The sequence below is a fragment of the Nonomuraea sp. NPDC050540 genome, assembly GCF_044457485.1.
Taxonomy (GTDB): Bacteria; Actinomycetota; Actinomycetes; order Streptosporangiales; family Streptosporangiaceae; genus Nonomuraea.
The window spans coordinates 1-52429 of sequence record NZ_JBITHA010000033.1 but is presented as its reverse complement, the minus strand read 5'-3'; the positions used below and the strand labels follow the sequence as shown (position 1 = coordinate 52429).

64 protein-coding genes (1 of these 64 cut by a window edge) are annotated in these 52429 nt (G+C 70.4%); 39 read left to right on the top strand and 25 right to left on the bottom strand.

Going from position 1 to position 52429, the window contains the following annotated elements; genetic code table 11:
* Positions 1-341, bottom strand: the 5' end (the start) of a protein-coding gene (gene mshD / locus ACIBI5_RS52510; RefSeq protein WP_397259071.1) for a mycothiol synthase. Its footprint begins 625 nt before the window's first position; only the first 341 of its 966 coding nucleotides appear in the window; its start codon is at positions 339-341; its stop codon lies off the left edge, out of view.
* Positions 342-449: 108 nt separating this feature from the next.
* Between mshD and ACIBI5_RS52505 the strand changes: the two genes are divergently transcribed.
* The 3 genes from ACIBI5_RS52505 to ACIBI5_RS52495 all read left to right on the top strand — a co-directional run bounded on the left by ACIBI5_RS52505 (position 450) and on the right by ACIBI5_RS52495 (position 4340).
* The gene (locus ACIBI5_RS52505) at positions 450-2234 is read left to right on the top strand and encodes a bifunctional metallophosphatase/5'-nucleotidase (protein ID WP_397259069.1); all 1785 of its coding nucleotides are present in this window, start codon (positions 450-452) and stop codon (positions 2232-2234) included.
* 405 nt (positions 2235-2639) lie between these two features.
* Positions 2640-3149: a GNAT family N-acetyltransferase gene (locus ACIBI5_RS52500; protein ID WP_397259067.1), complete on the top strand. Its 510-nt coding sequence runs from the start codon at positions 2640-2642 to the stop codon at positions 3147-3149.
* 420 nt (positions 3150-3569) lie between these two features.
* Entirely contained in the window at positions 3570-4340 is a 771-nt protein-coding gene (locus tag ACIBI5_RS52495) for an SDR family NAD(P)-dependent oxidoreductase (protein WP_397259065.1), read from the top strand.
* Between the two features lie 49 nt (positions 4341-4389).
* On the opposite strand, the gene ACIBI5_RS52490 is transcribed toward ACIBI5_RS52495, so the two are convergent.
* Positions 4390-5085 (bottom strand): winged-helix domain-containing protein, encoded by a 696-nt coding sequence (locus ACIBI5_RS52490; RefSeq protein WP_397259063.1) that lies wholly within the window; start codon positions 5083-5085, stop codon positions 4390-4392.
* Positions 5086-5251: 166 nt separating this feature from the next.
* Between ACIBI5_RS52490 and ACIBI5_RS52485 the strand changes: the two genes are divergently transcribed.
* From ACIBI5_RS52485 to ACIBI5_RS52435, 11 genes are all read left to right on the top strand, one after another.
* On the top strand, positions 5252-5503 hold the full coding sequence (locus tag ACIBI5_RS52485; RefSeq protein ID WP_397259061.1) for a MoaD/ThiS family protein: 252 nt from the start codon (positions 5252-5254) through the stop codon (positions 5501-5503).
* A 61-nt stretch (positions 5504-5564) separates the two neighbouring features.
* Positions 5565-6230 carry a DUF2993 domain-containing protein gene (locus ACIBI5_RS52480; protein ID WP_397259059.1) on the top strand — a complete coding sequence of 222 codons (666 nt, stop codon included), beginning with the start codon at positions 5565-5567 and terminating at the stop codon, positions 6228-6230.
* 76 nt (positions 6231-6306) lie between these two features.
* Positions 6307-6819 carry a sigma-70 family RNA polymerase sigma factor gene (locus ACIBI5_RS52475; protein WP_397093222.1) on the top strand — a complete coding sequence of 171 codons (513 nt, stop codon included), beginning with the start codon at positions 6307-6309 and terminating at the stop codon, positions 6817-6819.
* Positions 6820-6821: 2 nt separating this feature from the next.
* Positions 6822-7625, top strand: coding sequence for an anti-sigma factor family protein (locus ACIBI5_RS52470; protein WP_397259103.1), 804 nt, complete (start codon positions 6822-6824; stop codon positions 7623-7625).
* Positions 7626-7743: 118 nt separating this feature from the next.
* Positions 7744-8100 carry a thioredoxin family protein gene (locus tag ACIBI5_RS52465; protein ID WP_397259101.1) on the top strand — a complete coding sequence of 119 codons (357 nt, stop codon included), beginning with the start codon at positions 7744-7746 and terminating at the stop codon, positions 8098-8100.
* Between the two features lie 3 nt (positions 8101-8103).
* The gene (locus ACIBI5_RS52460) at positions 8104-8217 is read left to right on the top strand and encodes a putative leader peptide (protein WP_376773436.1); all 114 of its coding nucleotides are present in this window, start codon (positions 8104-8106) and stop codon (positions 8215-8217) included.
* A gap of 59 nt (positions 8218-8276) precedes the next feature.
* A complete protein-coding gene (locus ACIBI5_RS52455) occupies positions 8277-8690 on the top strand; it encodes a DUF4395 domain-containing protein (protein WP_397259057.1) in 414 nt (137 codons plus the stop codon).
* A complete protein-coding gene (locus ACIBI5_RS52450; protein ID WP_379622778.1) occupies positions 8687-9526 on the top strand; it encodes a sulfurtransferase in 840 nt (279 codons plus the stop codon). Before ACIBI5_RS52455 ends, ACIBI5_RS52450 begins: the two co-directional genes overlap by 4 nt.
* Positions 9526-9831: a DUF1416 domain-containing protein gene (locus tag ACIBI5_RS52445; RefSeq protein ID WP_184958290.1), complete on the top strand. Its 306-nt coding sequence runs from the start codon at positions 9526-9528 to the stop codon at positions 9829-9831. The genes ACIBI5_RS52450 and ACIBI5_RS52445 overlap by 1 nt, the downstream gene beginning before the upstream one ends.
* A gap of 113 nt (positions 9832-9944) precedes the next feature.
* Positions 9945-10496, top strand: coding sequence for an RNA polymerase sigma factor (locus tag ACIBI5_RS52440; RefSeq protein ID WP_379622802.1), 552 nt, complete (start codon positions 9945-9947; stop codon positions 10494-10496).
* Positions 10493-11224 carry a methylated-DNA--[protein]-cysteine S-methyltransferase gene (locus ACIBI5_RS52435; protein WP_397259055.1) on the top strand — a complete coding sequence of 244 codons (732 nt, stop codon included), beginning with the start codon at positions 10493-10495 and terminating at the stop codon, positions 11222-11224. Before ACIBI5_RS52440 ends, ACIBI5_RS52435 begins: the two co-directional genes overlap by 4 nt.
* Here the strand turns inward: ACIBI5_RS52435 and ACIBI5_RS52430 are convergent.
* On the bottom strand, positions 11191-11754 hold the full coding sequence (locus ACIBI5_RS52430; RefSeq protein ID WP_397259053.1) for a helix-turn-helix domain-containing protein: 564 nt from the start codon (positions 11752-11754) through the stop codon (positions 11191-11193). The two genes, ACIBI5_RS52435 and ACIBI5_RS52430, sit on opposite strands and share 34 nt — an antisense overlap.
* 47 nt (positions 11755-11801) lie before the next feature.
* Here ACIBI5_RS52430 and ACIBI5_RS52425 point away from each other — a divergent pair, with 47 nt between their 5' ends.
* On the top strand, positions 11802-12992 hold the full coding sequence (locus ACIBI5_RS52425; protein ID WP_397259050.1) for a benzoate/H(+) symporter BenE family transporter: 1191 nt from the start codon (positions 11802-11804) through the stop codon (positions 12990-12992).
* On the opposite strand, the gene ACIBI5_RS52420 is transcribed toward ACIBI5_RS52425, so the two are convergent.
* A complete protein-coding gene (locus tag ACIBI5_RS52420; protein WP_397259048.1) occupies positions 12947-13315 on the bottom strand; it encodes a tetratricopeptide repeat protein in 369 nt (122 codons plus the stop codon). The two genes, ACIBI5_RS52425 and ACIBI5_RS52420, sit on opposite strands and share 46 nt — an antisense overlap.
* 81 nt (positions 13316-13396) lie before the next feature.
* Between ACIBI5_RS52420 and ACIBI5_RS52415 the strand changes: the two genes are divergently transcribed.
* Positions 13397-14716, top strand: coding sequence for a hypothetical protein (locus tag ACIBI5_RS52415; protein WP_397259046.1), 1320 nt, complete (start codon positions 13397-13399; stop codon positions 14714-14716).
* On the opposite strand, the gene ACIBI5_RS52410 is transcribed toward ACIBI5_RS52415, so the two are convergent.
* The 3 genes from ACIBI5_RS52410 to ACIBI5_RS52400 are packed head-to-tail and all read right to left on the bottom strand — an operon-like array spanning position 14706 to position 16873.
* Positions 14706-15572, bottom strand: a complete 867-nt coding sequence (locus ACIBI5_RS52410; protein ID WP_397259044.1) for a hypothetical protein — start codon at positions 15570-15572, stop codon at positions 14706-14708. The two genes, ACIBI5_RS52415 and ACIBI5_RS52410, sit on opposite strands and share 11 nt — an antisense overlap.
* Positions 15573-15575: 3 nt before the next feature.
* Positions 15576-16214, bottom strand: a complete 639-nt coding sequence (locus tag ACIBI5_RS52405) for a hypothetical protein (protein ID WP_397259042.1) — start codon at positions 16212-16214, stop codon at positions 15576-15578.
* Entirely contained in the window at positions 16211-16873 is a 663-nt protein-coding gene (locus tag ACIBI5_RS52400) for a hypothetical protein (RefSeq protein WP_397259040.1), read from the bottom strand. Before ACIBI5_RS52400 ends, ACIBI5_RS52405 begins: the two co-directional genes overlap by 4 nt.
* 170 nt (positions 16874-17043) lie before the next feature.
* Between ACIBI5_RS52400 and ACIBI5_RS52395 the strand changes: the two genes are divergently transcribed.
* The 5 genes from ACIBI5_RS52395 (at position 17044) to ACIBI5_RS52375 (ending at position 24549) form a co-directional block, all read left to right on the top strand.
* A complete protein-coding gene (locus ACIBI5_RS52395; RefSeq protein WP_397259038.1) occupies positions 17044-18993 on the top strand; it encodes a hypothetical protein in 1950 nt (649 codons plus the stop codon).
* Positions 18994-19162: 169 nt separating this feature from the next.
* Positions 19163-21997: an ATP-binding protein gene (locus ACIBI5_RS52390; protein WP_397259036.1), complete on the top strand. Its 2835-nt coding sequence runs from the start codon at positions 19163-19165 to the stop codon at positions 21995-21997.
* 22 nt (positions 21998-22019) lie between these two features.
* On the top strand, positions 22020-22601 hold the full coding sequence (locus ACIBI5_RS52385) for a thermonuclease family protein (RefSeq protein ID WP_397259034.1): 582 nt from the start codon (positions 22020-22022) through the stop codon (positions 22599-22601).
* 15 nt (positions 22602-22616) lie between these two features.
* Positions 22617-23846, top strand: coding sequence for a MurT ligase domain-containing protein (locus ACIBI5_RS52380; protein WP_397259032.1), 1230 nt, complete (start codon positions 22617-22619; stop codon positions 23844-23846).
* Entirely contained in the window at positions 23836-24549 is a 714-nt protein-coding gene (locus ACIBI5_RS52375; protein WP_397259030.1) for a type 1 glutamine amidotransferase, read from the top strand. Before ACIBI5_RS52380 ends, ACIBI5_RS52375 begins: the two co-directional genes overlap by 11 nt.
* A 112-nt stretch (positions 24550-24661) precedes the next feature.
* Here the strand turns inward: ACIBI5_RS52375 and ACIBI5_RS52370 are convergent, their stop codons facing one another.
* Complete coding sequence (locus tag ACIBI5_RS52370; protein WP_397259028.1) at positions 24662-25024, bottom strand: DsrE family protein; 363 nt, start codon at positions 25022-25024, stop codon at positions 24662-24664.
* Positions 25025-25113: 89 nt separating this feature from the next.
* Between ACIBI5_RS52370 and ACIBI5_RS52365 the strand changes: the two genes are divergently transcribed.
* The 4 genes from ACIBI5_RS52365 (at position 25114) to ACIBI5_RS52350 (ending at position 27549) form a co-directional block, all read left to right on the top strand.
* Positions 25114-25602: an FABP family protein gene (locus ACIBI5_RS52365; RefSeq protein WP_397259026.1), complete on the top strand. Its 489-nt coding sequence runs from the start codon at positions 25114-25116 to the stop codon at positions 25600-25602.
* A gap of 6 nt (positions 25603-25608) precedes the next feature.
* Positions 25609-25905, top strand: coding sequence for a DUF2470 domain-containing protein (locus ACIBI5_RS52360; protein WP_397259024.1), 297 nt, complete (start codon positions 25609-25611; stop codon positions 25903-25905).
* A 281-nt stretch (positions 25906-26186) separates the two neighbouring features.
* Positions 26187-26600 (top strand): Fur family transcriptional regulator, encoded by a 414-nt coding sequence (locus tag ACIBI5_RS52355; RefSeq protein ID WP_184958251.1) that lies wholly within the window; start codon positions 26187-26189, stop codon positions 26598-26600.
* A 10-nt stretch (positions 26601-26610) separates the two neighbouring features.
* Positions 26611-27549, top strand: a complete 939-nt coding sequence (locus tag ACIBI5_RS52350) for a YgfZ/GcvT domain-containing protein (protein ID WP_397259022.1) — start codon at positions 26611-26613, stop codon at positions 27547-27549.
* A 27-nt stretch (positions 27550-27576) separates the two neighbouring features.
* On the opposite strand, the gene ACIBI5_RS52345 is transcribed toward ACIBI5_RS52350, so the two are convergent.
* Positions 27577-27993 carry a hypothetical protein gene (locus ACIBI5_RS52345; protein WP_397259020.1) on the bottom strand — a complete coding sequence of 139 codons (417 nt, stop codon included), beginning with the start codon at positions 27991-27993 and terminating at the stop codon, positions 27577-27579.
* Between the two features lie 76 nt (positions 27994-28069).
* Positions 28070-28495: a D-aminoacyl-tRNA deacylase gene (gene dtd / locus ACIBI5_RS52340; RefSeq protein WP_397259018.1), complete on the bottom strand. Its 426-nt coding sequence runs from the start codon at positions 28493-28495 to the stop codon at positions 28070-28072.
* 50 nt (positions 28496-28545) lie between these two features.
* Between dtd and ACIBI5_RS52335 the strand changes: the two genes are divergently transcribed.
* Complete coding sequence (locus tag ACIBI5_RS52335; protein ID WP_397259016.1) at positions 28546-29457, top strand: asparaginase; 912 nt, start codon at positions 28546-28548, stop codon at positions 29455-29457.
* 9 nt (positions 29458-29466) lie between these two features.
* Here the strand turns inward: ACIBI5_RS52335 and ACIBI5_RS52330 are convergent, their stop codons facing one another.
* Positions 29467-30048, bottom strand: coding sequence for an ankyrin repeat domain-containing protein (locus tag ACIBI5_RS52330; RefSeq protein ID WP_397259014.1), 582 nt, complete (start codon positions 30046-30048; stop codon positions 29467-29469).
* Between the two features lie 207 nt (positions 30049-30255).
* Entirely contained in the window at positions 30256-30762 is a 507-nt protein-coding gene (locus tag ACIBI5_RS52325; protein ID WP_397259013.1) for a heme-binding protein, read from the bottom strand.
* A 178-nt stretch (positions 30763-30940) separates the two neighbouring features.
* On the opposite strand from ACIBI5_RS52325, the gene ACIBI5_RS52320 reads away from it, so the two are divergent.
* Positions 30941-31981, top strand: coding sequence for a sensor histidine kinase (locus ACIBI5_RS52320; protein ID WP_397259011.1), 1041 nt, complete (start codon positions 30941-30943; stop codon positions 31979-31981).
* The gene (locus tag ACIBI5_RS52315) at positions 31978-32598 is read left to right on the top strand and encodes a response regulator transcription factor (RefSeq protein WP_184958235.1); all 621 of its coding nucleotides are present in this window, start codon (positions 31978-31980) and stop codon (positions 32596-32598) included. The genes ACIBI5_RS52320 and ACIBI5_RS52315 overlap by 4 nt, the downstream gene beginning before the upstream one ends.
* Here the strand turns inward: ACIBI5_RS52315 and ACIBI5_RS52310 are convergent.
* The 3 genes from ACIBI5_RS52310 to ACIBI5_RS52300 are packed head-to-tail and all read right to left on the bottom strand — an operon-like array spanning position 32593 to position 36231.
* Positions 32593-33687, bottom strand: a complete 1095-nt coding sequence (locus ACIBI5_RS52310; protein ID WP_397259009.1) for a serine hydrolase domain-containing protein — start codon at positions 33685-33687, stop codon at positions 32593-32595. The two genes, ACIBI5_RS52315 and ACIBI5_RS52310, sit on opposite strands and share 6 nt — an antisense overlap.
* Positions 33680-34624, bottom strand: a complete 945-nt coding sequence (locus tag ACIBI5_RS52305) for an RNA polymerase subunit sigma-70 (RefSeq protein WP_397259007.1) — start codon at positions 34622-34624, stop codon at positions 33680-33682. Before ACIBI5_RS52305 ends, ACIBI5_RS52310 begins: the two co-directional genes overlap by 8 nt.
* Positions 34621-36231: a DUF2207 domain-containing protein gene (locus ACIBI5_RS52300; protein WP_397259005.1), complete on the bottom strand. Its 1611-nt coding sequence runs from the start codon at positions 36229-36231 to the stop codon at positions 34621-34623. Before ACIBI5_RS52300 ends, ACIBI5_RS52305 begins: the two co-directional genes overlap by 4 nt.
* A gap of 60 nt (positions 36232-36291) precedes the next feature.
* On the opposite strand from ACIBI5_RS52300, the gene ligD reads away from it, so the two are divergent.
* On the top strand, positions 36292-37197 hold the full coding sequence (ligD, locus tag ACIBI5_RS52295; RefSeq protein ID WP_397259003.1) for a non-homologous end-joining DNA ligase: 906 nt from the start codon (positions 36292-36294) through the stop codon (positions 37195-37197).
* Here ligD and ACIBI5_RS52290 read toward each other — a convergent pair.
* Positions 37187-38269, bottom strand: a complete 1083-nt coding sequence (locus ACIBI5_RS52290) for an FAD-dependent monooxygenase (RefSeq protein ID WP_397259001.1) — start codon at positions 38267-38269, stop codon at positions 37187-37189. The genes ligD and ACIBI5_RS52290 overlap by 11 nt on opposite strands.
* A 111-nt stretch (positions 38270-38380) precedes the next feature.
* Here ACIBI5_RS52290 and ACIBI5_RS52285 point away from each other — a divergent pair, with 111 nt between their 5' ends.
* The 3 genes from ACIBI5_RS52285 to ACIBI5_RS52275 are packed head-to-tail and all read left to right on the top strand — an operon-like array spanning position 38381 to position 40004.
* Positions 38381-39289 (top strand): TetR/AcrR family transcriptional regulator C-terminal domain-containing protein, encoded by a 909-nt coding sequence (locus ACIBI5_RS52285; protein ID WP_397258999.1) that lies wholly within the window; start codon positions 38381-38383, stop codon positions 39287-39289.
* 27 nt (positions 39290-39316) lie between these two features.
* Entirely contained in the window at positions 39317-39793 is a 477-nt protein-coding gene (locus ACIBI5_RS52280) for a hypothetical protein (protein ID WP_397258997.1), read from the top strand.
* Between the two features lies 1 nt (position 39794).
* Positions 39795-40004, top strand: coding sequence for a helix-turn-helix domain-containing protein (locus tag ACIBI5_RS52275; protein ID WP_397258995.1), 210 nt, complete (start codon positions 39795-39797; stop codon positions 40002-40004).
* A 2-nt stretch (positions 40005-40006) separates the two neighbouring features.
* On the opposite strand, the gene ACIBI5_RS52270 is transcribed toward ACIBI5_RS52275, so the two are convergent.
* On the bottom strand, positions 40007-40741 hold the full coding sequence (locus ACIBI5_RS52270) for an alanyl-tRNA editing protein (RefSeq protein WP_397258993.1): 735 nt from the start codon (positions 40739-40741) through the stop codon (positions 40007-40009).
* A 42-nt stretch (positions 40742-40783) separates the two neighbouring features.
* On the opposite strand from ACIBI5_RS52270, the gene ACIBI5_RS52265 reads away from it, so the two are divergent.
* Positions 40784-41473: an SGNH/GDSL hydrolase family protein gene (locus tag ACIBI5_RS52265; protein WP_397258991.1), complete on the top strand. Its 690-nt coding sequence runs from the start codon at positions 40784-40786 to the stop codon at positions 41471-41473.
* Here the strand turns inward: ACIBI5_RS52265 and ACIBI5_RS52260 are convergent.
* The 5 genes from ACIBI5_RS52260 to ACIBI5_RS52240 all read right to left on the bottom strand — a co-directional run bounded on the left by ACIBI5_RS52260 (position 41458) and on the right by ACIBI5_RS52240 (position 44173).
* Positions 41458-41826 carry a DUF2516 family protein gene (locus ACIBI5_RS52260; RefSeq protein ID WP_397093272.1) on the bottom strand — a complete coding sequence of 123 codons (369 nt, stop codon included), beginning with the start codon at positions 41824-41826 and terminating at the stop codon, positions 41458-41460. The genes ACIBI5_RS52265 and ACIBI5_RS52260 overlap by 16 nt on opposite strands.
* Before the next feature lie 110 nt (positions 41827-41936).
* Positions 41937-42356 (bottom strand): hypothetical protein, encoded by a 420-nt coding sequence (locus ACIBI5_RS52255; protein WP_397258989.1) that lies wholly within the window; start codon positions 42354-42356, stop codon positions 41937-41939.
* Between the two features lie 3 nt (positions 42357-42359).
* The gene (locus tag ACIBI5_RS52250; protein ID WP_397258987.1) at positions 42360-42851 is read right to left on the bottom strand and encodes a helix-turn-helix domain-containing protein; all 492 of its coding nucleotides are present in this window, start codon (positions 42849-42851) and stop codon (positions 42360-42362) included.
* Positions 42852-42911: 60 nt separating this feature from the next.
* The gene (locus ACIBI5_RS52245; RefSeq protein WP_397258985.1) at positions 42912-43820 is read right to left on the bottom strand and encodes a M56 family metallopeptidase; all 909 of its coding nucleotides are present in this window, start codon (positions 43818-43820) and stop codon (positions 42912-42914) included.
* Entirely contained in the window at positions 43817-44173 is a 357-nt protein-coding gene (locus ACIBI5_RS52240; protein WP_379622693.1) for a BlaI/MecI/CopY family transcriptional regulator, read from the bottom strand. Before ACIBI5_RS52240 ends, ACIBI5_RS52245 begins: the two co-directional genes overlap by 4 nt.
* A gap of 54 nt (positions 44174-44227) precedes the next feature.
* Here ACIBI5_RS52240 and ACIBI5_RS52235 point away from each other — a divergent pair, with 54 nt between their 5' ends.
* Positions 44228-44752, top strand: a complete 525-nt coding sequence (locus tag ACIBI5_RS52235; protein ID WP_397258983.1) for an O-acetyl-ADP-ribose deacetylase — start codon at positions 44228-44230, stop codon at positions 44750-44752.
* Between the two features lie 39 nt (positions 44753-44791).
* Here the strand turns inward: ACIBI5_RS52235 and ACIBI5_RS52230 are convergent, their stop codons facing one another.
* Together ACIBI5_RS52230 and ACIBI5_RS52225 are read right to left on the bottom strand one after the other, a co-directional pair.
* Positions 44792-45577, bottom strand: a complete 786-nt coding sequence (locus tag ACIBI5_RS52230; protein WP_397258981.1) for a class I SAM-dependent methyltransferase — start codon at positions 45575-45577, stop codon at positions 44792-44794.
* Positions 45570-46313: an SDR family NAD(P)-dependent oxidoreductase gene (locus ACIBI5_RS52225; RefSeq protein ID WP_397258980.1), complete on the bottom strand. Its 744-nt coding sequence runs from the start codon at positions 46311-46313 to the stop codon at positions 45570-45572. Before ACIBI5_RS52225 ends, ACIBI5_RS52230 begins: the two co-directional genes overlap by 8 nt.
* Positions 46314-46940: 627 nt before the next feature.
* Here ACIBI5_RS52225 and mshA point away from each other — a divergent pair.
* From mshA to ACIBI5_RS52210, 3 genes are all read left to right on the top strand, one after another.
* Positions 46941-48224, top strand: coding sequence for a D-inositol-3-phosphate glycosyltransferase (gene mshA, locus ACIBI5_RS52220; protein WP_397258978.1), 1284 nt, complete (start codon positions 46941-46943; stop codon positions 48222-48224).
* Between the two features lie 95 nt (positions 48225-48319).
* Entirely contained in the window at positions 48320-48805 is a 486-nt protein-coding gene (locus ACIBI5_RS52215; protein WP_397259099.1) for a YbjN domain-containing protein, read from the top strand.
* Positions 48806-48815: 10 nt separating this feature from the next.
* A complete protein-coding gene (locus ACIBI5_RS52210) occupies positions 48816-49553 on the top strand; it encodes a phosphoglyceromutase (RefSeq protein WP_379622680.1) in 738 nt (245 codons plus the stop codon).
* 47 nt (positions 49554-49600) lie between these two features.
* Here ACIBI5_RS52210 and phoU read toward each other — a convergent pair whose 3' ends face one another.
* Positions 49601-50245, bottom strand: coding sequence for a phosphate signaling complex protein PhoU (gene phoU, locus ACIBI5_RS52205; protein WP_397258977.1), 645 nt, complete (start codon positions 50243-50245; stop codon positions 49601-49603).
* A gap of 123 nt (positions 50246-50368) precedes the next feature.
* On the opposite strand from phoU, the gene ACIBI5_RS52200 reads away from it, so the two are divergent.
* Positions 50369-51547 carry a sensor histidine kinase gene (locus tag ACIBI5_RS52200; protein ID WP_397258975.1) on the top strand — a complete coding sequence of 393 codons (1179 nt, stop codon included), beginning with the start codon at positions 50369-50371 and terminating at the stop codon, positions 51545-51547.
* The gene (locus tag ACIBI5_RS52195; protein ID WP_184958198.1) at positions 51544-52236 is read left to right on the top strand and encodes a response regulator transcription factor; all 693 of its coding nucleotides are present in this window, start codon (positions 51544-51546) and stop codon (positions 52234-52236) included. The genes ACIBI5_RS52200 and ACIBI5_RS52195 overlap by 4 nt, the downstream gene beginning before the upstream one ends.
* Positions 52237-52429 lie beyond the last annotated feature (193 nt).

Here is a 52429-nt window from a genome sequence, read left to right as displayed (position 1 = left end):
CCGTGCGCCCACAGGCGCAGCCGGCCGTCGGTGATGTTCAGGACCTCGCTGAGCAGACGCGCGCCATGCCCCTTTTGACGGTACGACGGGTGGATCACCAGCTCGCCACTTGGACCCTCGACCTCGTCGGTGGGGTCCACGTGGGCGTAGCCGGCCAGGGTCTGGTCGTCGTAGAGCAGGAGCGAGCGTGCGCGGGCGTCGCCGCCGTAGCGCAGGTGGAGCATCACGTGCTCGTTCAGGGGGCGGACGCCGTCGGCCTCGGTGGCCGCTTCCACGACACTCAGAACGTCGGCGATTTCCTGTTCAGCAAGTCGTTCCGCGACCTTCACATGCACGCTCATGCGTCGAACTCTAGGCGTCCGTATGGCAAACAACGCCAGGGGGCTGGCCGATGAATCGTTACCTTTGCGACATGGGTTGCATGGATTGCGGCCGTAACGTCTTGGTCCATGACGTCTCGATCCCTCCTCCGGCTTGCGCTGGCCGGAGCCGTGGCCGCCGGCGGGTTCGCCTTGGCCATCACCCCCGCGGACGCCGGTAAGACCACCGCCAGAACGGTCCCCGTGCGCCTCCTCGCGCTGAACGACTTCCACGGCCACCTCGAGCCGCCCACCGGCTCCTCCGGCCGCATGGTCGACGAGAACGGTCAGACCGTCGACGCCGGTGGCGCCGCCTTCGTGGCCGCCCACATGAAGCGCCTGGCCGACCGCAACACCATCGGCGTCGCCCAGGGCGACCTCATCGGCGCGACGCCGCTCATCTCGGCCGCCTACCACGACGAGCCCTCCGTCGAGTTCCTCGGGAAGATCGGGGTGAAGGTCTCCGCGGTCGGCAACCACGAGTTCGACGAGGGGTACGCCGAGCTGCGCCGGATCATGAAGGGCGGCTGCCACCCGGTCGACGGCTGCTCGCCCGCCGGCCGGTGGAAGGGCGCCCAGTTCGACTACGTCGGCGCCAACGTGCTGTTCAAGAACCGGAACGAGAGGTCCGACGCGCTGGCCGGGCTGGCCTCCACACCGCAGGCCAAGCAGCTGCTCCAGGACTGGGGCGTCCCCGCGCTGCCGCCGGTCAGCATCAAGTGGAAGAACGGCGTGCCGATCGGCTTCATCGGCCTGGTCACCCAGACCACGCCCGGCATCGTCACCGCGGAAGGCATCAAGGACCTCAAGTTCGTCGACGAGGTCAAGGCCGCCAACGTCGCCTCCAAGCTCCTCAAGCTCATCGGCATCAAGGCCCAGGTCGTGCTGGTGCACGAGGGTGACCAGGTGAACGCCGGCCAGTCGCCCGACGCCTGCAGCGCCATACCTGGAGCGGGCAACCGTATCGCCACGCAGGTGGACGCCGAAGTGGACATGGTGCTGAGCGGGCACTCGCACCAGGCGTACAAGTGCACCGTCAAGGACCCGGCGGGCAACGATCGCCTGTACTCGCAGGGCGGATCGTTCGGGCGCGTGATCACCCAGGTCGACTTCCAGGTGGACACCCGCAGCCGCGACATCGTCCGCAACACCGTCACGGCCGACAACCACGTCGTGACCCGCACCATCGCCGCGGACCCCGAGATCTCCACCTTCGTCCAGACATGGAAGGACAGGGTCGCCCCGGTCGCCAACAAGCCCGTCGGCAAGATCACCGCGGACATCACCAACACCGCCACTCCCACCGGCGAGACCCCGCTCGGCAACCTCATCGCCGACGCCCAGCTCGCCGCCACCAAGACCGGTGGCAACGCGCAGGTGGCGCTGATGAACCCGGGTGGCATCCGGGCTCCGTTCACGTTCGCCGGGTCGCCGGCGGGCGAAGGGGACGGTGTCGTGACATATGGGGAGGCGTTCACCGTTCAGCCGTTCAACAACCTGATGCAGGTCGTGACGCTGACGGGGGCGCAGCTGAAGACGCTGTTGGAGCAGCAGTTCGTCGGTGGTCCCAACGGCCAGCCGTTCCAGAAGATCCTCCAGCCTTCGGCGAACCTGACCTACACGTACAGCAGAGGCGCGGCCTGGGGTTCCAAGGTCAGTGACCTGAAGATCGACGGTGCCGCTGTTACCGACACCCAGCAGGTCAGGGTGGCGGCGAACAACTTCCTCGTGGGTGGTGGCGACGCGTTCGCCGCCTTCAAGGACGGGACGGACGTGTGGAGCGGGCCGCTCGACATCGACGCCCTGGTCACCTACCTCACCGCGAACCAGCCCATCGCCCCGCCGGCGCTGGGCCGTATCACCGCCGTCGACTAGATGTGTGGGGCCGCGTCGCTTTGCAAGCTCGGTCTTCCCTTCTGAGCGCTTCGCGCTTTGGGGTTCAGGCTGTGTCTTGCGGCGGCGCGGCCCAAAGGCTCGGGCTTCGCTGTGGGGCGCTTCGCGCTTGGGGACTCAGGCTGTGCTTTGTGGGGCACCCCGCCCAAAGCTCGGTCTTCGCCCTTGGGCGCTACGCGCATGAGGGGCTCAGGCTGTTCTGATCTCGATCGAGGGGCTGCCGCCCCGCGAGCGCCCCGCCCCGTCGACCGCCTAAGGCGTGGGCGAACCAGCTCGCCAAGGTCGGATGATCGCCGTGGGGTGGGATCGGCGCCAGCCACCGGCGGCACGCTGCCCGTGGAGCGTGGCTCGTCGTGGCCGGAGAGCGGGTTGCTATGGTCGCTCGTTGTGGATGATGATCTGGCGCTGCCCGTTCTCCCGACCTCCGTGCCCCGGCTTACCCTGCGGCCGCTTACGGCCGACGCGATGGAGGCGTACTACGAGCTGATCGTGCGCAATCGCGAGCACCTGACCCGCCACGGCGACTATGAGGAGATGAAGGTCGCGACGCGGGAGGCGGTTGCGCGGGACTTTGCGAGCCCACTCGACCGGAATCTGCGGTTTGGCCTTTGGTTCGAGGATCAGCTTGTTGGCAGAGCGGATCTCAATCCGGTTGATCCGCCCCGGTACTCGATGGGTTACTGGCTTGATGAAGGTGTGACGGGCAGGGGTTACATGACGGCCGCTTGCGGGGCGTTGATCGACTTTGCTCGGGCCGGGTTGGGGGCGACGGATGTGTTCGCCGGGGTGACGCACGGCAATGACCGGAGCGTGGCTGTTCTGGAGCGGCTGGGGTTCGGCGCGGTGGCCGAATTCGAGCACTACACCAGGTTCCACCTCTCGTTGCACACTGAGTAGCTTGATCGAGGAGGGCCCTCGCCGGGAGCGTGAGCGCGTCGAACCCTGGGGTTGTGGTGTCCGTCGAAAAACCCGCACGATGACGGCCCTCGCCAAGATTGAACGAGCAACTTGGCCGGCTTTCAGACTTTCGGGCCCTCTTGCCGGTACCTCTCATGCCGGATGGCCGGCCGCACGGCCCGGTAGACAATGAAGAAAAGCACGATGGCCGGAATGGTCCAGCTCGTGAGTAAGAAGACCTCGCTCATGTGGTTCCCCATTCAGGTGCGTGTTCGTGAGTATGGCTGGGCGACCGGAAATCCGGGTGGTGATCGCGACAGGACCACGCGCGGTCTCGCCTATGGGATCTTGTCACCGACGGCCGAACCGCCCACGACAATCAGGTGATGCGGCTCGGGATGTCCTAGTGGAGGAACACAAGTGACCACAGGTGACACCGGCGGGAGCGGCCGGCGTGTCGCGCTGGTGACCGGTAGTTCGCGCGGGCTGGGGAGGGCCATCGTGCGGCGGCTGGCCGAGGACGGCATGGCCGTCGTCGTCAACGGGCCGCCCGGCGACGCACAGGCCCGCGAGGTCGCTCGCGCCGTCCGCGACAGCGGCGGCATCGCCGACGCTATTCTCGCCGATGTCACCGACGAGCGGCAGGTCGCCGAACTGGTCGCCGCCGTCACCACCACCCTGGGTCCCATCGAGGTGCTGGTGCTGAACGCCACCGGACCCCAGCCCGAGGCTCCCCTGACCGACGTCACCTGGGCGGACCACCTCGCCCAGCTTGAGTTCTTCGTCAAGAGCCCCGTGCTTCTCGGCCGCCTGGTGATCGAACAGATGCGGAAAGGCGGGTTCGGCCGGATCATCCAGATCGACTCAGAAGTCGCCCACCGGCCACCCCCGGGCCGGTCGGCCTACGCGACCGCCAAGAACGCCCAGATCGGCCTGACCCTCAGCTGGGCCCGCGAACTGGCGCCCGACGGCATCACCGTGAACACCGTCGCCCCGGGCTTCATCCCGGTCGAGCGCCATGCCGGCGTAGCGGCCGAGATCAGGAGCGCCTACCGGGCGTCGGTACCCGCGGGCCGCATGGGCACCGCGGACGACGTCGCCCATGCCGTGAGCTTCCTGGCCTCGGAAGGCGCCGGCTTCATCACCGGCCAGCGCATCGTGGTCGACGGCGGCCGCAACCTCGGAACCTGACCGTCACTGACGAACGGCCAAGACGATCTGGAGGCCTTCGCCGGCGCGGCTACGAGACCAGGGATGAGTCGCCGCGTTCTGGGACGAATCTGTAGCCGACGTTGCGGACCGTGCCGATCAGTGACTCGTATTCGGTTCCGAGCTTCGCCCGCAGCCGCCGCACGTGTACGTCCACCGTCCGGGTGCCGCCGAAGTAGTCGTACCCCCACACCTCCTGCAGCAGTTGCGCCCGGGTGAAGACGCGGCCGGGGTGCTGGGCGAGGTACTTGAGGAGTTCGAACTCCTTGAAGGTCAGGTCGAGGACGCGGCCGCGCAGGCGGGCCGTGTAGGTGGCCTCGTCGATGGACAGTTCGCCGCTGCGGATCTCGTCGGGCGCGTCCTCGGTGGAGGCCAGGGACAGGCGGCCGGTGGCCATGCGCAGGCGGGCCTCGACCTCGGCGGGGCCGGCGCTGTCGAGCAGGACGTCGTCCACGCCCCATTCGGCGGTCATCGCGGCCAGGCCGCCTTCGGTGACGATGACCAGCAGGGGGACGTCGATGCCTGTTGTTCTGATGAGGCGGCACAGGCTCTTCGCGTGGGCGAGCTCTTTGCGGGCGTCGACGATCACCGTGTCGGAGGGCGGGGCGTCGATCAGGGCGGAGGCCTCGGCCGGCGCGACGCGGACAGAGTGGAGCAGCAGGCCGAGAGCGGGCAGCACCTCGGCCGACGGCTCCAGAGCGTTCGTCAGCAGGAGCAGGTTGCTCATCACGGCCTCCCCAAAACGCGCAAGGACCCGGGGGCTACGTCGCCCAGGTCCCATACGTGAGGATAACCCAAGGGAATCTCGCGTTCATTGTGCGTCCACCTGTTGAACAGCGAAACACGCGTGTTAACAGGGGCGCACAATGGACCGACACGATTGTGAGGAGCCTATGGCCACGGGAAAGGTTCGTTATTGGGCGGCGGCGAAGGACGCGGCCGGGGTCGCGGAGGAGCCGTTCGACGCCGTCACTCTTGGCGAACTCATGACGAAAATCACAGCCGGGCGCGACGATCTGGCCAGGGTGATGAGGCGCTCGTCGTTCCTGGTGGACGGTGATCCGGTCGGCCGGCGGGCGCATGACGAGGTGGTGCTGGGTGAGGGGGTGACGGTGGAGGTTCTGCCGCCGTTCGCGGGCGGGTGATCTCCGGTTTTTTCAGGGAATTGGTCGGTAAGCTCAATGTCCCCCGTGCCAAAGGAGCCCGATGCGCAAGCTGGTCATTTTCCTGATCGTGCTGATCGTTCTCCTTGTCGCGGTCGACCGGGTCGCGGTGGCCGGCGTCCAGCGTGACCTGGCCAACCGGATCGGGGCCGCCGCCGACCTCAGTGGCACGCCCACGGTGACGATCGAGGGCATCCCGTTCCTGACCCAGGCGCTCGCGGGCCGCTATCCCGAGGTCCGCTTCGACCTCGGGACCCTCACCTACGGGGGCGTGCCCATCCGTAACCTGCGCGGCGTCGCCTACGGGGTCACCGCGCCGCTGTCCGACGTGATCCAGAACACCGCGGACGTCCGCGCCGAACGGCTGACCGTCAGCGGCACCGTGACCAGGGCGACGATCGACAAGTTCGCCCCCGACGGCGTGAAGATCTCGGGCAACGGCCAGCGGCTGGTCGCCTCGGGCGAGGTGCCGTTCGGCGGGCAGAAGGTGAAGTTCAGCGCCGAGCTGAAGGTGGAGCTGACCGACGGCGGCATCAAGCTCGCCGCCACGAAGATCCAGGGAGTGCCGAGCCAGCTGGCGCAGTTCGTCACCTACACGATCCCGTTCAAGGGCAAGCTGCCGTTCGACGTGAAGGTGACGGGTGTGAAGAGCGTGGCCGACGGGCTGGAGCTCTCGGCCGAGGGAAAGAACGTGCCGCTCCGTGGATGAGGACAAAGCCGCGGGTGATCCGCCCCGGGGCGAAGGCGCCGGTGAACCGCCTGGCCGTGCCGTACGTGATGAGGGCGTGAGTCCAGCTGGCACCGCCGACGAGGAGCTTGTACGCACCCTCTTCGACGAGCACGCCGGGCCGCTGTATGGCTACGTGTTGCGACTTACCGGAGATTCCGGCCGGGCGGAGGATGTCGTGCAGGAGACGCTGCTGAGGGCTTGGCGGCATCCCGACGCGCTGTCCGGGCGTCCGATCCGCGCGTGGCTGTTCACGGTGGCCCGCAACCTCGTCGTCGATCAGCACCGGGCGAGGAGGGCCAGGCCGCCGGAGACGGGTGACGACGCGCTGGCCGTGATCCCCGCCGACGACGAGCTGGAGAAGGCCGTCGAGTCGTGGGCCGTGGCCGAGGCCCTGGCGGCGCTGCGGCCCGAGCACCGCGAGGTGCTCATGGAGGTCTACTACCGGGGGAAGTCCGTGAAGGAGGCATCGGCCACGCTCGGCATTCCGCCGGGCACGGTCAAGTCCCGCACCTACTACGCGTTGCGGGCGTTGAAGCTGGCGCTGGAAGAGCGGGGGTTGGCGCCGTGAGGATGACCTGTGAGGAGGTACGGCTGTCGCTGGGCGCCCACGCGCTCGGCGCGCTCGACCCCGAGGAGGCGCTGGAGATCGACACCCACCTCGCCACGTGCGAGGCGTGCGGCGCCGAGCTCATGGAGCTCGAAGGCGTCTCCGCTTTCTTGGGCAAGGTCTCCGAGCGCGACGTGGAACTGGTCGCCAGCCCCCCGCGCCAGGTGCTTGACCGGCTGCTGAATGACCGTGCCAAGCGCAGCAGGCGCGGCCGCCTCCTGCTGGCCGTGGCAGCCTCCGCCGCGGTGATCGCCGTCGGCGGCACGATCTGGACGGCCACGACCGGCGGCGAGAGCACCAGCTCGACGGCCGCGGGAGCGGAGCATGCCGATCAGGGCAAGGCGGCCGCACCGGACAGCGCCACCCAGCCGGAGTACGGCTTCGACACCAGCGCGAGCCCGGAGCCGCGGACCGCGGCGAGCAAGAGCGCGACGGAGTCGCCCTCGACGATGAACGCCCCCGCGGGCAAGGAGTTCAAGGGCGCCAACGGCACCAGGCAGGCCACCGTCATGGCGATGCCCGCGGAGGGCGGCACCGAGCTCAACCTCACCGTCTCCGGCGTGGCGGTCGGCACCCAATGCCGCGTGATCGTGCTCGGCGAGGGCGGCGAGCGCGAGACGCTCGACGGCTGGGAGGTCAGCCGGGAGAACTACGAGAAGCCCCCGGTCTTCCAGCTGACGACGAAGCTGCCGCTGGAGTCGATCCGGTTCATCAGGATCGTCGACCAGGACGGCAAGCTGCTGGTGCACACCAAGACCGTGACGTAGGGAAGAACCCGGGCCCCGCGATGGTTGGCCATGAGCGATGACGGGTTTGTGGGTGGCGCTCGGCACACTGGCGCTGGGCTTGGTGATCGGGGTGGTACGACTGCGCCGCGATGGAAGGATGCGCGAAACGGCCACTGACAGGCCGACAGACGTGCTGACGGAAGGGCAGATCGGCGCGCCGCTGGGGGAACGGGCGACGCTGGTGCAGTTCTCGACGGCGTTCTGCCAGCCGTGCCGTGCCACGCGCAGGATTCTGACCGAGGTGGCCGATCTCGTGCCGGGCGTGGCGCACGTGGAGATCGACGCGGAGTCCCGGCTGGATCTGGTACGCCAACTGGACATTCTGCGCACCCCTACGGTCCTCGTTCTGGATCGGTCGGGAAAAATCACGAAAACCGCGTCGGGGCAGCCCAGGAAGGCCGACGTGCTCGCGGCTTTGGGCCATGCGGTGTCTCAGGAGCCGGACGAGATGTGACAGATGGCGAGACGTCGATGTAGTCTCATCGACATGAACCCCACGACAGAGCTGCTGACGAAGCGGCGCGCGGTTGATTTCTGCCGCGTGGCCACCGCGCTCTGTCGCGCTGCCTGAGGACGGTCTCGCGGACATTCAGGTCCGCCCCAACCCGACCCCTTCAGGAGCATCCAGCGATGCGTGCCGACCCTAGAGCGCTGCGCTTCGGCGCCGCGATAACGACCTTGGTCCTGATCCTCGTCCTGGTGACCGAGAGCCCCTGGCTCCTGGCCGCCCAGGCGGTGGTTTTCGCACTCGGTACGGCGGGTCGCTCGCCGTACACCATGCTCTTCAAGGCGCTCGTCAAGAGCGCTCCGAAGGAGACGGAAGACGCCCGCCCGCCGCGTTTCGCGCAGGTGGTGGGGTTGGTCTTCGCGGGTGCCGGGCTGATCGGTTTCTTCACCGGGATCACGCCGCTCGCCCTGGGGGCGACGGCAGCGGCCCTCCTCGCCGCCCTCCTCAACGCAGCCTTCGGATTCTGTCTTGGCTGCGAGATGTATCTGCTGATTCGCCGTCTACTGCCCGCCGCCAAAATGGAGGTTCCCCAATGAGCCGCTCCGCCGTCCTGGTGGATGCCGACTGGGTCGAGGCCAACCTCGACACGCCCGGTGTCGTACTCGTCGAGGTCGACGAGGACACCAGCGCCTACGACAAGGGCCACATCCGTGGCGCCGTCAAGATCGACTGGAAGTCCGACCTGCAGGACCCGGTCCGCCGCGACTTCGTGGACAAGGCCGGGTTCGAGGCCCTGCTGTCCGAGCGCGGCATCTCCAACGACGACCAGGTCGTGCTCTACGGCGGCAACAACAACTGGTTCGCCGCCTACGCCTACTGGTACTTCAAGCTCTACGGGCACGAGAACGTCCGGCTGCTCGACGGCGGTCGCAAGAAGTGGGAGCTCGACTCCCGCGAGCTGGTCAAGGACGTGCCGGCCAAGGCCGCCACCACCTACGTGGCCCAGGACCAGAACAGCTCCATCCGCGCCTTCCGCGACGACGTCGTCACCGCGATCGGCAAGCTCAACCTGGTCGACGTGCGCTCGCCCGACGAGTTCACCGGCAAGCTGCTGGCTCCCGCGCACCTCCCGCAGGAGCAGGCCCAGCGCGCCGGCCACGTGCCCACCGCCCGCAACATCCCGTGGTCGAAGTCGGCCAACGACGACGGCACCTTCAAGTCCGACGACGACCTGCGCACCCTCTACGGGGAGGCCGGCGTCGACTTTGGCAAGGACACCATCGCCTACTGCCGCATCGGCGAGCGCTCGGCGCACACGTGGTTCGTGCTGCACGAGATCCTCGACCAGGCCAACGTCAAGAACTACGACGGTTCATGGACCGAGTACGGCTCGCTCGTGGGCGTGCCGATCGAGCTGGGAGAGGCCCGCTGATGTCTGTTGTGTCTCAGGGTTGCGCGGCGCCGGAGCAGACCGCGACGCTGCCCGCCGGGATCGACCTGTCCACCCAGGCCGTCATCCAGGGCGTGGTGACCGGCGCGGGCACCGCCTACGCGCGGCTGCTCGACCACTCGGGCGAGTTTACCGGCGAGGTCGTGGTGTCCGACGAGGGCATCTTCCGCTTCTTCGCCGCTCCCGGCGACTGGACCGTCCGCATCATCGCCGGTGGCGGCGTCACGCGTGACGTCCACGTCTCCGCGCGCCTCGGCGAGGTCTCGCAGCTCGCCGTCGCCGTCTAGGTCCCCCTCGGAAGGACCCGCGCCGTGTTGCGGCGCGGGTCCTTTCCTTTCCGGTACGGCTACCGCCCCGCAACCGTCCGCACCCCGATGGTGTTCTATAGAACGTGATTGACATGGAATGCCTGGATCCGGTGCGCAAAGCGTTGCTCGACGACCTCGACGAGGGGTTCGCCGAGCTCTTCAACGCTTACCGCGGTCTGGTGTTCTCGACCGCGCTCCGCCTGACGGGCAAGTGGGCCGACGCCGAGGACCTGACGGCCGAGGCGTTCCTGCGTGCCTACCGCGCGCTCGCCGACTACGACCACGACCGCATCTCCGCGCTGCAGCCGCGCGCCTGGATCGTCACGATCGTGATGAACGTCTGGCGCAACTGCGCCCGGCACAAGTCCCGCAAGCCACCACCACACCTGCTCGACGAGCCGGTCGAGACGCTGGACCCGGGTGAGGGAGTGGAGGAGGCGGCCCTGCGCCACGAGACCGGCGACGAACTGGCCGACCTGCTCGTCCAGCTCCCGGACGACCAGCGCGCCGCCGTGGTGCTGCGGCACGTCGTCGACCTGCCGGTCAGCGAGATCGCGACGGTCATGCGGATCCCGCAGGGCACCGTCAAATCGCATATCTCACGAGGCCTGAAGCGGCTGCGCACACTGGGAGGTGCCCGATGACCCACGACCCGATCATCACCGGACTCGCGGCACTGGCCGCGGAGCCGCCGCACGACCTCTACGACCGGATCGCCGCCCGCTGGACCCGCGTACCGGGCCCGATCGGCGAGTTGTCGGTGGCCTTCACCGATCGCGGCATCGCGTACGTGCACCACGGCGACGGCTTCGCCGAGACGTTCCGGCGGCGCTTCGGCCGCCCGCTGGTGCGGGCAGATCGCCCGCCGGCGGGACTGGTCCCCGCGCTGCGCACGGGGAAGGCGTCCGGGCTTGAACTGGACCTGCGCGGGATCAGCGACTTCCAGCGCGACGTGCTGCTGGCCGCGCGGACGATCCCGCGCGGCGAGGTACGCCCGTACGCGTGGATCGCCGCCAGGATCGGCCGGCCCAAGGCGGTCAGGGCGGTGGGTACCGCGCTGGGCAACAACCCGGTGCCACTGCTGATCCCCTGCCACCGGGTGACCCGCTCGGACGGCGTCCCGGGTGAGTACGTCTTCGGCGCCGGCGCGAAGGAGGAGGTGCTGGCGGGTGAGGGCGTGGACCTGGCGCGGATGCGCGAGCTGGCCACCTCCAGCGTCTTCTACCTGGGCAGCGACACCACGGGCGTGGTCTGCTTCCCGACCTGCCACAACGCCCGCCGGATCACCCCGGCGCACCGCGTCGGCTTCCGGACCCTCGACCAGGCCGAGCGGGAGGGCTACCGGCCCTGCAAGGTCTGCCGTCCCGGGTAGCGGATGAGCAGGCTGGCCTGCACGACGTCGGGTCCCTGCGCCCGGTAGAGGTGCGGCCCGTCGGACGTCCAGCTGATGTGGTCGCCGGGGCCCGCCGTCATCGGCGCGGACGCCGGCCCGGCGATCAGGGTGCCGTGGAAGACGGTGAGGTGTTCGGTGACGCCCGCATGGTGGGCGGGCGAGGACTGGGTGGTTCCCGGCGGGACGCGCAGCCGGTAGAGCTCGTAGGTGACCTCCTGGTCCTCGAACACCTCCAGCAGGGTGGCCTCGACGGCGGTGCCGTACATGACCTGGGGTTCCGCGGGGGTGTCGAGGATGGCGCCGATGGGCACGCCGAGCTGCGCGGTGATCGCCCAGAGCGTCTCCAGGGTGGGGTTGCGCTGACCGGTCTCGACGCCGGAGAGTGTGGCCTTGCCGATCCCGGCCCGCCTGGCCAGCTCCGACAGGGAGACTCCGCGTGCCTCCCGTAGCCTGCGTACACGCTGACCCACCTCGCGCGGGTCGCCGTCGAGCGCCGGCCGGGAATCCATGCCGCCCATCTTGCCCTTTCGCCGCCGACTTCACTACTGTTCCATAAATGGAACGAACTACCCTGAGACCGGTCATCGCCGGCATCGTGACCGCGGTGGTCGGCTTCGCGAGTTCGTTCACCATCGTGCTGGCCGGCCTGCGCGCCGTCGGCGCGGACTCCCGCCAGGCCGCCTCCGGCCTGCTCGTCCTCTGCGTGGCCGTGGGCATCACGACCATCGTCCTTTCCGTACGGCACCGCATGCCCGTCACCGCCGCCTGGTCGACTCCCGGGGCGGCGCTCCTGTTGTCCACCGGCCCCGTCGACGGCGGCTACACCGCGGCGATCGGCGCCTTCCTGGTCTGCGGCCTGGCCATCATGGCCACGGGGCTGTTCCCCGCGCTCGGCCGCCTCATCGCCCGCATCCCGCAGCCGATCGCCGGCGCGATGCTGGCCGGCATCCTGCTCAAGCTGTGCCTGGCGCCGGTGGCCGCGGTCGCGCAGGTACCGCTCATGGCGATCCCGGTGATCGTGATCTGGGCGCTGCTCTACCGGTTCGCCCGCATGTGGGCGGTGCCGGGCGCGCTGGCCGCCGCCGTCGTGGCGATCGTGGTGACCGCGCCCTCGCTCACGTTCGACGCGGTGCCCGTGGTGGCGCCGGCCGTACCGGCCTTCACCGGCTCCGCCATGGTCGGCATCGCACTGCCCCTCTTCCTGGTGACGATGGCCTCCCAGAACGTGCCGGGCATGGCCGTCCTTTCCGGGTACGGCTTCCGCCCGCCTTTCGGCGAGGTGCTGCTGACCACCGGGGCCGGCACCGCCGCAGGGGCCTTCCTCGGCGGCCACGCCATCAACCTGGCCGCCATCTCCGCGGCGCTCGCCGCCGGGCCCGACGCGCACGAGGACCCCGCGCGCCGCTGGGTCGCCTCCCTGACGTCGGGCATCTGCATGGTCGTCCTGGGCCTGGGATCGGGCCTGGCGGTGGCGCTGGTCCTGCTGGCGCCGCCGGTGCTGATCGAGGCGGTGGCGGGTCTGGCGTTGCTCGGCGCACTGGCCGCCTCGATCGCGTCCGCGTTCAGGGCCGGGGTGGAAAGAGCCGGGGTGGAAAGCGCCGCCGTCACCTTCGTGGTGACCGCCTCTGGAGTCTCCTTCTTCGGCGTCGGCTCGGCCTTCTGGGGCCTGCTGGTGGGCGGCGCGTTCCACCTGTTGACGAACTACAAGGACAGCTTCCGCTCGACTCGCGTCACCGAGTCGGCGTAGTCGGGCTCGGCGGCCATGGCCGCGGCCATCCGCAGGTGCGGCAGCGCCTGCTCCGGCTTGCTCGCCCGCTCCAGCGTCCGGCCCAGCAGGAACCGGGCATAGTGGTCGCTCGGGTCGCGCTCGACCAGCGTGCCCAGGGCCTTCTGGGCACGGCCGAGCTGGGCGGAGTGGAAGTAGGCACGGGCGGCGAGCAGGAGCACGCCGGGATCGTCGCCGTGCTCGTCGAGCAGCGGCTCCAGCATGTACAGGGCTCCGAGCGCATCCCGCTGGCCAAGCAACCGCTCGGCGTAGCGGTAACGCTCGATCTCGTTGAGAAGCGTCATGGACGGTTGAACAATCAACTGATTGGCGGCATTCCGCGATGTGGATGCGCCCATCCTGGACAGACCGCTACGATTCTGCAGATGTCCGGATCGTCTGGTGTGGTGGCACCCCCTCAACCCGGGCCGACACCGGCTCAGCGAGTGCCCTCGCCGTACTCGCTGCCCCTGCACACCCTGCGTCTGGCGGGCAAGTGCGCGCTGCCGCTGGTCCTGTGGTTCTCCGCGGGAGAGGCGGCCCGATGGGCGCTCCTCTACATCGCGACCGAGATCTCCCACGGCGACTTCCGCCAAGCCCGCCTGGTGGTGACCATCACCCTCATGACGGTCATCGTCATGCTGGCGATGACCGTCATCACCGGGATGATGCTCTCCCTGCGCGCCGCCATGTGGGAGAACGCCGCCCGCCGGGCCGACGGGGCCGAGGACGAGTCGTTCTGGTCCTCGCTGAACCGGATCGCCCCCGCGTTCGCGGTGATCTATCTCGCCTGGGAGCTGTACAAGCCCGACGCCAGGGCCTTCGTGGCGATGGACCTGCTGCACAACCTCGACGACAACTTCTACAACGTCATCTTCAACAACATCGCCAACGGCACGAAGGAAGAGACCACGCTCACCACCGGGCTGGTCGGTCTCGACTGGCGCGTGTCGCTGGCCGCCATGGCGGTGGCGCTGGGTCTGCGGATGCTGTTCGAGCGGCAGGTCGAGCGCGGAGCCGGCAAGCTGGCCGGCGTCGCGACCGCCTTCGCCGAGTTCGCGTTCATGTTCTGCGGCCTCAACGCGGTCTTCACCTTCAGCGCGCTGCGCGCCGACTGGGCCGAGCACCGCGTCGTGGTCTCCGAGGCGGGGGACATCGTCACCAAGGCCAAGGAGAGCGTTCCCGGGCTGGAGGCGTTCTGGGGCTGGGTGGGCGAGGCCTGGCCCTTCATCGTGGACGCCCTGGTCATGCCGCTCACCTGGCTGGCCGTCGCCGTTCTGGTGTTCGGCGGCACGGTCGACGACACCCGGCGGGCGCTGCGCGGCACCCGGCTGGCGGGCAGCGTCGACAGGCTGGAGGGCTCGCACGAGGTCACCCAGCGGTCGGTCAACCGCATAGTCGGCGGGTTCCAGGAACGCTGGGTCCCGGTCGTGAACGCCTTCCGCGTCACGGTCAAGGGCGGCGCGACGCTCTTCGGGCTGATGTGCCTGCTGTTCGTGGGAATCCGGGTCGGCGCGGACTATCTGGACAGGGCGGTCAGCACGTTCATCGGGTCGCCCACGCCGTACATGTGGTTGTGGGTCAGCTGGCCCGTCGACTTCGTCAAGAACCTGCTGGTGACCGTGCTCACCTACTGCCTGCTGGCCGCCACCTTCGACATCGCGGCTACCAGGGCCCGCGCCCGCGGCGAGGACATCACCGCCTGAAGACGATCACATCGTTGCGGCGGGACTTCTCCGTGTCCTCTTCGTTCGCCTCGAACAGCTTCTCCGTCGGGGTGTCCATGCGGTAGGTGATGTCCGGCTCCAGGTTCAGCTGGACCTCCTTGCCGACCGCCGCCGGGACGACCGCCATGGCCAGGTAGCTGTACTCCTTGCCTACCTCGTGCTTCTCGGTCGGGGTGTTGTCCTCGTAGATCTCGGCCATCCAGGCACGCCCGGCGGCGTCCTTCAGCGTCAGCTTCGGCTTGGCGGTGAGCACGGCGCCGGTGGCGTCGGTGGCGGAGCGGGTGACGGTGATCTTCAACCACTGCTTGTCGGGCGTGTTGTGCCTGCTGCCCGGGGGCGCCGTGGCCGGTTCGATGGCCGACTTCCAGGACACGTGCTCGTAGGTGAGCGTCTGGCCGGGCCCCGCCAGGTGCACGGTCGGGCTGGGCCGCCCGCTCTTGTAGAACAGGTACCGGTCGGCGGTCGGTACGCCGAGGGCCACCACCAGGGCGACGACCGCCCCGATGCCGAGCAGGAGACGGCGCGGCCTGGGCGGCGGCGTGGCGGCGGGCGGCGTCTCCTCCGGAGGGGTCCACGGCGGCTGGGGCGGCCTCGGGGGCAACGGCCCCGCGCTCGGGATAGCCGGGATGGGCTGCGTCGAGCTGCCGGCCGGCTCGGCGGGAGCGGGCGGCCACACCTGCTGGTCGGCGTGGATCGCGGGCCGGGGGCGTGGCGGCGTCGGGGCGGCGGCCCGGCGCCCCGGACGCCGAATCGGCGGCGCCGGCGGCTGCGGACGCTGCGGGGGCTGGCCGGCGGGCGGGGCGAACCAGTCGCGCTCTGAATCGTGCGTGCTCATCGTCTACTTCTTCTCGCCCAGCGTGTACACGTCCTGAGGGGCGGCGGCGAGTCGCTTGGCCGCCGTCTCGTCGATGCCCAGGTCGATCTCGGCCGCCGGCGGCATCGGCTCGCCGTAGAAGGCGCTCGTGGGCGCGACGAACGAGGCCTGGGCGCCGGCCAGCACGTCGGCGGGCACGTCGAACACGAACACACCCGAGGCCCACCAGCCCGGCTGGCTCCACACGTTCGCCAGCGTCTTGCTCCTGTCGACTTTGTCGGTGGCGTCGAAGCGCCGGCCGTCCTCGGCGACCAGAACGGGCGGCCGGATCTTCGTGGGCTCCAGCGGTACGGTCGCGGAGGTCTCGACCACCAGGAAGATGTTGCCCGTGACGGCGGTCTTGTCCCCGGCGCGGATGGACTTGGCCGTCTTCACGCCGTCCACGCGGATGGTGAACCGTCCGGTGGCGACCTCCTCGCCCGTGTCTCCCGTGGTCGCGAGCGGCATCGACAGGTCGTCGTCGCTCAGGCCCAGGGTCTGGAGTCCCACGGCGGCCGCGGCCAGCGCGAGGCCCACGACGGCGCCGAGAACCTTGGAACCGCCCCCGCGGGCGGGCGCGCGGCGTCTGCGCGGCGCCGCCGGCCGCTGGTCGGTCGCCGTCACTGCGTCGCCTCCTGCTTCACAGGGGCCTTGATGGTGTAGAGCACTTCCACGGCGCGCTTCCGGGTGAAGGGGTCTTCCTTGTCGACGGGCATCCACACCGTCGTGCCGGAGATGGGGCTCTCGTTCTTCTCCAGCTTGGACAGGCTCAGGGCCACCTCTGGCGGAGCCTGGGCCGCCTTGTCCAGCTCGTAGCGGACGGTCACGTTCGACGGGACCCCGGGATGCAGTTGGGAGCTCTTGCCGTCCTCGCCCGAGGGGATGAAGGCCTGCGCGCCCCACTGCGACTTGATCTCCGGCGTCATCTTGATCAGCGTCCCGGCGAAGCCGCTGCCGGCGCCGGTGGCGCTGGAGCCCGCACCGGTCGTGATCGTCGTGTCGCTCTTGTTCGTGACCTTGAAGAGGATGTCGAGATACCGCCGGTCCTCCGCGAACTCGCCGGGACCTCGCTGGACGGTGATCTTGGCCTCCACGAACTCGGTCTCGTACAGGCCCTGGTCGATCTTCTGGCCGGCGGCCATCTGGGGCGGCGGTTTGTCGGGCGCGGTGTTCAGACCGCCGAGCAGGGCGGTGATGCCGAGGGCGGTGAGGATGACCAAGCCGATCGCGGGCACCACAACCGGGCGTTTGGGGGTGCTTGGTGCGCCGGAGGGTTCCGTCATGGGTATGGATGGTAATAGGTCGCGCTTGTACCATCTGCCGCAATGGTCCCATCCCTGTGATGGATTTGGCGGGAACCCTGCCCGAATAGGGGTTCTAGCTCTTACGCTGTCACGAGCGGCCGACGACGAGGTCGCCGCGGGACAAGGACATATCGCAGCCGGAGGGTCACGTGACGGACGTGCATCCCGAGCATGCGCAGCTCCAGGCCGACCGGATCTACCTGGGCTGGCAGTACGTCCTGCTGCACCCCGACCCCGGCCCGCCGCCGAAGCGGCCCTCGCCCATCGGCGACACCGGCGAGCCCGCCGACGCCGGAGAGCAGGCCCGGGTCGACACCGAGCTGCTGCGGCGCGAGAAGCTCCAGGAGGATCTGCTCAACCGGCCGGTCCGGATCTTCCGGATCTTCATGATCTTTCTCACGTTGCTCATCTTCACCCTCGCCCTGCTCGGCTACCTCGACTGGTCGTTCGCGCTGATCGGGTTCGTGGCCGCGGGCGGCGTCGCGGGAATCTGCAGCTACGCGCTGCTGCAGGGCGACCGGGCGGTGCGCTACCGGGTCCTGGAGCAGCAGGCGCGCGACGACCGGGTGCGTCAGGAACGTGACAAGGAGTTGTTCCGCGCCCAGGAGGAGCACGCCCAGCGCTACCGCGAGTGGCAGGAGGTCAAGGACCGCCACGACCGGCAGGTCAACTGGTACGCGGTAGCCGTACCGGATGAGATCGACCGCATCGACGTGGCCGGCGGGACGCTGCCCGGATGGTCGGCGCTGATCACGCTGATCGGCGCCACCCGGCTCTACAGCGGCGGGCACCTGACCGTGCTCGACCTGTCCGAGGGCGCCATCGCCAAGGACCTCATCGAGCTGGCCAGGCGCGGCGGCGACGACCCGCTCGTCTGGGTGCTGCCCGTCGACCTGCCCCGGCTGGACCTGGGGGCCACGCTCAAGCCGGAAGCGTTCGCCGACGTGCTGGCCCACGTCGTCAGCGTCAGCGAGGAGCACCGCACCACCCGCGACCTCAGCTTCGACAACGCCATCCTGGAGCGCGTGCTGGAGGTCCTGGGCGAGGACGCCACGATCAGACAGGTCACCGCGGCCCTGCGGGCGCTGGCCCAGGTGGGCGACCCGCGCGACGACCTGAGGTTCGGGCTGATCACCGCGACGCAGCTGGAGCGCATCGGGACGTTGTTCGGGCGCGGCGTCAGCGACCGCGTGGTGATCGAGCGGGCGTGGGCGCTGGAGTCGCAGCTGCGCAAACTCGAAACCCTCGGCACCCAGGCCGTCCGGCTCCCGCCCGCGCGCCTGCGCGTGGTGAGCATGGACCGTCAGGCGGGCGTGTTCGGCAACCGGGTCCTCGGAACGTACGTGGCCACGGCGCTGACCCACATCCTGCGCCAGTCGCCCGCCTCCGAGCGGCCCTGGTACCACACGATCATCGTCGCGGGCGCGGACAAGCTCCGCGGCGACGTGCTCGACCGGCTCATGGACGCCTGCGAGACCTCCCGCACCGGCCTCGTGCTGACCTACCGCTCGCTGACCCCCACGGTCAGGGAACGGCTGGGCCGCGGGCACGCGGCGGTGGCGTTCATGCGGCTGGGCAACGCCGAGGACGCGCGGGTGGCCAGCGAGCACGTCGGCACCGAGCACCGGCTGGAGCTGGCCCAGCTCACCGAGACGATCAGCGCCTCGGTGCCGGGGCTCGACGGCGGCTACACCTCGACGATCTCCCAGGTGGAGGAGTCGACGGAGGAGCGCGGTGACAACCGTACCGACCTGGCCGGGGACATCACCGAATCGACCGAGTGGGGCAGGACGGCGACCAAGATCGGCGAGAAGGAGCGGGTGCTGCAGCGCTCGCGGGAGTTCCTGGTCGAGCCGCACCAGTTGCAGCAGCTGCCCACGACGTCCGTGATCGTCACCGACGCCACCGCCGAGGGCCGCCGGGTCCGCCTGGCCGACGCCAATCCCGCGATACTGACCTTCCCCAAAACCACGCTTGGCGAGCTGGAGGACGTCCGCGACGCCGTACTGGCGCAGAACGGCAACGAGAACCCCGGCGAAGAGCCACCCCCGAACCTCGGCCCGCCCCCGCCGCGTCTGGACTGGCGCAAGGAGAGGTAAGGACCTCCCCAATGGCCGGTCCACACGCCGAATGGAGGCGGACTTTACTAAGAACCATCTGTGGGGGGATGAGATGCAGCTAAGCGGACCCTGGTACAGAATCCAGTCGATCGCCGCACCCTCGCGAAGTTCATCGGCGGAGTGGGACTTCGTCTCCATCCTGCCGGCCGTGCTCTCGGCGGCTCAGCGGCAGCGGCCGTTCGTCATCGGCTGGCTCTCGCGCGGCTCCGGCGCGCCGCTGGAGCTGATCACCAACGCCGGACCGCTGTCGCCGCCCCGGCAGCCGCGCCGCGCGCCGGGGCCAGAGGGCGCGCGCGGGCCTCAGCCGCTGCTGTTCCCCGGCGGGGCCAGGGGCGTGCAGCTGGGTGAGGAGTGCCTGGCCGACCTGTCCGACCTGGTGTGGATGCCCTGCCCGGGACGTCAGGCGCCGCCGCTGAACGCGCGCAGGGAGTACGACCCCGACGAGCTGAAGCGGCCCACGTTGTTCGAGTCGACGCTGGTCACGCTCATGTCGCGGCCGTTCGCCTGGCTGCTCGTGGCCGAGCCGACCGACCTGCTCGACGCGGAGGTCGCCCACCTGCGCACCCAGCTCAACGTCCTCAGGCAGTACGGCGACGCCTCCGAGCGCTCCAGGTTCGACGCCGAGCGCGCCGAGCGCCGCATGCAGGAGCTCGACGCCTTCCGCGAGGCCGGGCTGTGGAACGTCAGGGCGCTGGCCGGCGCCGCCACCGCCGACGAACTGCGCCAGCTCGCGCCCGTCCTGGTCGGCTCGGTCGAGATCGGCCACCACCCCTACCGGCTGCGCAGCGCCGCGGGCGCCGTCTACGCGCTGCCCGAGGCGCTGAGCCTGAACCTCCAGGACCCGGGCGACGGCGCCGCCGCGCCGTTCGCGGCCACCGCGGGCGCGCTGGCCGCCCTCGCCGGGCTGCCCAGGCGCGAGGTGCCCGGCCTGCGCGTGCTGGACGCCGGATTCTTCGACGTCACCTCGGAAGCCTCCGAGGCGGGCGAGCTCGACCTGGGCGAGATCCTCGACGGCCAGGACCGCGGCGTGGGCGCCTTCCGGGTGCCGCTGGCCACGCTCAACCGCCACGCCTTCGTCACCGGCGCGACCGGCTCGGGCAAGTCGCAGACCGTCCGGCACCTGCTCGAACAGCTCAGCGCCGCCAGGATCCCGTGGCTGGCCATCGAGCCGGCCAAGTCGGAGTACCAGGCCATGGCCGGGCGGATCGACGCCCCGGTCACCGTGATCAACCCGTCGGCGCCGGACAGCGTGCCGTTCAGCGTGAACCCGCTGGAGCCCGAGCCCGGTTACCCGGTGCAGGCGCACATCGACATGATCCGGGCGTTGTTCATGGCCGCCTTCGACGCCGAGGAGCCGTTCCCGCAGATCATGTCGCTGGCGTTGCAGCGGGTCTACGAGGCGACCGGCTGGGACGTCGTCACCGGCGGCGCGGTGCCCGGCTCGAAGGTGCCGCCCAGCGTGCCGACCCTGGAGCAGCTGCAGCAGCACGCCATGGACGTGATCCGGGAGATCGGCTACGGCCGCGAGGTCCAGGCCGACGTCGAGGGCTTCATCTCCCTGCGGCTGCGCTCACTGCGCGTCGGCTCGGCCGGGCGCTTCTTCGAGGGCGGCCACCCGGCCGACATCGGCGGGCTGCTCGAACGCAACGTCGTCCTGGCCATCGAGGACGTCGCCAACGACGAGGACAAAGCCTTCCTCATGGGCACGCTGATCATCCGGATCGTGGAGCACCTGCGGATGCGCGCCCGCGGCGAGAAGTCCGGCGGGCTGCGGCACGTGATCGTGATCGAGGAAGCGCACCGGTTGCTGCGCGACCGCGGCGCGGGCCGCGCCTCCACCCACGCCGTCGAACTGCTCGCCGGAATGCTCGCCGAGATCCGCGCGTACGGCGAGGGCATCGTCGTGGCCGAGCAGATCCCGACCAAACTCGTGTCCGACGTCGTCAAGAACACCGCGCTCAAGGTCGTGCACCGGCTGCCCGCCGAGGACGACAGGCAGCTGGTCGGCGCCGCCATGAACCTCAGCGACGAGCAGTCCCGCCAGGTCGTCTCGCTGCAGCCGGGCGCCGCGGCGGTGTTCGCCGACGGCATGGACCGGCCGCTGCGCATCATGGTGCCGCTCGGGGAGTCGCGGGAGAAGGTGCTGCCGGGGCCGCCGCCGCCGATCCGGGGGCGGCGCTCGGCGGCCTGCGGGGCGGCGTGCCGTACCGGACAGGCGTGCACGCTCGTGGAACTGCGCGAGGCGGACGTGCTCGCGGGCGCGCCCGAGTGGGCGTGGCTGCGAATCTGGTGCGACACCGTCGTGCTGGCCTTCGTCGGCAACCGGCCGCTCCCCGGGGTGCCGCGCGCGCTGGCCGGGGTCTGGGCCGAGGTTCCGGCCAGGCGGCGCGAGTGCCTGCTGGCCACGCTGGTCGAGCGGGCCGTCAGCAGGCGGGCGTGGGCGCTGCGGAGCTGGTTCGACCCGGCGCTGCTGGTGGAGAAGGCCGCGGAGACGGCGGCCAAGCTGCTGAACGCGGCCGAGGGCGGTGGCGAGCGGCCCGGTCCTTCGTGGGTGATCCCGCAGGTGCGGTGGCTGCACGAGGTGGACAGGCTCTTCCCGTTCGGGCATCCGGCTCCCGACCTGCGCGCGCCCGCGCCGGCGCTGGAGTACGCGCTGTTCGGCGCCGGCGCCGCCACCGAACTGGTGCGCAGCGAGCTGCTCGGCCACCGGGCCAAGGCGCTGCGCCACCACCCGCTGTCGATGGAGATCGACCACAACCGGGCGCTGGCCTGGCGGGTCATCCTGGGCGACGACGAGAACGAGGCCGTGCAGCGCGACATCATGACCGTCGCGATCGGGATCGAGGCCGCCGCGCGGTTGCGGCACGTCGGGCAGATGATGGGCGCGGGGTGGCTGGAGAGCGTGCTGTCGTGGCCGCGGCGGTTCGTGCTGCCGTTCGAGAACGGCGGCGCCCCCGAGATCACCTTCGCCGAGTCTGGGTAGGTCTGCCCGTGTGCGACTGACCGTGATTGGAATACTGCTGGTTGTAGCCGCCCTGGGCGCGGTGTACGTGCTGGCCGACACCTTCGTCAGGCCGCCCATCACCGGGCTGGCGCCCGCGAGCCCGCCGCCGGTCGAGAGCGCGCGGGTCGTGTGGGTGAACGACGGCGACACCATGGTGGTCGCGCCGGTCGACGGGGAGTACGCGGGGCGTGAGCAGCGCGTCCGGCTGATCGGGATCGACGCGCCCGAGATGCGGCCGTCGCCGCAGTGCTGGGCCAGGCAGTCGGCGGACGCCTTGCTGAAGCTGGCGCCTCGGGGGTCGATCGTCACCATCGCCTTCGACACGCGGAAATTCGATGACTACCGGAGGCAGCTGCGTTACGTGTGGAATGCCCGGGGGGTGCTGGTGAACGAGAGCCAGCTGGCCGAGGGGAACGCCTTCTTTCTTCGCGTGTGGCCGAACGTGGCGTACGAGAAGGAGTTCCGGCAGCGGGCGGAGCAGGCGCGTACCGGAAAGAGGGGCTTGTGGGGCGGTTGCCCCGATCCCCGGCCGCCCGTCCACGGCGGGAATTCGGCGGTAACGCCGAGTACCGGCCAGCCTTGACTAGGATCCATAACCATGACCCAGCTTCCCCTGCGGGCTCAGCTCGCGAGTGCCCTGGGGCGCAGTGCCGCCACCTTGTCCAGGATGACCGGACGTGGCGACGGTTCGGTGATCGGCGGCCGCGTGGGCCTCATGCTGGAGCCCGACCTGCTGCGCCAGCTGGCGCGCGACCGCAGGCTGGCCCTCATCAGCGCCACCAACGGCAAGACCACCACCACCCGGCTGATCACCTCCGCGCTGCTGGAGATGGGCGAGGTGGCCACCAACGCCTACGGCGCCAACATGCCCGCCGGGCACGTCTCCGCGCTGTCGCAGCACAAGGACGCGCCCTACGGTGTGCTGGAGGTCGACGAGAAGTACCTGCCCGAGGTGCTCGACACCACCGGCGCCGGCGTCGTCTGCCTCATGAACCTCAGCCGCGACCAGATGGACCGCGCCGCCGAGATCTGGCTGCTGGCCCAGAAGTGGCGCCGGGCCCTGTCCGGCAAACCCACCCACGTCATCGCCAACTGCGACGACCCCCTCGTCACCTGGGGCGCCTCCACCGCCGCCAAGGTCACCTGGGTCTCCGGCGGCCAGCGCTGGAAGGAGGACAGCTGGTGCTGTCCCGAGTGCGGTGGGCCTCTTGACCGTAAAGACAGGCACTGGGCTTGCCGCGAGTGCACCTTCCACCGGCCCGAGCCGCAGTGGATCCTCGACGACGACGCCGTGATCGACCCGCGCGGCCAGCGCTGGGTGCTCGACATCCAGCTGCCCGGCTCCGCCAACCGCTCCAACGCCGCCATGGCCCTGGCCGTCGCCGAGGCGTTCGGCCTGCCGGTCGAGCGTGCCCTGCCGAGGCTGCGCGAGGTCACCTCCGTGGCCGGCCGCTACACCACCGTCGAGCGCGACGGCCGCCACGCCCGCCTGCTCCTGGCCAAGAACCCGGCCGGCTGGCTGGAGGCCTTCGACGTCGCCGACCCGGCGCTGCCGATCATCCTGTCGGTCAACGCCCAGGGCCCCGACGGCCGCGACACCTCCTGGCTCTGGGACGTCGACTACCGCATCCTGCGCGGGCGGCCCGTGTTCGTCACCGGTGAGCGCCGGCTCGACCTGGCGCTGCGGCTCGACGTCGCCGACGTACCGTTCGCGCTGGCCGACACCTTCGCCGAGGCCCTCGGCGCGCAGCCGCCCGGCCGGGTCGACGTGATCGCCAACTACACCGCCTTCCAGCAGATCCGATCGGAGTTCGGCCGTGCCGTCTGACAGCACCCTGCGCATCGTCTGGATCTACCCCGACCTGCTCAGCACCTACGGCGACCAGGGCAACGCGCTGGTGCTCGAGCAGCGTGCCCGCCGCAGGGGCATCGACGCCGAGGTCGTCCACGTACGCTCGGCCGACCCCGTACCGGAGACCGGCGACATCTACCTCATCGGCGGCGGCGAGGACCGCCCCCAGATCCTCGCCGCGGAACGGCTGCGCCGCGACGGCGGCCTCCACCGCGCCATCGCCCGGGGGGCGGCCATGCTGGCCGTCTGCGCCGGCTACCAGATCATGGGATCCACCTTCGGCGGCGAGGAGGGCCAGCCGGTCGACGGCATCGGCCTCCTCGACATCAGCAGCACCCGCGGCCCGGCCCGCGCCGTGGGCGAACTCGTCGCCGAGGTCGACAGCGCGCTCAACCTGCCCACCCTCACCGGCTTCGAGAACCACATGGGCGTCACCCAGCTCGGCCCCGGCGTCAAGCCGCTGTCCCAGGTCGTCACCGGCGTGGGCAACGGCAACGGCTTCGAAGGCTGCTACGCCGGCCACGTCGTCGGCACCTACCTCCACGGCCCCGCCCTCGCCCGCAACCCCGCTCTGGCCGACCTCCTGCTGACCTGGTCGGCCGGCGACCTCCCGCCCCTGGACGACCGCTGGTACGAGGCCCTGCGCACCGAACGCCTCTCCGCGGTCCTGCCCCGTTGACACGTGGGCCTGTGACCGCGCTTCGGGCGATCGCCTTCGGTCCTGCTCGGGTGAGTTCGCGGGACGCGTTTCTGGACGATCGTTACCGGCGTGCGGCGGTTGCGGCGCTGGGTCAGTAGATCAGGGCCTGGGCGCCTTCTGCCACCGCTTCTTCGACGAAGGCCGGGGCGCCGGCGATGCGTACGCCGTCGATGAGGTCGTCGACCGTGATCTCGCGGCGGGCCGCGCACTGGGTGCAGACCGTGACCCGGCCGGCGGCCAGGACCACGTCCAGGAGGTCGGTCAGGGGAGCGGCGTGGGGGAGGCTGAACTCCTTGGCCCTTCCCGGCAACGCGAACCAGGAGGCCTCGCCGGTCAGCCAGAGCGAGACCGGGACACCGCTGGCCAGCGCGGCGGCGGCGACGGTGAAGGCCTGGTTGCACCGCTCGGGGGCGTCGGCCCCAGCGGTCACTTTGATCACCAGTGATCGTGCCATGCAGGCCACCCTACGCCTCCTCCACCGGACCTCAGAACCTCGCCCGGTACCCCGGGAACGGCGGGCGACGGAGAGTAATGTTGGGCGGCATGGAAACCCCTGAGGCGCACCCCGATCTTGAGCACATCTCCTTCCTCCTGGGCAGGTGGGAAGGCGCGGGAGTCGGCGGTTATCCCACGATCGAGAGCTTCAACTTCGGGCAGGAGATCGAGTTCGGGCACAACGGCAAGCCGTTCCTGGAGTACGTGAGCCGGACCTGGCTGCTCGACGAGGAAGGGAACCGGGTGCGGCCCCTGGCCACCGAGTCGGGCTACTGGCGGGCGCGGCCCGAGCGGCAGCTCGAGGTGGTGCTGGCGCATCCCACGGGCATCGTGGAGATCTACCTGGGCGAGGTCGTCTTCCACAAGATCGAGCTGCGCACCGATGTGGTGGCGCGGACGGAGTCGGCCAAGGAGTACACGGCGGGGCAGCGGATCTACGGGCTGGTCAACGGGAACCTCATGTGGGCCTATGACATGGCCGCCGTCGGACACCCGCTGACGTCCCATATGTCGGCGGAGCTGAAGAAGGTAGCTTGAGCGGATATGACTACCCCTTTCACCCCTGATGTCGTCGAGGCGATCAAGCGCCACATGAACGACGACCACACCGACGACGCGCTCATCATCGTGCGCGGGCTGGGCGGGCGGCCCGAGGCCACCGAGGCGGTCACGAGTGACGTGACGGCGCAGGCGATCGAGTTCACGATCGACGGGGGCGAGAAGCTCGACGTGCCGTGGGGGGAGACGCTGACCGAGCGTCCCCAGGTGCGCAAGGCGGTGGTGATGCTCTACCGCGAGTCCTGCGAGAAGCTCGGGATCCCCTGGCGGGCCGAGCACTAGGCGGAAAAGGCAAAGGGCCCCGGGCAGGTTCCGCCCGCTCGAGCGGGCGGGCTGGATGGGCCATGGGTCGGGATGGACCTCCCGCCCCCCAGCAGCCTCGGGGCCCCGGTGGTTGCCTCGAATTTCGCCGAAACGACGCGAGACAATGGAGTCCGCTTCGTTAGCGGACAACCACCTCGCTAGCCCAACTATGAATCACCATTGTTTGGACCACCTCCTTTCCGCGTGCAGACGACGCTATGCGAGGCTCCCGAACCCGGGCAAGCGATTATTCTCGGGGCATGACGGAGACGCAGTGGCACGAGGAACTCCGCGCCAAGGGCTACCGGGTGACGCCGCAGCGCCAGCTGGTGCTGGAAGCGGTCAAGGACCTGGAGCACGCCACCCCGGAGGAGATCTGCGTCAAGGTTCGTGAGACCGCGCGGGGGGTGAACATCTCCACCGTCTACCGGACCCTGGAACTGCTCGAAGAGCTGGGCATGGTCACCCACACCCATCTCGGCCACGGCGCGCCCACCTACCACCTGGCGGCCGACGCCGACCACGTGCACCTGGTCTGCCGGGGGTGCGGCGAGGTCGGGGAGGTGGGGCCAGAGATGGCGGAAGGCCTGGTCAAGGGGCTGGACGACCAGCTCGGGTTCGTCGCCGACGTCCATCACCTGACCGTCTTCGGGCTGTGCCGCAACTGCAGATAGCCTGGAGGGCATGCGTAGCCCTCTGCTCGATCTCCCCGGCGCGGTCGCGGCCGATGCCCCCGACGCCGACGTGGCGGCGCACTACGGCGATCTGTTCGCCGAGCAGCGCGCGCTGATCAAGGGAGAGGCGGTCGTCGACCGCAGCAATCGCGAGATCGTCCGCGTCTCCGGGGCAGACCGGCTGAAATGGCTCAACGATCTGACCTCCAACAAGCTCGACACCCTCAAGCCGGGGGAGTGGACCCAGACCCTCATCCTCGACCTGCAGGGCCGCGTCGAGCACCACCTCACGCTGGTCGACGACGGCGAGGCCGTTCTCGCGCACGTGGAGCCCGGCACTTCCGAGGCGCTGATCGACTACCTCGACAAGATGCGCTTCATGCTGCGCGTCGAGGTCTCCAGCGCCGACGACGAGCTGGCCGTGATCTCCACCGCCGACGGCGACCGCTACATCCCGCGGGCCGAGCTCAACGCGGGTCTGGGGCGCATGGCCGGGATCTGGGCGTACGAGGCGCTGCGCATCGAGCGTCACCAGCCGCGCCTCGGGCTCGACACCGACCACAAGACCATTCCCCACGAGGTGGGCTGGATCGGCGAGGCCGTACACCTGACCAAGGGCTGCTACCGCGGGCAGGAGACGGTCGCGCGCGTGCACAACCTCGGCCACCCGCCCCGCCGCCTGGTCTTCCTGCACCTCGACGGCAGCGTCGACACGCTGCCGCCGCACGGCGCGCCGGTCATCTTCGAGAGCCAGGAGGTGGGCGCGGTCGGTTCGTCCGTCCGTCACCACGAGCTCGGGCCGATCGCGCTGGCCGTGGTCAAGCGGTCGGTCCCGGTCGACGCACCGCTGCTGGCGGGCGGCGTCGCCGCCACGCAGGAGATCATCGTCCCGCCGGACGCGGGCCGCAACGTCAGCATCGACCCGGCCATGCGCCGCCGCATCCGCTAGTTCTGCCCGGTACGGCAGGGGCCGGGCTCAGCCTTCAGCGCAGGTCACCTTCGCGGCGCAGCTGAGGCCCCCGGCCGCGCCGGTGACCTTGATCCGGGTCGACTCGGGCACGGTCAGCACGTAGTCGGCCGCGCACCCGTCGTCGCACGAGTAGGCGATGCGCAGCCGCCGGGCGTCCTCCCAGGCTTCCTCGTGGTGGCGCGCGCCGGTCCAGCTGAGTTCCCGTTTGATGGCGACCCGCTGCCGTCCCCCGGCCACGACGGTGAGGCGGATGGGCCCGTCGGCCTCGATGGCCAGATCGGCCCCCGGGAGTTCGTGGTAGCCGAACGTCGTCTCCGTCTGCGGCACGGGCGCCGGGCCTGGCTCACGGTCGAAGGTTTGGACGGCCAGCGCGGCGACGAGGAGCGCGGCCCCGGCCGGCACTGCCCAGAGGATCTTTCGCATACCAGCACGATAGGAAGCGCCGCCCGTCTGGGGACATGGCGGTGGATGGCCGGTTGTGGGTGGGGCCAGCCCCACCCTAGACGTCGATCACCAGCGTGATGGGGCCGTCGTTGATCAGGGAGACCTTCATGTCGGCGCCGAAGCGGCCGGTCTCGACGTGCGCGCCGAGCGCCCGCAGCCCGGACACCACGGCCTCCACGAGCGGCTCTGCCACCGGCCCTGGGGCGGCCGCCTGCCAGGTGGGGCGGCGGCCCTTCCTGGTGTCGGCGTAAAGGGTGAACTGGCTGATGACCAGCAGCGGCGCGCCGACGTCCGAGCAGGACTTCTCGCCGTCGAGGACGCGCAGCCCCCAGAGCTTGGCGGCCAGCTTGCGCGCCTGCTCCGCCGTGTCCGTGTGGGTGACGCCCACGAGCACGAGCAGCCCCGGCTCGTCGATCGCGCCCACCGTCTGACCGTCCACGACCACCGAGGCCGTACTTACTCGCTGCACCACCGCCCGCATGGGAACTCATTCTCGCCGATCCGTAGACTCCTGCTGAAGGGGGGCGGGGAATGTCGCTCGTTGTCGAGGTTGTCCGGTCCGGGTTCGTGGAGTCCACGCATCTGGCGCGGGTGCTCACCGTGAACGCCGACGGGACGCCGGTCGACGCGCACGGCGCGGTCCACGTGCCCGCCTCGCCGCGTTCGTCGATGAAACCGCTCCAGGCGCTGGGCATGCTCCGCAACGGGCTCTCGCTGGAGGGTGAACTGCTCGCGCTGGCCTGCGCCTCGCACGCGGGCGAGCCGTACCATGTGGACGGGGTTCGCAAGATCCTGGCCGGGGCCGGGCTGGAGGAGTCGGCGCTGCTGTGTCCCGAGGACTATCCCGAGGACCGGACGGTCACCGACCGGGGCCGCGTGTACATGAACTGCTCGGGCAAGCACGCCGCCATGCTCGCGACCTGTGTGCTCAACGACTGGCCGCTGGGCTCGTACCTGGAGCCCAGGCATCCGCTGCAGCGGGCGGTCCGGGCGACGGTCGAGGAGCTGACCGGGGAGCGCGTGGCCGCCTCCGGGGTCGACGGGTGCGGGGCCCCGTTGTTCTTCGTGTCCATGCTGGGGGTGACCAGGGCGTTCCGTGCCCTGCCGCTCGGCGGGCCCGGCAGCCACGAGCGGCGGGTCTTCGACGCCATGCGCGCCTACCCGCAGTGGACGTCCGGCACGCACCGGGACGAGGCCAAGCTCATGCGGGCCGTACCGGGACTGATGCTGAAGTCCGGGGCGGAGGCGTTCGACGCGTTCGTCTTCGAGGACGGGCGGGCCGGCACCGTCAAGATCGAGGACGGCTCGTCGCGCGCCCGCACGCCCGTCACGGTCGCCGCCCTGCGCCGCCTCGGCCTGTCCGGCCCCGACCTGGACGTCCTCGCCACGGGTGTCCTGTACGGCGGCGGCCGCCCTGTGGGCGAGGTCCGCGTGCGCCCATAGGGCGGCGCTTCAGCCGCGCAGGATGTCGGCGACCTCCCGCTGGCCCTTCTTGACCGCATGCCGCAAGGAGGTCACCCCGTCCCGGTCGGCCAGTTCGCGATCGGCGCCCGCGGCCAGCAGCAGGCGGACGATCTCCTGGTACCTGGCCGAGCCGTCGCCCAGGATCACCGCCTCCAGCAGGCCGGTCCAGCCGAGGTCGTTGACGTGGTTGACGTCGATGTCCGTCTTCAGCACCTCGCGGACATAGTCCACGTGACCGCGCTCGCACGCCGGGATCAGGGAGACGCCGCCGTAGCGGTTCCTGATCGTCAGGTCCGGGTTGGCGGGCAGCAGGACGCGTAGCATCGCCACACTGCCGGTCACACCGGTCACCAGCCATGGGGTGTCGTGCTGGGCGTCCAGCGCGTTCGGGTCGGCGCCCGCGGCCACCAGGATCTGCGCGACCTCCACGTGATCGGCGGCCGAGGCCAGCAGCAGAGCGGTACGTCGGCGCCCGTCACGGGCCTCGAGATCGGCCCCCTCGGTGACCGCCTCGCGCACGGCGGCGGCCTCACCTGCGGCGGCGGCGGTAAGCAGTTGTTCGTCAAGCACGTCTGATCCTTTCACGGCTGTTCGGGAGGTAACGCCCGGAGCGGTCGATACCGCCCGGCCATCGCCTCCACCACAGGCCGCCGCCACGAGCCCTAGACCCGCGAGCAGCAGCCCGCGCCTGCCAACCCCACCCACGCCCCCATCCTCTCTCCCTTTTTCACCTTTTTGGACAGAACGGGATATATCCCGCGAAAGGGGTCGGCGGCATCAGCCCAGTCGGCCCTGGACGGCCTTGAGACCGGCCTGGGCGATGGCCTCGTCGATGTCGCCGCTGGGCGCGCCGCCCACGCCGATCCCGGCGATCGGCGCGCCGCCCGAGGCGACCGGGACGCCGCCGGCCAGCAGCAGAGTGCCGGGAATGGCGGCCAGAGCCTGGTTCTTGGCCAGGGCGCTGGTCGGCTGGCCGAAGGACACCGCGGTGAACGCCTTGCGCTTGGCCGACTCCTCCGTCTGCGGCCCGGCCCCGTCGCCCTTGAGGATGAGGCGGGTGGCGCCCGAGCGGTCCACGATGGCCACGGTCACGCGCTGCTTCTGCTTGGCCGCCTCCTTCTGCACCGCGTCGGCGATCTTGAGGGCGGCGTCGGCCGACAGCACGTTGGTCTGGACGACCGCGGGCGCGTCCGGCGCGGCGGCCTGCGCGGCGGTGCTGGTGACGCCACCGGCGACGGCGAGGGCGGCGAGCGAGGCGGCGGCGAAGCGGGTGCGGAGCTTCATGGTGTTCCTCCAGGTCAGTGGTCGGTTCGACGAGTTCCAGACTGCCGGGACGAACCGGCCACGCCATCGGGAGAGCGGTCGATGCGTGGGAGAGAATCGGTCGAGGGGCGGGTCAACCGATCGGTTGATGCGGGCGCCGGGGGCCCCGCCTACGCTCGCACCACGGCGAGGGGGTGAGATGGAGCGGATCTGGCTCAACCGGGCGATGCACGCCGGCTTCTTCCTGTTGCTGGCCGCCTCCGCCTCCCGCCTGGTGGTACGCCACGCGATGGACCTCACGACCGTCGCGGCCCTGGCCGACGCCGGCCTGCTGGCGCTCGTGTACGCGGGCGGCGTTCTGCTGTGGGAGCGCCTGGGCCGCAGGGGCCGGCTGGTCTGGCTGGCGGTGGTCCTCGGGTGCTGGCTGGTGCTGGTGGAGCTGGCGCCGTCGTTCGCCTGGTGCGCGATCCCGCTGCTGTATCTGTGCCTGCGGCTGCTGTCGTTGCGGATGACGCTGGTCGCCGCGGCCGTGCTGACCGTCGCGGTGATCGTGGCGCAGATCAGCCTGTCCGACCGGTTCGACCCCAGCCTGGTGCTGGCGCCGATCGCCGTGGCGGCCATGACCATCGTGATCTTCTGGGAGCTGAGGAAGGCGGGAATCATGCAGGAGCGCGAGCGCCTCTCGCGAGAGATCCACGACACCCTCGCCCAGGGCCTGACCAGCCAGCGCATGCTGCTGCAGGCGGCCGAGCGGGTCTGGGAGTCCGACCCCGCGCAGGCCCGTTCCTACGTCAGGACGGCGATCGAGGCGGCGGGGGAGAACCTCGACGAGGCCCGCCGGTTCGTCCGCGACCTCGGGCCCGCGCCGCTGGCCGTGCGGTCGCTGCCCGAGGCGCTGACGGCGCTGGGCGCGGAGTTCCGGCTGGAGGGCACGGAGTTCCCGCTGGCCGACGGGACGCAGGCCGTACTGCTGAGAGTGGCTCAGGGAGCGGTGGCGAACGCGCGCGAGCACGCCCGCGCGAGCCGGGTGATCGTGACGCTCGCCTATCTCGACGACGAGGTGACGCTGGACGTGTACGACGACGGGGTGGGCTTCGACCAGACGATGGCCGTGACCCGCCCGGGGCGCGGGTACGGTCTGCGGGCCATGCGCGACCGGGTCGCGGAGGTGGGCGGCACGCTGACGGTGGAGAGCGCGCCGGGGGAGGGCACGGCGGTGGCTGCGAGGATTCCGGTATGAAGCTGTTCCTGGTCGACGACCATCCGGTGGTCAGGGCGGGCATCGCCGCGCTGGTCGGCGGCGAGGCCGACATGGAGATCGTGGGCGAGGCGGAGAACGCCGACGACGCGCTCCGGCTGATCGCCCTGCGCCGGCCCGACGTGGTGCTCATGGACCTGCAACTCGGCGACGGCCCCGACGGCGTCGCGGCGACCAGGAAGGTGCGCGCGCTCGACGACGCGCCGCAGGTGCTGGTCCTGACGACGTATGAGACCGACGCCGACATCGTGCGCGCCATCGACGCGGGCGCCACCGGCTACGTGCTCAAGGCCTGCCCGCCGGACGAGCTGTTCCAGGCGATCAGGGCCGCCGCCAGGGGCGAGACGGCACTCTCACCCAGGGTGGCGACCCGCATGATGCGCCGCATGCGCGACCCCGGCCCGGCGCTGACCACCCGAGAGATCGAGATCCTGGAACTCCTGGCCCGCGGGGCGGGCAACAAGGAGATCGCCAAGGCCCTGTTCATCACCGAGGCGACGGTCAAGACCCACCTCAATCACGTGTACGGCAAGCTCGGCGTCGACACCAGGACCGCAGCCGTCAGCAAGGCCGTCGAGCTCGGCCACATCCGTCTATAGGATCACCTGCCCGATCCTGTCCACCGTGCCGAACGGGTCACCGGCGCCGATGCGGTTCTTGGTGATCCCGATCGAGAGCCCGGTGGCCTTGTCGGCGAAGGCCGCGGTGCCGCCGCTGCCGCCCATGCCGAAGTAGGTGGGGCGGTCGAGCACCTGGGTCAGCCCGACGGAGTACCCGAGCCCCCAGGTCGCCTGCATGCCGACGACCTCGTCGGTCCCGCTGGCCTGCACCGAGGTGGCCTCGGCCAGCCGCGCGGCCGGGATCAGGCCGTTGAGCAGGGCGTCGTACATGCGGGCCAGGCCCCTGGCGGTGGCCGTGGCGCCGGCGTCGCTGGTCAGGACGTCGGGACGGTTGCTGAAGGCGGCGTCGGGCAGGGCCGCCATCGGCGCGGCGGTGTAGCCGTCCACGACGCGGAAGAACGGGATCTGCGCCGTCATCTCCGGTGTCAGCTCCATCGGCGGGCCCTCGGGGTCCTCGATGACGGCCAGGCGCGGCAGTTCGGCGGGGGGCACGGCCAGGAAGAGCTCGTCCGCGACGCCCAGCGGCAGCGCGACCTGCTCGCGCAGGATCTGGGAGACGGTCTTGCCGGACGTCCGCCGGACGATCTCCCCCATGAGGTACATCCAGGACTGCGGGTGGTAGCCGATCGTGGTGCCCGGCTCCCACCAGGGCTTCTCGTCGGCGACGGCCGCGCACATCTTGTCCCAGTTCGCGATGTCGGCCGGCGTGGTGTCCACGGGCACGCCGGGCACGCCCGCCCGGTAGCTGAGGGCATGCCGTACGGTGGCCCGCTCCTTGCCATGGGCGGCGAACGCGGGCCAGTACTCCGCGATCGGCGTGTCGTAGGCGATCACGCCCTGCTCGGCCAGCAGGTGCACGACCGTGGCGATCATGCCCTTGCCGGTGGAGGTCACGTAGACCGGGGTGTCCGAGGTCATCGGGCGGCCGGTGGCGGGGTCGGCGAGACCCGCGACCGCGTCCACGACGAGCTCGCCCCCTCGGTACACGGCGACCTGGACGCCGCGCTCCACCCCGGTCTCCACGAGCTCGTCGATCGTGGCCTGAACGTTCTTCTGCAGATCAGTCATGCCCATATGACGAGGCATCGCCGGAAAAGGAATCGGGCAGACCCATCTCCGGGAAAAGTTCGTGGTCGAAGGTGGTGATCTCGCTGATCAGCGGCCCTTCCATGCGGAAGACGCCGAGCCAGGACGCCGAGAAGACCTCCTCGCCCGGCCGGCGCAGGTACGCGGCGATCGCGGGCTGGCGGTTGACCCGGGCGGGCAGCACACGCCAGTCGCCCCACGAGGCCTCGCCGGACATCTGCGGGCCCCACGAGGAGACGAACGCCTCGCGGCCGAGGATCCACCCCGGCGTGGGCGGCATGGTCTGCCAGACGTCCGATGCGAGCAGCGCGGGCAGGACCGAGGGGTCGCCCTGTTCGAGCGCGTGAATGTACGTGCGCACCACGGCCAGTTCGTCGGCGCTGCCCGAGCTCATGCGCTGGGCGGGCAGGTGCTCGCGCAGCACCGGCCGGGCACGCTGCAGGGCGCTCTTGACCGCGGTAACGGTCGTGTCGAGCGCCGCGGCGGTCTCCGGCGCCGACCAGCCGAGCACGTCGCGCAGGATGACGACGGCCCGCTGCTTGGCGGGCAGGTGCTGGATCGCCACGAGGAAGGCCAGCTCGATCGTCTCGCGCTCGATGACGGAGTCGAGCAGGTTGTCCGGGTAGGGGCTGATCCAGGGCACGTGGGTGGAGACCGGCCACGGCATCCCCGCGTCGGCCGCCATGGGCGTGTCGAGCGGCTCCGGCCGCCGGGGGTTGGCGCGCAGGAAGTCGAGGCAGGCGTTCGTGGCGATCTTGTACAGCCACGCCTTCAGGTTGTCCGGCGGCTCGTCCCGCTTGCGCCAGGCGCGCAGGAACGTCTCCTGGACCAGGTCCTCGGCCTCGTGGAAGGAGCCGAGCATCCGGTAGCAGTGAACGTGCAGTTCCCTGCGATGGCGCTCCAGCTCCTCGGCGTTCACAACGAGCGCAGCTGCCGGGTGGCGGAGATCGCGCCGGACGTGGTCGTGGTGAAGGTACGCATCGACCCGGCGAACTTGGACAGGTCCCATTCGGCCGGCCCGTGGTACCAGTACAGGTTGTCGGCCTGGTGGCCGTTGCCGGTGACCGAGGCCACCACGCGCGACCAATGCTCCACGCCATCAAAAATCACGGCGTAGGGCAAATATCGCGAAAAAAGCTCGACTCGGTGCTGCTCGGGGACATTTTCCAGCTCGCCGGAGAAGAGGTACTGCCGGAAGCCCAGCGTGTGCGCCAGAGCGGCCGACCCCTTCGCGGTCTTGGCCGGCATGAACTGCCCGCCCACCGCCAGCGCCGCCCCCGCGATGATCAGGGCCAGGCCCAGCAGCCCATAGGTGGTGAACCAGGCCAGCCCCACCGTGGCGAGGATCCCGGCGCCGATGAGGACGAAGCCGGCCGTGGTCCAGCGCGTGCGCTCGGTGTCGGGCCGCCGGGCGAACCACCCCTGCCGCACGACATCCGCGTACAGCTCATCCCGCACTTTCCCGAGATTTTTCGCGAAGGATCCGGACAACTCCGACAACAGGACGGCGTCCCGGCCCTCGAACACCGCGTCGTACAACGCCTTCTCGTACGGCAGCAAGGCCTCGACCGGCGCGCTTGGCAGCCTGACCAGCGTCCAGTCCGGCGCGTCGTAGGCCTGCCTGGACTGCTCGTCGATCCGCAGGTATCCGCGCACCGCCAGGTCCACGATCGTCGCGGTCACGTCGACCACGTCGGCCTGCTCGTCCACGAGCGTGCCGATCTGACCGGGACGCACCCCGTCCGGCGGCGAGAAGTGCCCGTTCTGCACGGGGTCGACGGCGGTCTCCTGGCCGGCGATCCGCGCGTCCCGCCCCCGTGTCCAGTACAGGAGCCCGATCCCGCCCAGCATCAGCACCAGCAGCGCGGCCAGGGCGCCACCGGTGATCCCGTTGAGCGTGAACGCGGCCGCCAGCGAGAAGCGCCGCTCCAGGATGGGGGCGCCGGAGCTGGTGCCCTTGGGGTAGCCGACCACGACGGTGAGGGCCTCGCCGGGCGCGAGGTTCTCCTGCTCGAAGTCGGCCTGCGTGGCCCCGTGGTCCATGGAGGCACTGGTGCAGCCGATGGCCGAGGTCAGCTCGCCGGCGAAGCACGACAGGTTCTGCACCATGCCGGCGCCGGTGACCTTCACCGTGGCCTTGGAGACCGGGACGTTCCAGCCGTTGACCGCGAACCAGCGCAGCTCCTCCACGCCGCCGGACGGCGTGACAGCGCCCTTCACCTCGTAGGTGACGGTCGCGGGGGCCTTGACGGTGAGCACGTCACCGGCGAGCTGGCCGCCCTTGACGTTGGCGATCTGGTAGACGCGGTCGTTGCCGTCGTCGTAGCGGGTCCTGGTGAGGAAGGTCCGCTTGACCTCGCCCGTGCCGCCGATCTTCTCGCTGACCTGGAGCACACCGTCCTTGCGCAGTTCCAGGCTGACCTGGTCGGTGATCGGCGCGGCGGCCGCGCTCGCCCATGCGGGCACCGCGGTCAGTGTCAGGGCGGCGGCGCCCAGCAAGGCCAGCGTCAGCCTGATTCCGGTCATGGCGGCAAATCGTATCGGTTCGCCCTATGTCTGGCAGGGGTATGCCTCTGACCAGGGGGAATGATGCTGATCAGGCCGATGCTGGCGGTCAGCGGGGAGCTGCCCGTCGCCGCGCAGGAAGCGGCCTGGGCCGCCGAGTTCAAGTGGGACGGGGTACGCGCCGTCGCCTACCTGCTCGACGGTGAGGTACGCCTGCTCTCGCGCAACGACCGCGAGGTGACCGGCGCCTATCCGGAGCTCCGCGCGGACCTGGCCGGTGAGCGGAGCATGGTGCTCGACGGCGAGGTCGTCGCGCTCGACTCGTCGGGAGCGCCGGACTTCGGGCGGCTCCAGTCGCGCATGCACGTCCGGTCGCCGAGCCGGTCGCTGCTGGCCACGGTGCCGGTCATGTACCACGCGTTCGACGTGCTGCACCTGGACGGGCGTTCGACGTTGCGGCTGCCGTACGAGCGGCGGCGGGCGCTGCTGGAGGAGCTCGCCCTGGATCGGGGACGGGTGCGGGTGCCGCCGTCGTTTCCCGGCAGCGCCCGCGTGGTCATGGGCGTGGCCCGCGAGCACGGTCTGGAGGGCATCGTGTGCAAGCGGCTCGACTCGCCCTACCTGCCGGGACGGCGCAGCGAGCTGTGGATCAAGGTCAAGAACACGCTGATGCTGGACGTGCTGGTCGGGGGCTGGAAGCCGGGTGAGGGCCGCCGGTCGGGGATGATCGGGTCATTGCTGGTGGGGGTGCCCTCGGCCGGCGGCCTGCGGTACGTGGGTCACGTGGGCACCGGCTTCACCGAGCACATGCTGCGCGACCTCGCGGCCCGCATGGCGCCGCTGGCCCGCCCGGCCTCGCCGTTCGCGGGGGTGGCCCCCGAGCCGGCCCACTGGGTGGAGCCCCAGCTGGCCGGCGAGGTGGAGTACGCCGGCTGGACCAGGGACGGCGTCCTGCGCCACCCCACGTGGCGCGGTCTCACAGAGTGATCGCGTCGGCCGCGCGCCGCACGCTCTCGTCCGGGGCGGGCCCGGCCGGGTTCTCCTTGGCCAGCGCCTGGTTGAGCGCGACGAACTCGCGCATCCGCTCCTGGTAGCGCCCGAACCCGCCGCCCGCTGCCATCTCCTCGGCCAGCACGTACGCGCCGACCATGGCCAGGCTCGTCCCCTGCCCCGACTTCACCGAGGCGCAGTAGGCGGCGTCCCCCACGAGCGCGACCCTGCCCTTGTGCCATGTGGGCAGGTGGACCTGCGCCATCGCGTCGAAGTAGAAGTCGCCGGCCGCCCACATCGCCTCCAGCAGCTTGGGCGCGACCCAGCGCAGGTCCGCGCAGGCCGCCGCGACCAGCCGCTTCTGCCGCTCGGTGTCGCGGTGGTCGTAGGCGATCGGCCCCGACTCGAAGCCCATGTTCACCACCAGCTCGCCGTTGCCCCTGGCCGGGTACAGGCCGAACCCGGCCGCCCCCTCGCGGTGCCACACCTGCCAGCGGTCGAGGTCGAGGAAGTTCTCGGCGCGGAACAGGCCGAGGTACATGCCGAGATGCTCCACGAACTGCTCCTCCTCGCCGAACAGGAGCCCGCGGGTGTTGGAGTGCAGGCCGTCCGCGCCGACCACCCAGTCGAAGGTGCGCGGCGCGTTCTTCTCGAATCTCACGTGTACGGCGGAGCCGTCGTCGCCGAGCGAGGCGATCGAGTCGCCCCACAGGATCTCCACGCCCTCGACGGCGCCCAGGAGCAGCCCCATCAGGTCCTCTCGCATGATCTCGACGTCCGGGCTGTCCAGGCGGCCGCCGCTGAAGGTCGACTCCTCCGAGCGCATGACCTCGTCGCCGTTCCCGTCCACGACGGACATGCCGAGCATCTCGGTCTTGAGCGCCTTGGCCGCCTCCAGGACGCCCATGCGTTCGGCGACGGTCAGCGCCGCGCCGCGGATGTCGATGGCCTGCCCGCCGCCGCGCGGCGCCGGGGCCCGCTCGACGAGGGTGACCCGGGCCCCGCGCTCGCGCAGCCAGTAGGCCAGGATCGTGCCGCCGATGCTCGCGCCGGAGACGAGGACGTTCACGATGGTGCTCCCATTCAGTAGTTGACGCTGTACGCAAGCTGAATGTACACAGTACGCACAGCTCATGCAACAGGCGTTTCTGCTAACTTCTGTACTAGAACAGGAGGCCCCATGACCCCGCCCTACATTCGGATCGTGGCCGACATCAAGCGGCGCGTCGCAGAAGGCGAGCTGAAGCCGGGTGACAAGGTCCCGTCCACTCGCGGCCTGGCCCGTGACTGGAACGTCGCGCTGGCCACGGCGGCCAAGGCGCTGACCCTTCTGGCCCAGGAGGGCGTGATCACGTCCGAGCCCCGCGTCGGCAGCACCGTCGCCGGCGCCGGCCCCGCCCGGGACCGCCCGCCCACCCCCTCCGACCTCACCCGCGAGCGGATCGTGAGGATCGCCATCGAGATCGCCGACGCCGAGGGCCTGGCCGCCCTGTCCATGCGCGGCATCGCCGCCAAGACCGGCGCCGCCACCATGTCCCTCTACCGCCACGTGGGCGGCAAGGAGGACCTGGTGCGGCTGATGGCCGACGCCGCCTATGGCGAGTTCGACTACCCTGAGCCGCTGCCCGAGGGCTGGCGGGCCCGCTTCGAGCTGTCGGCGCGCGGCCTGTGGTCCCTGTACCGCCGCCATCCCTGGCTGCCGCACGTCACCGCGCTGACCCGGCCGCTGATCCTGCCCCACCTGATGCGGCACGCCGAATACGCCCTGGCCTCCCTGGACGGCTACGGGCTCGACGCCCTGACCAGGCAGAACATCCATGTGCTCATCTACAACTACGTGCAGGGCGTGGCCGTACACCTGGAGCGGGAAGCCCAGCAGGACGCGGCGACCGGCATGGGCGACGACGAGTGGATGGACGCGCAGGGGCCCGGCCTGGAGGAGTTGCGGGCCTCCGGCGCCTACCCGCACTTCGCCGCCGTCGTCGCCGGGCTGGGCGACGACTACGACCTCGACCTGGACGCCTTCTTCGAGTTCGGCCTGACCCCGCTCCTGAACGGCCTGGCGACCCTCATCGAACCCTCGACATAACGACTTTCGTTATTTACGATAATCGTTATGCGATGGATCGCCAGACTCGAGATCACGTTCAGCTTCGGCTTCGTCCTGGGCTGCCTGGGCGCCTTGGCGGTGCTGGTCCAGGCGGCCGTCATGGCGTTCGGCGGCACGGCCGGCGGCATCGGGGTCAACCTCAACGTCCCCGGCACCCTGCCCGCCGGCATGCTGGCCGAGGGGGCAGCCTACGTGGGCTCCGGCGCCGAGGTCACGGTGCGGCACGTGGGCCCCTCGCCCGCGGTCGCCGGCCACCTGCGCACGCTCGGCTGGGTCCTCATCGCCGGATCGATCGCCACCGCGTTCCTCGGCTGGCTGGCCAAGACGCTACTGTCGTCCACGTTGCTCGCCGAGAGCTTCATGTTCCAGCCGCTTCCCGGCGGCGGCCTGATCGGTGTCGTGGCCGGTGCGGCGGCCCTGGGCATCGCGGAGATCGTCCGCCGGGGCCTGGCCCTGCTCCAAGAGGTCGAGGCCACCATCTGACATGCCGATCCGCATCCGACTCGACGAGGTGCTCAAAGAGCGCGAGATGACGCTCACCGAGCTGTCGCACCGCGTGGAGATCACCGTCGTCAACCTGTCGATACTCAAGAACGGCCACGCCAAGGCCATCAGGTTCTCCACGCTGGTCCGCCTGTGCGCGGCGCTGGAGTGCCAGCCGGGCGACCTGCTGTCCTACGTCCCGGAGGCGTGAGGTCAGTCGGAGATCGCGATGCGCAGGCGGCGGAAGCCCTTGCCCTTGCTCTCGATCTTGGTGACCTTGATCCGGCCGATCTGGGCGGTGGAGCCCACGTGGGTGCCGCCGTCGGCCTGGGTGTCGAGGCCCACGATGTCCACGATGCGTACCTCCTCGACCTCTTCCGGGACGAGGTTGGTGGCGGTGCGGATGATGTCGGGGATGTCGAACGCCTCCTTGCGCGGCAGCACCCGGATGTCGATGCGCCGGTCGGCGGAGACCTCGGCGTTGCAGGCGTCCTCGACCGCCTCCTTGAAGCCCGGCGGGACCTCGGGGAGGTTGAAGTCCATGCGCGCGGTGAACGGCTCCATGTTCCCGCCCGTGACCAGCGAGCCGTAGTCGCGGAAGACCACCCCGCACAGCACGTGCAGCCCCGAGTGCGTGCGCATCAGCGCGGAACGCCGTTCGTCGGCCACCGCGGCGCGCACCACCGTGCCCACCGGGGGCACCGGATCGCCCTCGGCCGGGATCAGGTGAAGATCGTCGCCTTTGCGCACCCCGGCGATCCGGGTTTCCACGCCCAGCCAGAGCAGAACTCCGTGATCCGCCGGCTGACCGCCGCCGCCTGGATAGAATGCCGACCTGCTCAACACGATCCCGTCGGGCGTCGAGTCCAGCACGACAGCCTCGAATTCGCGCAGGTTCTGGTCGGACAGCTCGAGACGCTCAGTGCGCCCGTAGAGGTCGGAGCTCATGTCCGGCAGCTTAGAGCCCATGAGGTGGTCATGCGCGGCCTGATGCATCGACAGTTGATCGCACCGGCCGCCCTGATGATGGCGTTTTGTTCCGGATGTGGCAGTGCGGCGGGTGAGACCGCGGGCCCGGACCCGACCCCGGTTCAGCAGAAGTCCGCGCCGGTGCTCATGTTCGTCGGCGACAGCTTCACCGTCGGCTCCGGCCCCGTCCCCACCTGGAGCTCCTACGCCACCGAGACCGCCCGCCTGCTCGGCTGGCAGCCCGTGATCGCCGGCGCGGGCGGCACCGGCTACATCAACAAGGGCCGCGTCGGCCGCAGCTTCCAGGACTCCTTCGACGCCGAGCTCTCCTGGCGCCCCGCCCCCGACCTGCTCGTCATCTCCGGCGGCCACAACGACCGCCGCTGGCCCACCCTGGGTGTACGGCGGGCCGCCGCCACACTCCTCTGGACCGCGCGCGCACGCTGGCCGGAGACCCGCGTCGTCATGGTCGGCCCGATCTGGCTGGCCGACGCCCCGCCCAAGGCCTACGCCGTGCGCGACGCCCTGGCCGAGGTCGCCGCCCGCGAGGGCGTCATGTTCCTGGACCCGCTGAAGCAACGCTGGGTCACCGGCCGCCGCTCAGAGGTCCTGCTCCCTGACGGCGTGCACCCCACCTTCGCCGGCCACGCCCGCCTGGCCCGGTGGCTGTCGGCGGCGCTGGGACCGGCGGTGGTTCACCAGGGGCCGTAGGGGCCGTTGTTGCCGCCCCTGCCGCCCATGCCCTTCACGGCGGGCTTGACGTCCACGATGTACACCGTGGCCGCGATCACCGCGAGGATCGAGAAGATGCCCAGGCCGATGCCGATGAACGCGGCCCCGCCGACCACCATGAAGGCGTTGAAGTAGGACCAGGCCCCGGCTGCCGAGAACAGGGTCGCCAGGCCGAGGATCAGCAGCCACAGGTTCTTCTGCAGCTTGCCGGCCGAGACGAAGGCGTTCGGCGTCACCCGCACCGCGTGGATCAGCGCATAGACCGACATGCCGAAGATGCCCGTGGCCAGCACCAGGAAAAGAAGGTTGAGAACGCCGTTGATCATGCTCATGTTGGCTCCGCCCCAGGCTGCGTTGTCGGGCCCAGCCTAGTGCGCAACTCGGGCACGCGGGCAACGAAAGAGCCCGCCCCGGAACGGGACGGGCTCATCGCGCCGCACGCTCAGGCCTTGGCCTTGGGGGTACGGGTGGTCTTCTTGGCGGGAGTGACGGGGGCGGCGGCAGCCGGCTCGGCGGCCTCGGAGACCTCCTCCAGCTCCAGCGCGGCCTCGCCGCTGACCTTGCTGACGACCTTGCGGCCGCGGCTGGCGAACTCCTCGTAGACCTCGGTGGCCTTGTGGCCGAGCTCACCGGCGTAGGCGCGGGCCTTCTCCGGAAAGTCCTTGGCGAAGCCCTCGGCCTTGCCGGAGAGCTCACGGGCCCGCTCGGGCAGGTCCTTGGCGATCTCGGTGCGGCGGGCCTGCAGCTTCTGCAACTGCTCGGGCAGCTCACGCAGCTTCTCCACCGCGTAGTCTCCGGCGCCGGCGACCGCGTAGAACGGCTTGGACTCGGTCAGCTTCTTGACCTCGGTTGCAAGCGTCATGGGTTAACCTTCCTTGGTTTCCTGGGTGACGGTTCCGTTGCCGGGGTTCGCCGCGAAGGGCTCCAGGGCGGCGAGAAAATCCTCGGGCAGCGGTTCGTCGTCCGATTCCGGGTCACGCTGGGGATGGGCATTCTGGGAGGTCTGCTCGTCCCCGGCGTGGTTCTCCTTGCGAAACGACTCATAGATATCGATGAGCACCTGGCGTTGCCGCCCGGTGATGTGCGTGTCGGCCCGGATCGCCGCTTCGACGTCGCTCGGCGGCTCTTTGTCCTCGATGAGGCCCGCCTGCACGTAGAGCGCCTGCGCCGAGATGTGGAGACCCTTGGCGATCTGGTTGAGGATCTCCGCGCTCGGCTTGCGCAGCCCGCGCTCGATCTGGCTGAGGTAGGGGTTGGAGACCCCCGCCGCGGCGGCAAGCTGGCGCAGCGAGATTCTCGCCTGCTGCCGCTGCTCGCGGATGTACTCGCCGATCGAGCCGACCTTGGGTAGTGCCATGCGTGTAGTCTGCCCCAAAGTGCTTGCTATTGCAAACGCGGGGCTAGCAGATGCAAGCACTCAGAGCGGGATCACCCAGAGGCTGGCGGCGGAGACCAGCAGTGCGGCCGACAGGCCGAGGTAGCCGTAGCGGAAGTGGGGCTTCAGCTCGGGATCGGGCTTGACCAGGCGGTTCACGCGGGCCATGACGTTGGCGGCGGTCACGCTGCCCAGCATGCCGTGCGGGGTGGGCATGGCGCCGGCCGTACCGAAGCGCAGGAGGGCGGTGGCGAGACGGCGGGGGGAGCAGTAGCGGCGGGCACGGTCGTCGGCGGCCATCTCCACCAGCAGCTCGACCTGGGCCTGAGCGTCGCGCACGACCTTCGACCAGGGCAGCACGCGGCGCAGCGCGCCGAACGGCAGCAGCACCAGGTCGTGGCGCTCGCGTACGTGCGCGGCCTCGTGGGCGAGCACGGCGGTCAGCTCGTCGTCGGACAGCAGTTCCATCGCGCCCGCGCTGATCACGACCTGCGAGCGCAGGCCGGGCACGCAATAGGCGGCGGCGCCGGGGTGGTCGAGCACGCGCACGCCCGGCACGAACGGGTCGTCGCGCGCGATGAGCGCCAGCAGCGTGCGGTGACGGCGGCGGGCGCGCAGGGCCTGCGCGGCCGCGGTCAGTGTCACGGCCACGAGTACGGCCAGCGCGGTCAGCCCCGCGACCAGCGCGAACAGATGCGGCCCGTCCCAAGGCTCCACCGGCTCGCGGCCCTGGGCGACGGCGATCAGCCCGTGCAGGAGCCCGCGGTCATAGGGCTGGACGGCGTACGCCAGCATCGAGCCCGTGGTCGCCAGCCCCCAGGCCAGCCCGAGCGCCTGCCACAGGACGATGGCCACGCGGGGCGCGCGGTAGGTCCAGCGCGCGGAGGTGAAACGCCAAGCGCCGAGCGCGCACGCGGTCGCGAGCGCAGCCAGCGCGGCGGCGGTGATCACTCGTCCTCCAGCTCCGTAAGGGCCTTGCGCAGGATCTCCGCCTCGGAGGCGGGGACCGCCTGAGCGAAGCGGGTCAGGGCGGCCGAACGGTCGCCCGTCATTTCCAGAGCCTCCAGCATAAGCTCGGCGATGTACGTGTCGCGGCTTTCCGCCGGTTCGTAACGCCACGCGCGCCCGTCGCGGATGCGCTCAAGGAAGCCCTTGCGGGTAAGACGGTCGAGAACGGTCATGACCGTGGTGGGGGCGAGATCGCGTTCGGCGATGAGCCGGCCGACCTCGCGGGCTGTCAGCGGGCTGCTCTGCGCCCAGAGGATGTCCATGATGCTGCGCTCTAGCTCGCCAAGACCCTTCACACGCTCCAGCGTAGTACTACAGGTTGTCGAGCAGCCATTCGGGAGGCCGGTGAGATGGACATCACTCTGGTACAGGGAGATGTCACCACGCAGGAGGTCGACGCCGTGGTGAACGCCGCGAACTCCTCGCTCCTGGGCGGCGGCGGAGTGGACGGCGCCATCCATCGGCGGGGTGGTCCCGAGATCCTGGAGGAGTGCCGGCGGCTGCGCGCCTCCCACTACGGGGGCGGGCTGCCCACCGGCCAGGCCGTCGCCACGACCGCGGGACGGCTGCCGGCCCGCTGGGTCATCCACACGGTCGGGCCCGTGTACGCGCCGGGGGAGGACCGCTCGGCGCTGCTGGCCTCGTGCCACCGCGAGTCGCTTCGGGTGGCCGACGAGCTCGGCGCGCGTACGGTCGCGTTCCCGGCGATCTCCACGGGCATCTTCGGCTGGCCGATGGCCGACGCCGCGAGGATCGCCCTGGAAACCGTCTCGGCTGCGGAGACGTCGGTGGTGGAGGTGCGGTTCGTGCTCTTCGACGCCGCCGCTTACACCACCTTCAACGACTTGATTATGAAATTTGCCAGGAAATCGTGACATCTCACGACTTGTCGAGTGAGGAGGGGCTGGGGAAGATCAGCCAGTGGCGGACCAGGGGATGGTCAGCTCCCCCAGCCGCCACCTGGTCCGTCCGCCCAGAGGCGCATGCTGGGGGACGGGCCAGGTGGCACCCAGCGTCTCCACCGCCGCCAGCCAGCGCTGACGCAGGCCGTGCGCGCCGAACGGGGCGCTGACCGCCCAGGCGTGGTCCCAGTCCTTGAGCAAGGCGTGAATGCGCTCACCGGGCACGTTGCGGTGGATGAGCGTCTTGGGCAGCCGGTCGGCCAGGTCGGAGGGCCGCTCGAAGGCGTCGAACCTGGCCGAGAACGTCAGCGTCCGCGGGCCGTTCCTGTCCAGGCCCACCCAGACCGCCCGGTGCCCGACCTCCGAACAGGTGCCCTCCACCAGCATGCCGCCGGTCGCGAGCTTGGCGCACAGCTCCTGCCAGTAGTGCCACGCGTCGGCCTCGCCGTACTGGCGAAGGACGTTGAAGGCGCGCACCACGTCCGGCGGGCGCGGGACCGGCAGCTCGAAGCCGCCCAGCCGGAAGGACAACCCCTCGCGCTCGTACGGCCTCGCCAGCGCCACCCGCGCCGGATCGATCTCGATGCCGATCACCTCGACGTCGGGGCGGATCCTGCGCAACCGGGTGAACAGCTCCAGCGTCGTCGTGTGCGAGGCCCCATAGCCGAGATCGACCACCAGCGGGCGGGCGGCGGCGCGCAGGACGTTGCCGTGCACGGCGGCCAGCCAGCGATCGGCCCTGCGCAGCCGGTTGAACCCGGTCGTCCCTCTGGTGATCTCCCCGACCGGCCTACGCACTTACGCGGTGCACCTTGTGCTGGGCCGCCTGGGCGCGGGGGCGGATGACGAGGCGGTCGACGTTCACGTGCGCGGGACGGGTGACGCACCAGGCGATGGCGTCGGCCACGTCGTCGGAGGAAAGAGGGTCGGGCACACCGGCGTACACGCGGGCGGCGGCCTCCGAGTCGCCCCGGAACCTGGTCACCGCGAACCCCTCCGACCGCACCATCCCCGGCGCGATCTCGACGACGCGCACCGGGCTGCCGACCAGTTCCAGGCGGAGGGTCTCGACCATGGCCGTCTGGGCGTGCTTGGCCGCGCAGTAGCCGCCGCCGCCCTCGTAGGAGACCAGCCCGGCGGTGGACGTCAGCATGACCAGCACCCCGTCACCGGACTCGACCAGCTTCGGCAGGATCGCCTGCGTCACCCGGAGCGAGCCGAGGACGTTGGTGTCGTACATGTTCTGCCAGTCCTCCAGCCGAGCCTCGGCCACGCTCTCCGTTCCGAGCGCGCCGCCCGCGTTGTTGACCAGCACGTCGCAGCGCTCCAGCCCGGCCACGAAGGCGTCCACGGAAGGGCCGGAGGTGACATCCAGCTCCAGCGCCCGGATGCCGGGGACCTCGGCGGCCAGCTTCTCCAGCCGGTCGAGCCGCCTGGCGCCCGCCACGACCTCGTACCCCTCCGCGGCCAGCCGCCGCGCGGTCGCCGCCCCGATGCCGCTGCTCGCACCGGTCACCACTGCCGTCTTCGTCATGCCACCCATCCTTCCACGCACCCCCACCCCCCACCCGGCCCCAGAACTCCCACCCCTGCCCCGCCCCGCCTCCCTCCCGTGACCCGGTGCCCTCCGGACTCCGGGAGCCCAGGGACGGCACGGCGCGACCCCGAGAGCCGGCATCCCGCTCCGGCCCCTCCCTGAGAGGCGGCCCGGACGCGGGCTCCTCCGGATGCGGCAAGCGGCGTCCGCGCGGTGCCCCGGGAGCGGGTGGGGGTGTCCGCCGCCCGATGCGGCGTCGAGACCGATGGCGGCGCCCGACGGGTGGGGCCCACGGGTCGCACCCCGCACCCCGCACCCCGCACCTCGCACCCCGCGCCCCGGTGCCCGCGGGCCGTGGGCCGCGCTCCGCGGGCTGCGCTCCACACCTCACCTGCCACGCCTCACCTGCCACGGGGTGTGCCATGTCGCGGGGTGTGGGCTGCTTGGCATGTGGCTTCCCGAGGGTGGGGCCGGGCGTCGGGAGGCGGCGGGGTTCGGGTGGGTTTGGGGTGGGGGTTCTCAAGGGGGAGCAGGGGTGCCCCTGGGTTTGGCCTGGATGTGGTGTTGTCGGTGTTTGTCGGGAATGCGGCTTAGGTCCTCCTGGTTGTAGCCAGGTTGGAGGTGGTGACGTTGAGGCGTCGACGGGTCAACCGCGTGGCGACCATCAGCATGCACACATCCCCCCTGGACCAGCCGGGCACCGGTGACGCGGGTGGGATGAACGTCTACATCGTCGAATCCGCCAAACGACTGGCGGAGCTGGGCGTCGAGGTGGAGATCTTCACCCGGCAGACCGGCAGCGCCCTGCCTCCGGTGGCGGAGATCGCGCCGGGCGTCTCGGTCAGGCACGTGACGGCCGGGCCGTACGAGGAACTGGATCGCGCCGACATGCCCGGCCAGCTCTGCGCGTTCCTGTCGGGCGTGCTGCGGACCGAGGCCATGTACGACCCGGGCCGCTACGACGTCATCCACTCCCACTACTGGCTGTCCGGCCAGGTCGGCTGGCTGGCCAAGGAACGCTGGGGCGTGCCGCTCGTCCACACCATGCACACGATGGCCAAGGTCAAGAACCTCCTGCTCGCCGCCGGCGACCGCCCCGAGCCGCCCGCCCGCGTGCTGGGCGAGGAGCAGGTGGTGGAGGTCGCCGACCGCCTGGTCGCCAACACCTTCGACGAGGCGCGCGAGCTCAAGGACCTGTACGGCGCGCCCGACGACCGCGTGGCCGTCGTCAACCCGGGCGTCAACCTCACCGTCTTCCAGCCCGCCTCCCAGGGCGCCTCCCGGCGCAGGCTGGGGGTGCGGCAGGACGCGCACCTGCTGCTGTTCGTGGGCAGGATCCAGCCGCTCAAGGCCCCCGACGTGCTCCTGCGCGCCGCGGCCCGCATGTTGATCGAGGACCCGTCGCTGCGCGAGCGCCTCGTGGTGGCCTGCGTCGGCGGCCCGTCGGGCAACGGCCTGGCCCGCCCGGGCGTCCTCGTCGACCTGGCCGCCGAGCTGGGGATCGCCGACGTGGTCCGCCTCGTGCCGCCGGCTCCGCAGGAGGAGCTGGCCGACTGGTACCGCGCCGCCGACGTGACCGTGGTGCCCTCCTACAGCGAGTCGTTCGGCCTCGTCGCCCTGGAGTCCCAGGCTTGCGGCACCCCGGTGGCCGCGGCCTCGGTGGGCGGGTTGCGCACCGCCGTACGCGATGAGGTGTCCGGACTGCTCGTCGACGGGCACGACCCGCACGACTGGGCGCTGGCGCTGCGGCGCTTCGTGACCGCGCCACGCTGGCGCGACGGCCTCGCGTCCGGCGCGCGCGCCCACGCCGCCGCCTTCGGCTGGCAGTCCACCGCCTCGCGCCTCATGGAGGTGTACGCGGGCGCGATGGCCCACCTCCACCGGATGCCTGTAGCCGTCAACTCGTAGGGTGTGGGGGCGGGAGCGAACCCGACGCAGTGAGCGAAGCGGCCCGCGACCGGAGGGAGCGGTCCGCGTAGCGAATGAGGAGGGTGAGTGACCTGATGGACGCGCGCGAGGTTGTGGAGGCGGCGCTGAAGGCCGCCGAGTTGCCCTTCGAGGAGGAACGGCCGGGCGCGTTCGTGGTCACCCTGCCCGGCAAGCGCAAGCTCGCCACCGTCACCTGGTTCGTCGTCGGCGACCAGGCCATGCTGGTGGAGGCGTTCTTCTGCCGTCAGCCCGACGAGAACCACGCCGAGTTCTACCGCTTCCTGCTGTCGAAGAACGGCGGCATGTACGGCGTGCACTTCGCCCTGGACCCCGTGGGCGACGTCTACCTCGTCGGCCGGATCCCCCTCGACGCCGTCAGTGAGCCGGAGATCGACCGGCTGCTCGGCTGCGTCCTGACCTACTCCGACGACTGGTTCAACAAGGCACTCGAACTCGGCTTCGCCTCGACCATCAAGCGCGAGTGGGAGTGGCGGGTCAAGCGGGGCGAGTCGCTCAAGAACCTCCAGGCGTTCGCCCACTTCGCCGACCCCGGCTCCTAAGATTGTCGCCATGGCGACATTGGTACTGCTACGGCATGGCGAGAGCGATTGGAACGCTAAGGGGCTGTTCACCGGCTGGGTGGACGTGAGCCTTTCGGCCAAGGGCGAAGAGGAGGCCGGGCGCGGCGGACGCCTCCTGACCGAGGCCGGCGTGCTGCCGGACGTGGTCCACACGAGCCTGCTCGTCCGGGCCATCCAGACCGCGCAGCTCGCGCTGGGCGCGGCCGGGCTGGCGTGGCTGCCGGTCAAGCGTTCCTGGCGGCTGAACGAGCGCCACTACGGCGCGCTGCAGGGCAAGAACAAGGCGCAGACGCGCGAGGAGTTCGGCGAGGAGCAGTTCATGCTGTGGCGCCGCTCCTACGACACCCCGCCGCCGCCGATCGCCGACGACGACGAGTTCTCGCAGGCCGGCGACGCCCGCTACGCCCAGCTGCCGGACGAGCTGCGGCCGCGTACCGAGTGCCTGAAGGACGTGGTGGATCGCATGCTGCCGTACTGGTACGACGAGATCGTGCCGGACCTGGCGGCGGGCCGTACCGTGCTGGTGGCCGCGCACGGCAACTCGCTGCGCGCGCTCGTCAAGCACCTCGACGGCATCTCCGACGCCGACATCGCGGGGCTGAACATCCCGACCGGCATCCCTCTGGTGTACGACCTGGACGCCGACTACAGGCCGGTCAAGAGCACCTACCTCGACCCGGACGCGGCGAAGGCCGCCATCGAGGCCGTGGCCAACCAGGGCCGCTGAACCGTCCAAGGGGCTACCCGTCGAGCCGGGTAGCCCCGATATGGTTCCTAGCCGGGCCGGGAACCGGTGACGAGGTAGACGACGTCGCGGGCGACCCGTACCGAATGGTCGGCGTAGCGCTCGTAGTAGCGGCCGATCAGCGTTATGTCGATCGCGGGCTCCACGCCGTGCGCCCAGTCCTTGGACAGGATCTTGCGGAACAGCCGCCGGTGCAGCCGGTCCATCGCGTCGTCGTCCTGCTCGAGCTCCAGCGCCGACTCCACGTCGCGCGAGGCGACGGAGCTGCCGGCCTTGGTGATGAGGTTCTCCGCGATCTGGCCCATCTCCAGGATGGTCGCGCGCATCTCCGGCGGTACGGCAGAGTCCGGGTGGCGCAGGCGCGCGACCTTGGCCACGTGCCCGGCCAGGTCGCCCATGCGTTCCAGGTCGGTGCCCATGCGCAGTGCGGTGATCACCATGCGGAGGTCGACGGCGACGGGCTGCTGCCGTGCCATCAGCTCGAAGATGCTGGTCTCGATCTCCGCGAAGATCCTGTTCACCTCCTCGTCACGGGAGATGACGCTCTCGGCCAGCTGCAGGTCTGCGTCGAGGAGGGCGGTGGTGGCCCGCGAGATGGCGGACCGGACAAGCCTGGTCATTTCCACCAGTTTGTCCGTGAGGGAGTCGAGTTCTTCATGGTACGCGTCGCGCATGTCGTCACGGTACGTGTAGATCTGTGAACGAACCCCGACCGCAAGGTGAACTTTCCGGGAAAGGACCGTTCATCCGCAGGTAGAGGGTCTGTTACGTCTCCTGGGCCACCTACCATCGAAGACATGAGTGAGATGGCCCTGAGCTTCGCGGCCCTGGCCGGCTTCGTTGTGGGAGCCGTGGCCGTCCTCTTCTATCGCAACCAGATCGAGACGCGCGCCAGAGACGAGGACACCGAAGACACCGAGACCGGTGCCCTGCCACAGGGCGTCGCCTCGGTCCTCGCGGTGCTGCCCTCCTCCGCCGTCGTCCTCGACGCCCACGACCGGGTGCTGCGCGCCAGCTCGGCCGCCCGCGCGTTCGGGCTGGTCAAGGGCGACCGCCTGATGGCCGCCGAACTCCTCGCGCTCGCCCGCCAGGTCCGCCGCGACGGCGAGATCCGGGAGAGCGAGATCGACGTGGCCGGCCACAAGTTCGGCCAGGAGATCACCTGCTTCGCGGTACGCGTGGCGCCGCTGGGCTCTCACGGACAGGTGCTGGTGCTGGCCGAGGACCAGACGGAACGCCGGCGGGTCGAGGCGGTGCGCCGCGACTTCGTCGCCAACGTCAGTCACGAGCTCAAGACCCCCGTCGGCGCGCTCAGCCTGCTGGCCGAGACCATTCAGGACGCCGCCGACGACCCCGAGGCCGTCACCCGGTTCTCCGGCCGCATGCAGCACGAGGCGGCCCGGCTCACCTACCTCGTCCAGGACCTGATCACGCTCAGCAGGATCCAGGGCGCGGAACCCATCCCCACCCCCGGCCAGGTCGCCATCGACGAGGCCGTCAACGACGCCATCGACCACTGCAACACCAAGGCCGTCGCCAAGGACATCACCCTCGTCTCCGGCGGCACGGAAGGGCTGCGCATCTGGGGCGACGACGAACTTCTCGTCACCGCCCTGCGCAACCTCATCTCCAACGCCATCGCCTACAGCCCCGAGCACACCAGGGTCGTCGTCAGCGTCAGGCCGGCCGGCGACTCCGTCGAGATCAGCGTGAGCGACCAGGGCATCGGCATCCCCGAAGAGGCGCTGGAGCGCATCTTCGAGCGCTTCTTCCGCGTCGACGCCGCCCGCTCCCGCGCGACCGGCGGCACCGGCCTGGGCCTGGCCATCGTCAAGCACGTCGCCGTCGCCCACGCGGGCGAGGTGTCCGTGTGGAGCAAGGAAGGCTCCGGCTCGACGTTCACCCTCCGCCTGCCCGCGTTCGGCGGGACGGCGGTAGCCGTACCACCTTCGATTCCCCTGGAGGCAGTCCAATGACCCGAGTTCTCGTAGTGGAGGATGAGGAGTCGTTCTCCGACGCCCTTTCGTACATGCTCCGCAAGGAGGGCTTCGAGGTCTCCGTCGCCGCGACCGGCCCCGAAGCACTGGACACCTTCGACCGCAACGGCGCCGACCTGGTCCTGCTCGACCTGATGCTCCCCGGACTGCCCGGCACCGAGGTCTGCCGCTCGCTGCGCCAGCGCTCCAAGGTCCCGGTCATCATGCTGACCGCCAAGGACAGTGAGATCGACAAGGTGGTGGGGCTGGAGCTGGGCGCCGACGACTACGTCACCAAGCCCTTTTCCTCCCGTGAGCTGGTCGCCCGCATCCGGGCGGTTCTGCGCCGCCAGGGTGACGTCGTGGAGGAGCTGGAGAGCGCCGTCCTGGCCGTCGGCCCGGTCCGCATGGACGTCGACCGGCACGTGGTCGCGGTCCGCGGAGAGCAGGTCCAGTTGCCGCTGAAGGAGTTCGAGCTACTTGAGGTGCTGCTCCGCAACGCCGGCCGCGTCCTGACGCGTGGCCAGCTCATCGACCGGGTGTGGGGCGCCGACTACGTGGGTGACACCAAGACGCTCGACGTCCACGTGAAGCGGCTGCGCGCCAAGATCGAGGCCGATCCGTCCAACCCTCGCTGCATCCTCACGGTGCGCGGTCTCGGCTACAAGTTCGACGCCGTGGAGGAGTGACCGGCCTTCCCGCGCTCGCTTTCTCCGGTACGGCGGGCCGCCCGCCGTACCGGAGAAGAAGGCTTCTAAGGCGTGTTTCAAAAGGCCTTGAGGCTGGTCGCATGGAAGTGATCGACATACGACGAGGTCTCCGGTAAATGGTCCAACGACCAAGAAGCACCACATACCGGAGACCTCGTGGCCAGCGTAGCGG

Bases quoted from the DNA above. Each gene is read 5' to 3' on its own strand.
- ACIBI5_RS52335 (WP_397259016.1), top strand. From the start codon at position 28,546: ATGTCGCTCGTTGTCGAGGTTGTCCGGTCCGGGTTCGTGGAGTCCACG.
- ACIBI5_RS52280 (WP_397258997.1), top strand. From the start codon at position 39,317: ATGCGATGGATCGCCAGACTCGAGATCACGTTCAGCTTCGGCTTCGTC.
- ACIBI5_RS52315 (WP_184958235.1), top strand. From the start codon at position 31,978: ATGAAGCTGTTCCTGGTCGACGACCATCCGGTGGTCAGGGCGGGCATC.
- ACIBI5_RS52215 (WP_397259099.1), top strand. From the start codon at position 48,320: ATGGACGCGCGCGAGGTTGTGGAGGCGGCGCTGAAGGCCGCCGAGTTG.
- ACIBI5_RS52370 (WP_397259028.1), bottom strand. From the start codon at position 25,024: ATGGCACGATCACTGGTGATCAAAGTGACCGCTGGGGCCGACGCCCCC.
- ACIBI5_RS52235 (WP_397258983.1), top strand. From the start codon at position 44,228: ATGGACATCACTCTGGTACAGGGAGATGTCACCACGCAGGAGGTCGAC.
- ACIBI5_RS52420 (WP_397259048.1), bottom strand. From the start codon at position 13,315: ATGACGCTTCTCAACGAGATCGAGCGTTACCGCTACGCCGAGCGGTTG.
- ACIBI5_RS52250 (WP_397258987.1), bottom strand. From the start codon at position 42,851: ATGGCACTACCCAAGGTCGGCTCGATCGGCGAGTACATCCGCGAGCAG.
- ACIBI5_RS52450 (WP_379622778.1), top strand. From the start codon at position 8,687: ATGAGCCGCTCCGCCGTCCTGGTGGATGCCGACTGGGTCGAGGCCAAC.
- ACIBI5_RS52490 (WP_397259063.1), bottom strand. From the start codon at position 5,085: ATGAGCAACCTGCTCCTGCTGACGAACGCTCTGGAGCCGTCGGCCGAG.
- ACIBI5_RS52200 (WP_397258975.1), top strand. From the start codon at position 50,369: ATGAGTGAGATGGCCCTGAGCTTCGCGGCCCTGGCCGGCTTCGTTGTG.
- ACIBI5_RS52410 (WP_397259044.1), bottom strand. From the start codon at position 15,572: ATGAGCACGCACGATTCAGAGCGCGACTGGTTCGCCCCGCCCGCCGGC.
- ACIBI5_RS52505 (WP_397259069.1), top strand. From the start codon at position 450: ATGACGTCTCGATCCCTCCTCCGGCTTGCGCTGGCCGGAGCCGTGGCC.
- ACIBI5_RS52255 (WP_397258989.1), bottom strand. From the start codon at position 42,356: ATGACGCTTGCAACCGAGGTCAAGAAGCTGACCGAGTCCAAGCCGTTC.
- ACIBI5_RS52435 (WP_397259055.1), top strand. From the start codon at position 10,493: ATGACCCACGACCCGATCATCACCGGACTCGCGGCACTGGCCGCGGAG.
- ACIBI5_RS52300 (WP_397259005.1), bottom strand. From the start codon at position 36,231: ATGACCGGAATCAGGCTGACGCTGGCCTTGCTGGGCGCCGCCGCCCTG.
- ACIBI5_RS52265 (WP_397258991.1), top strand. From the start codon at position 40,784: ATGCATCGACAGTTGATCGCACCGGCCGCCCTGATGATGGCGTTTTGT.
- ACIBI5_RS52275 (WP_397258995.1), top strand. From the start codon at position 39,795: ATGCCGATCCGCATCCGACTCGACGAGGTGCTCAAAGAGCGCGAGATG.
- ACIBI5_RS52195 (WP_184958198.1), top strand. From the start codon at position 51,544: ATGACCCGAGTTCTCGTAGTGGAGGATGAGGAGTCGTTCTCCGACGCC.
- ACIBI5_RS52310 (WP_397259009.1), bottom strand. From the start codon at position 33,687: ATGACTGATCTGCAGAAGAACGTTCAGGCCACGATCGACGAGCTCGTG.
- ACIBI5_RS52465 (WP_397259101.1), top strand. From the start codon at position 7,744: ATGCGCGAAACGGCCACTGACAGGCCGACAGACGTGCTGACGGAAGGG.
- ACIBI5_RS52440 (WP_379622802.1), top strand. From the start codon at position 9,945: ATGGAATGCCTGGATCCGGTGCGCAAAGCGTTGCTCGACGACCTCGAC.
- ACIBI5_RS52285 (WP_397258999.1), top strand. From the start codon at position 38,381: ATGACCCCGCCCTACATTCGGATCGTGGCCGACATCAAGCGGCGCGTC.
- ACIBI5_RS52320 (WP_397259011.1), top strand. From the start codon at position 30,941: ATGGAGCGGATCTGGCTCAACCGGGCGATGCACGCCGGCTTCTTCCTG.
- ACIBI5_RS52400 (WP_397259040.1), bottom strand. From the start codon at position 16,873: ATGACGGAACCCTCCGGCGCACCAAGCACCCCCAAACGCCCGGTTGTG.
- ACIBI5_RS52485 (WP_397259061.1), top strand. From the start codon at position 5,252: ATGGCCACGGGAAAGGTTCGTTATTGGGCGGCGGCGAAGGACGCGGCC.
- ACIBI5_RS52365 (WP_397259026.1), top strand. From the start codon at position 25,114: ATGGAAACCCCTGAGGCGCACCCCGATCTTGAGCACATCTCCTTCCTC.
- ACIBI5_RS52470 (WP_397259103.1), top strand. From the start codon at position 6,822: ATGACCTGTGAGGAGGTACGGCTGTCGCTGGGCGCCCACGCGCTCGGC.
- ACIBI5_RS52430 (WP_397259053.1), bottom strand. From the start codon at position 11,754: ATGGATTCCCGGCCGGCGCTCGACGGCGACCCGCGCGAGGTGGGTCAG.
- ACIBI5_RS52480 (WP_397259059.1), top strand. From the start codon at position 5,565: ATGCGCAAGCTGGTCATTTTCCTGATCGTGCTGATCGTTCTCCTTGTC.
- ACIBI5_RS52325 (WP_397259013.1), bottom strand. From the start codon at position 30,762: ATGAAGCTCCGCACCCGCTTCGCCGCCGCCTCGCTCGCCGCCCTCGCC.
- ACIBI5_RS52270 (WP_397258993.1), bottom strand. From the start codon at position 40,741: ATGAGCTCCGACCTCTACGGGCGCACTGAGCGTCTCGAGCTGTCCGAC.
- ACIBI5_RS52415 (WP_397259046.1), top strand. From the start codon at position 13,397: ATGTCCGGATCGTCTGGTGTGGTGGCACCCCCTCAACCCGGGCCGACA.
- ACIBI5_RS52425 (WP_397259050.1), top strand. From the start codon at position 11,802: ATGGAACGAACTACCCTGAGACCGGTCATCGCCGGCATCGTGACCGCG.
- ACIBI5_RS52445 (WP_184958290.1), top strand. From the start codon at position 9,526: ATGTCTGTTGTGTCTCAGGGTTGCGCGGCGCCGGAGCAGACCGCGACG.
- ACIBI5_RS52360 (WP_397259024.1), top strand. From the start codon at position 25,609: ATGACTACCCCTTTCACCCCTGATGTCGTCGAGGCGATCAAGCGCCAC.
- ACIBI5_RS52380 (WP_397259032.1), top strand. From the start codon at position 22,617: ATGACCCAGCTTCCCCTGCGGGCTCAGCTCGCGAGTGCCCTGGGGCGC.
- ACIBI5_RS52225 (WP_397258980.1), bottom strand. From the start codon at position 46,313: ATGACGAAGACGGCAGTGGTGACCGGTGCGAGCAGCGGCATCGGGGCG.
- ACIBI5_RS52350 (WP_397259022.1), top strand. From the start codon at position 26,611: ATGCGTAGCCCTCTGCTCGATCTCCCCGGCGCGGTCGCGGCCGATGCC.
- phoU (WP_397258977.1), bottom strand. From the start codon at position 50,245: ATGCGCGACGCGTACCATGAAGAACTCGACTCCCTCACGGACAAACTG.
- ACIBI5_RS52345 (WP_397259020.1), bottom strand. From the start codon at position 27,993: ATGCGAAAGATCCTCTGGGCAGTGCCGGCCGGGGCCGCGCTCCTCGTC.
- ligD (WP_397259003.1), top strand. From the start codon at position 36,292: ATGATGCTGATCAGGCCGATGCTGGCGGTCAGCGGGGAGCTGCCCGTC.
- ACIBI5_RS52260 (WP_397093272.1), bottom strand. From the start codon at position 41,826: ATGAGCATGATCAACGGCGTTCTCAACCTTCTTTTCCTGGTGCTGGCC.
- ACIBI5_RS52355 (WP_184958251.1), top strand. From the start codon at position 26,187: ATGACGGAGACGCAGTGGCACGAGGAACTCCGCGCCAAGGGCTACCGG.
- ACIBI5_RS52210 (WP_379622680.1), top strand. From the start codon at position 48,816: ATGGCGACATTGGTACTGCTACGGCATGGCGAGAGCGATTGGAACGCT.
- dtd (WP_397259018.1), bottom strand. From the start codon at position 28,495: ATGCGGGCGGTGGTGCAGCGAGTAAGTACGGCCTCGGTGGTCGTGGAC.
- ACIBI5_RS52455 (WP_397259057.1), top strand. From the start codon at position 8,277: ATGCGTGCCGACCCTAGAGCGCTGCGCTTCGGCGCCGCGATAACGACC.
- ACIBI5_RS52460 (WP_376773436.1), top strand. From the start codon at position 8,104: ATGGCGAGACGTCGATGTAGTCTCATCGACATGAACCCCACGACAGAG.